59 protein-coding genes (2 of these 59 cut by a window edge) are annotated in these 57,671 nt (G+C 31.6%); 33 read left to right on the plus strand and 26 right to left on the minus strand.

The window, feature by feature from the left end; genetic code table 11:
- From ACN5J3_RS11710 to ACN5J3_RS11750, 9 genes are all read left to right on the plus strand, one after another.
- Nucleotides 1-1,849 carry the 3' portion of a response regulator gene (locus tag ACN5J3_RS11710; protein ID WP_417197831.1) on the plus strand. Its footprint begins 908 nt before the window's first position, so only the last 1,849 of its 2,757 coding nucleotides appear in the window; its start codon lies off the left edge, out of view; the stop codon is at nucleotides 1,847-1,849.
- A gap of 127 nt (nucleotides 1,850-1,976) precedes the next feature.
- Complete coding sequence (clpB, locus tag ACN5J3_RS11715; RefSeq protein ID WP_418511861.1) at nucleotides 1,977-4,586, plus strand: ATP-dependent chaperone ClpB; 2,610 nt, start codon at nucleotides 1,977-1,979, stop codon at nucleotides 4,584-4,586.
- A 176-nt stretch (nucleotides 4,587-4,762) separates the two neighbouring features.
- Nucleotides 4,763-5,053 (plus strand): hypothetical protein, encoded by a 291-nt coding sequence (locus ACN5J3_RS11720; protein ID WP_418511862.1) that lies wholly within the window; start codon nucleotides 4,763-4,765, stop codon nucleotides 5,051-5,053.
- Complete coding sequence (locus tag ACN5J3_RS11725) at nucleotides 5,040-5,276, plus strand: hypothetical protein (RefSeq protein ID WP_418511863.1); 237 nt, start codon at nucleotides 5,040-5,042, stop codon at nucleotides 5,274-5,276. The genes ACN5J3_RS11720 and ACN5J3_RS11725 overlap by 14 nt, the downstream gene beginning before the upstream one ends.
- 74 nt (nucleotides 5,277-5,350) lie before the next feature.
- Nucleotides 5,351-6,013, plus strand: coding sequence for a deoxyribose-phosphate aldolase (deoC, locus tag ACN5J3_RS11730; RefSeq protein ID WP_418511864.1), 663 nt, complete (start codon nucleotides 5,351-5,353; stop codon nucleotides 6,011-6,013).
- 148 nt (nucleotides 6,014-6,161) lie between these two features.
- A complete protein-coding gene (gene smpB / locus ACN5J3_RS11735) occupies nucleotides 6,162-6,617 on the plus strand; it encodes an SsrA-binding protein SmpB (protein WP_418511865.1) in 456 nt (151 codons plus the stop codon).
- Nucleotides 6,618-6,692: 75 nt separating this feature from the next.
- Nucleotides 6,693-9,164: a DUF5686 and carboxypeptidase regulatory-like domain-containing protein gene (locus tag ACN5J3_RS11740; RefSeq protein ID WP_418511866.1), complete on the plus strand. Its 2,472-nt coding sequence runs from the start codon at nucleotides 6,693-6,695 to the stop codon at nucleotides 9,162-9,164.
- 24 nt (nucleotides 9,165-9,188) lie between these two features.
- Nucleotides 9,189-9,740, plus strand: a complete 552-nt coding sequence (locus ACN5J3_RS11745; protein WP_418511867.1) for a hypothetical protein — start codon at nucleotides 9,189-9,191, stop codon at nucleotides 9,738-9,740.
- 2 nt (nucleotides 9,741-9,742) lie between these two features.
- Complete coding sequence (locus tag ACN5J3_RS11750) at nucleotides 9,743-10,261, plus strand: DUF1648 domain-containing protein (RefSeq protein ID WP_417291423.1); 519 nt, start codon at nucleotides 9,743-9,745, stop codon at nucleotides 10,259-10,261.
- Here ACN5J3_RS11750 and ACN5J3_RS11755 read toward each other — a convergent pair.
- Nucleotides 10,258-10,899 carry a protein-L-isoaspartate(D-aspartate) O-methyltransferase gene (locus tag ACN5J3_RS11755; protein WP_344730987.1) on the minus strand — a complete coding sequence of 214 codons (642 nt, stop codon included), beginning with the start codon at nucleotides 10,897-10,899 and terminating at the stop codon, nucleotides 10,258-10,260. The genes ACN5J3_RS11750 and ACN5J3_RS11755 overlap by 4 nt on opposite strands.
- A gap of 158 nt (nucleotides 10,900-11,057) precedes the next feature.
- Here ACN5J3_RS11755 and ACN5J3_RS11760 point away from each other — a divergent pair, with 158 nt between their 5' ends.
- The 7 genes from ACN5J3_RS11760 (at nucleotide 11,058) to miaA (ending at nucleotide 18,215) form a co-directional block, all read left to right on the plus strand.
- Nucleotides 11,058-12,017, plus strand: a complete 960-nt coding sequence (locus tag ACN5J3_RS11760; protein ID WP_418511868.1) for a Gfo/Idh/MocA family protein — start codon at nucleotides 11,058-11,060, stop codon at nucleotides 12,015-12,017.
- 57 nt (nucleotides 12,018-12,074) lie between these two features.
- Nucleotides 12,075-12,965, plus strand: a complete 891-nt coding sequence (locus ACN5J3_RS11765) for a 3-hydroxyacyl-CoA dehydrogenase family protein (RefSeq protein WP_417291425.1) — start codon at nucleotides 12,075-12,077, stop codon at nucleotides 12,963-12,965.
- 49 nt (nucleotides 12,966-13,014) lie between these two features.
- On the plus strand, nucleotides 13,015-14,253 hold the full coding sequence (locus ACN5J3_RS11770; protein WP_418511869.1) for a DUF1015 domain-containing protein: 1,239 nt from the start codon (nucleotides 13,015-13,017) through the stop codon (nucleotides 14,251-14,253).
- Nucleotides 14,254-14,329: 76 nt separating this feature from the next.
- The gene (locus ACN5J3_RS11775) at nucleotides 14,330-14,989 is read left to right on the plus strand and encodes a YggS family pyridoxal phosphate-dependent enzyme (RefSeq protein WP_418510157.1); all 660 of its coding nucleotides are present in this window, start codon (nucleotides 14,330-14,332) and stop codon (nucleotides 14,987-14,989) included.
- Nucleotides 14,990-15,007: 18 nt separating this feature from the next.
- On the plus strand, nucleotides 15,008-16,369 hold the full coding sequence (locus ACN5J3_RS11780; RefSeq protein ID WP_418511896.1) for an exonuclease domain-containing protein: 1,362 nt from the start codon (nucleotides 15,008-15,010) through the stop codon (nucleotides 16,367-16,369).
- A gap of 43 nt (nucleotides 16,370-16,412) precedes the next feature.
- On the plus strand, nucleotides 16,413-17,276 hold the full coding sequence (locus tag ACN5J3_RS11785; protein WP_344730983.1) for an ion transporter: 864 nt from the start codon (nucleotides 16,413-16,415) through the stop codon (nucleotides 17,274-17,276).
- Between the two features lie 18 nt (nucleotides 17,277-17,294).
- Nucleotides 17,295-18,215 (plus strand): tRNA (adenosine(37)-N6)-dimethylallyltransferase MiaA, encoded by a 921-nt coding sequence (miaA, locus tag ACN5J3_RS11790; RefSeq protein ID WP_418511898.1) that lies wholly within the window; start codon nucleotides 17,295-17,297, stop codon nucleotides 18,213-18,215.
- 49 nt (nucleotides 18,216-18,264) lie between these two features.
- On the opposite strand, the gene ACN5J3_RS11795 is transcribed toward miaA, so the two are convergent.
- The 14 genes from ACN5J3_RS11795 to ACN5J3_RS11860 all read right to left on the minus strand — a co-directional run bounded on the left by ACN5J3_RS11795 (nucleotide 18,265) and on the right by ACN5J3_RS11860 (nucleotide 32,483).
- Complete coding sequence (locus ACN5J3_RS11795; RefSeq protein ID WP_417291429.1) at nucleotides 18,265-18,978, minus strand: response regulator transcription factor; 714 nt, start codon at nucleotides 18,976-18,978, stop codon at nucleotides 18,265-18,267.
- A 4-nt stretch (nucleotides 18,979-18,982) separates the two neighbouring features.
- Nucleotides 18,983-20,554, minus strand: coding sequence for a sensor histidine kinase (locus tag ACN5J3_RS11800; protein ID WP_418510159.1), 1,572 nt, complete (start codon nucleotides 20,552-20,554; stop codon nucleotides 18,983-18,985).
- Between the two features lie 77 nt (nucleotides 20,555-20,631).
- Nucleotides 20,632-21,219: a dephospho-CoA kinase gene (coaE, locus tag ACN5J3_RS11805; RefSeq protein ID WP_418511870.1), complete on the minus strand. Its 588-nt coding sequence runs from the start codon at nucleotides 21,217-21,219 to the stop codon at nucleotides 20,632-20,634.
- The gene (locus ACN5J3_RS11810; RefSeq protein WP_418511871.1) at nucleotides 21,216-22,088 is read right to left on the minus strand and encodes a CdaR family protein; all 873 of its coding nucleotides are present in this window, start codon (nucleotides 22,086-22,088) and stop codon (nucleotides 21,216-21,218) included. Before ACN5J3_RS11810 ends, coaE begins: the two co-directional genes overlap by 4 nt.
- Before the next feature lie 96 nt (nucleotides 22,089-22,184).
- Nucleotides 22,185-23,186 carry a glycosyltransferase gene (locus ACN5J3_RS11815; protein ID WP_418510162.1) on the minus strand — a complete coding sequence of 334 codons (1,002 nt, stop codon included), beginning with the start codon at nucleotides 23,184-23,186 and terminating at the stop codon, nucleotides 22,185-22,187.
- Between the two features lie 73 nt (nucleotides 23,187-23,259).
- Nucleotides 23,260-24,993, minus strand: coding sequence for an FG-GAP-like repeat-containing protein (locus ACN5J3_RS11820; protein WP_418511872.1), 1,734 nt, complete (start codon nucleotides 24,991-24,993; stop codon nucleotides 23,260-23,262).
- A gap of 155 nt (nucleotides 24,994-25,148) precedes the next feature.
- Nucleotides 25,149-25,961, minus strand: coding sequence for an enoyl-ACP reductase FabI (locus tag ACN5J3_RS11825; RefSeq protein ID WP_344730976.1), 813 nt, complete (start codon nucleotides 25,959-25,961; stop codon nucleotides 25,149-25,151).
- 42 nt (nucleotides 25,962-26,003) lie between these two features.
- Nucleotides 26,004-27,656: a DNA repair protein RecN gene (gene recN / locus ACN5J3_RS11830; protein ID WP_418511873.1), complete on the minus strand. Its 1,653-nt coding sequence runs from the start codon at nucleotides 27,654-27,656 to the stop codon at nucleotides 26,004-26,006.
- Nucleotides 27,657-27,710: 54 nt separating this feature from the next.
- Nucleotides 27,711-28,601: a DUF4835 family protein gene (locus ACN5J3_RS11835; RefSeq protein ID WP_417291437.1), complete on the minus strand. Its 891-nt coding sequence runs from the start codon at nucleotides 28,599-28,601 to the stop codon at nucleotides 27,711-27,713.
- Nucleotides 28,594-29,805: a bifunctional phosphopantothenoylcysteine decarboxylase/phosphopantothenate--cysteine ligase CoaBC gene (gene coaBC / locus ACN5J3_RS11840; RefSeq protein WP_418511874.1), complete on the minus strand. Its 1,212-nt coding sequence runs from the start codon at nucleotides 29,803-29,805 to the stop codon at nucleotides 28,594-28,596. Before coaBC ends, ACN5J3_RS11835 begins: the two co-directional genes overlap by 8 nt.
- A gap of 3 nt (nucleotides 29,806-29,808) precedes the next feature.
- Nucleotides 29,809-30,138: a DNA-directed RNA polymerase subunit omega gene (locus ACN5J3_RS11845; protein ID WP_344730972.1), complete on the minus strand. Its 330-nt coding sequence runs from the start codon at nucleotides 30,136-30,138 to the stop codon at nucleotides 29,809-29,811.
- Nucleotides 30,139-30,150: 12 nt separating this feature from the next.
- Nucleotides 30,151-30,969: an outer membrane protein assembly factor BamD gene (locus ACN5J3_RS11850; protein ID WP_417291440.1), complete on the minus strand. Its 819-nt coding sequence runs from the start codon at nucleotides 30,967-30,969 to the stop codon at nucleotides 30,151-30,153.
- Between the two features lie 117 nt (nucleotides 30,970-31,086).
- The gene (gene dapA, locus ACN5J3_RS11855; RefSeq protein ID WP_418511875.1) at nucleotides 31,087-31,962 is read right to left on the minus strand and encodes a 4-hydroxy-tetrahydrodipicolinate synthase; all 876 of its coding nucleotides are present in this window, start codon (nucleotides 31,960-31,962) and stop codon (nucleotides 31,087-31,089) included.
- Entirely contained in the window at nucleotides 31,959-32,483 is a 525-nt protein-coding gene (locus tag ACN5J3_RS11860; RefSeq protein ID WP_418510168.1) for a DUF6913 domain-containing protein, read from the minus strand. Before ACN5J3_RS11860 ends, dapA begins: the two co-directional genes overlap by 4 nt.
- A 68-nt stretch (nucleotides 32,484-32,551) precedes the next feature.
- Between ACN5J3_RS11860 and ACN5J3_RS11865 the strand changes: the two genes are divergently transcribed.
- Nucleotides 32,552-33,322 (plus strand): 5'-nucleotidase C-terminal domain-containing protein, encoded by a 771-nt coding sequence (locus tag ACN5J3_RS11865; protein ID WP_418511876.1) that lies wholly within the window; start codon nucleotides 32,552-32,554, stop codon nucleotides 33,320-33,322.
- Nucleotides 33,322-34,239 (plus strand): bifunctional metallophosphatase/5'-nucleotidase, encoded by a 918-nt coding sequence (locus ACN5J3_RS11870; RefSeq protein ID WP_418510170.1) that lies wholly within the window; start codon nucleotides 33,322-33,324, stop codon nucleotides 34,237-34,239. The genes ACN5J3_RS11865 and ACN5J3_RS11870 overlap by 1 nt, the downstream gene beginning before the upstream one ends.
- A gap of 3 nt (nucleotides 34,240-34,242) precedes the next feature.
- Here the strand turns inward: ACN5J3_RS11870 and ACN5J3_RS11875 are convergent, their stop codons facing one another.
- Nucleotides 34,243-35,007, minus strand: a complete 765-nt coding sequence (locus ACN5J3_RS11875; RefSeq protein WP_417291445.1) for a hypothetical protein — start codon at nucleotides 35,005-35,007, stop codon at nucleotides 34,243-34,245.
- Nucleotides 35,008-35,162: 155 nt separating this feature from the next.
- Between ACN5J3_RS11875 and ACN5J3_RS11880 the strand changes: the two genes are divergently transcribed.
- Nucleotides 35,163-35,546: a DoxX family membrane protein gene (locus ACN5J3_RS11880; RefSeq protein ID WP_418511877.1), complete on the plus strand. Its 384-nt coding sequence runs from the start codon at nucleotides 35,163-35,165 to the stop codon at nucleotides 35,544-35,546.
- Here ACN5J3_RS11880 and ACN5J3_RS11885 read toward each other — a convergent pair.
- The 4 genes from ACN5J3_RS11885 to ACN5J3_RS11900 all read right to left on the minus strand — a co-directional run bounded on the left by ACN5J3_RS11885 (nucleotide 35,524) and on the right by ACN5J3_RS11900 (nucleotide 39,811).
- The gene (locus ACN5J3_RS11885) at nucleotides 35,524-36,240 is read right to left on the minus strand and encodes a hypothetical protein (protein ID WP_417291447.1); all 717 of its coding nucleotides are present in this window, start codon (nucleotides 36,238-36,240) and stop codon (nucleotides 35,524-35,526) included. The genes ACN5J3_RS11880 and ACN5J3_RS11885 overlap by 23 nt on opposite strands.
- Before the next feature lie 82 nt (nucleotides 36,241-36,322).
- Nucleotides 36,323-38,323: an NAD-dependent DNA ligase LigA gene (ligA, locus tag ACN5J3_RS11890; RefSeq protein ID WP_418511878.1), complete on the minus strand. Its 2,001-nt coding sequence runs from the start codon at nucleotides 38,321-38,323 to the stop codon at nucleotides 36,323-36,325.
- A gap of 133 nt (nucleotides 38,324-38,456) precedes the next feature.
- Entirely contained in the window at nucleotides 38,457-39,323 is an 867-nt protein-coding gene (prmC, locus tag ACN5J3_RS11895) for a peptide chain release factor N(5)-glutamine methyltransferase (protein ID WP_418511879.1), read from the minus strand.
- Nucleotides 39,320-39,811, minus strand: coding sequence for a GNAT family N-acetyltransferase (locus ACN5J3_RS11900; protein WP_417291450.1), 492 nt, complete (start codon nucleotides 39,809-39,811; stop codon nucleotides 39,320-39,322). Before ACN5J3_RS11900 ends, prmC begins: the two co-directional genes overlap by 4 nt.
- 23 nt (nucleotides 39,812-39,834) lie before the next feature.
- Between ACN5J3_RS11900 and ribD the strand changes: the two genes are divergently transcribed.
- Genes ribD through ACN5J3_RS11920 form a run of 4 tightly spaced genes read left to right on the plus strand, consistent with a single transcriptional unit; the run spans nucleotide 39,835 to nucleotide 42,942 of the window.
- Complete coding sequence (gene ribD / locus ACN5J3_RS11905; RefSeq protein WP_418511880.1) at nucleotides 39,835-40,827, plus strand: bifunctional diaminohydroxyphosphoribosylaminopyrimidine deaminase/5-amino-6-(5-phosphoribosylamino)uracil reductase RibD; 993 nt, start codon at nucleotides 39,835-39,837, stop codon at nucleotides 40,825-40,827.
- 41 nt (nucleotides 40,828-40,868) lie between these two features.
- Complete coding sequence (locus ACN5J3_RS11910) at nucleotides 40,869-41,480, plus strand: HAD family hydrolase (RefSeq protein WP_418511881.1); 612 nt, start codon at nucleotides 40,869-40,871, stop codon at nucleotides 41,478-41,480.
- A 2-nt stretch (nucleotides 41,481-41,482) separates the two neighbouring features.
- Nucleotides 41,483-42,334, plus strand: coding sequence for an EamA family transporter (locus ACN5J3_RS11915; protein ID WP_418511882.1), 852 nt, complete (start codon nucleotides 41,483-41,485; stop codon nucleotides 42,332-42,334).
- A complete protein-coding gene (locus tag ACN5J3_RS11920) occupies nucleotides 42,334-42,942 on the plus strand; it encodes an IMPACT family protein (RefSeq protein ID WP_418511883.1) in 609 nt (202 codons plus the stop codon). The genes ACN5J3_RS11915 and ACN5J3_RS11920 overlap by 1 nt, the downstream gene beginning before the upstream one ends.
- Here ACN5J3_RS11920 and ACN5J3_RS11925 read toward each other — a convergent pair whose 3' ends face one another.
- Nucleotides 42,943-43,335, minus strand: coding sequence for an acyl-CoA thioesterase (locus ACN5J3_RS11925; protein ID WP_417291474.1), 393 nt, complete (start codon nucleotides 43,333-43,335; stop codon nucleotides 42,943-42,945).
- Nucleotides 43,336-43,518: 183 nt separating this feature from the next.
- Here ACN5J3_RS11925 and dnaA point away from each other — a divergent pair, with 183 nt between their 5' ends.
- The 4 genes from dnaA to ACN5J3_RS11945 all read left to right on the plus strand — a co-directional run bounded on the left by dnaA (nucleotide 43,519) and on the right by ACN5J3_RS11945 (nucleotide 47,617).
- Entirely contained in the window at nucleotides 43,519-44,946 is a 1,428-nt protein-coding gene (gene dnaA / locus ACN5J3_RS11930) for a chromosomal replication initiator protein DnaA (RefSeq protein WP_418511884.1), read from the plus strand.
- A gap of 12 nt (nucleotides 44,947-44,958) precedes the next feature.
- Nucleotides 44,959-45,411, plus strand: a complete 453-nt coding sequence (locus tag ACN5J3_RS11935; RefSeq protein ID WP_418511885.1) for a low molecular weight protein-tyrosine-phosphatase — start codon at nucleotides 44,959-44,961, stop codon at nucleotides 45,409-45,411.
- Between the two features lie 80 nt (nucleotides 45,412-45,491).
- The gene (locus ACN5J3_RS11940; protein ID WP_418511886.1) at nucleotides 45,492-46,898 is read left to right on the plus strand and encodes a PQQ-dependent sugar dehydrogenase; all 1,407 of its coding nucleotides are present in this window, start codon (nucleotides 45,492-45,494) and stop codon (nucleotides 46,896-46,898) included.
- Entirely contained in the window at nucleotides 46,898-47,617 is a 720-nt protein-coding gene (locus tag ACN5J3_RS11945; RefSeq protein WP_344730952.1) for an SAM-dependent methyltransferase, read from the plus strand. Before ACN5J3_RS11940 ends, ACN5J3_RS11945 begins: the two co-directional genes overlap by 1 nt.
- 10 nt (nucleotides 47,618-47,627) lie before the next feature.
- Here the strand turns inward: ACN5J3_RS11945 and ACN5J3_RS11950 are convergent, their stop codons facing one another.
- The 5 genes from ACN5J3_RS11950 to dapF form a co-directional block, all read right to left on the minus strand.
- On the minus strand, nucleotides 47,628-48,305 hold the full coding sequence (locus ACN5J3_RS11950; RefSeq protein WP_417291458.1) for a peptidoglycan-binding protein LysM: 678 nt from the start codon (nucleotides 48,303-48,305) through the stop codon (nucleotides 47,628-47,630).
- A gap of 117 nt (nucleotides 48,306-48,422) precedes the next feature.
- Nucleotides 48,423-49,280 (minus strand): DUF2279 domain-containing protein, encoded by an 858-nt coding sequence (locus tag ACN5J3_RS11955; RefSeq protein WP_418511887.1) that lies wholly within the window; start codon nucleotides 49,278-49,280, stop codon nucleotides 48,423-48,425.
- 48 nt (nucleotides 49,281-49,328) lie between these two features.
- A complete protein-coding gene (gene mltG, locus ACN5J3_RS11960; protein WP_418511888.1) occupies nucleotides 49,329-50,372 on the minus strand; it encodes an endolytic transglycosylase MltG in 1,044 nt (347 codons plus the stop codon).
- Complete coding sequence (locus tag ACN5J3_RS11965; RefSeq protein ID WP_344730948.1) at nucleotides 50,373-50,897, minus strand: GNAT family N-acetyltransferase; 525 nt, start codon at nucleotides 50,895-50,897, stop codon at nucleotides 50,373-50,375.
- Nucleotides 50,894-51,670: a diaminopimelate epimerase gene (gene dapF / locus ACN5J3_RS11970; RefSeq protein ID WP_418511889.1), complete on the minus strand. Its 777-nt coding sequence runs from the start codon at nucleotides 51,668-51,670 to the stop codon at nucleotides 50,894-50,896. The genes ACN5J3_RS11965 and dapF overlap by 4 nt, the downstream gene beginning before the upstream one ends.
- Nucleotides 51,671-51,867: 197 nt before the next feature.
- Between dapF and ACN5J3_RS11975 the strand changes: the two genes are divergently transcribed.
- From ACN5J3_RS11975 to ACN5J3_RS12000, 6 genes are all read left to right on the plus strand, one after another.
- The gene (locus ACN5J3_RS11975) at nucleotides 51,868-53,283 is read left to right on the plus strand and encodes a trypsin-like peptidase domain-containing protein (RefSeq protein WP_417291462.1); all 1,416 of its coding nucleotides are present in this window, start codon (nucleotides 51,868-51,870) and stop codon (nucleotides 53,281-53,283) included.
- A gap of 147 nt (nucleotides 53,284-53,430) precedes the next feature.
- Nucleotides 53,431-54,879 (plus strand): glyceraldehyde-3-phosphate dehydrogenase, encoded by a 1,449-nt coding sequence (locus ACN5J3_RS11980; RefSeq protein ID WP_418511890.1) that lies wholly within the window; start codon nucleotides 53,431-53,433, stop codon nucleotides 54,877-54,879.
- 131 nt (nucleotides 54,880-55,010) lie between these two features.
- Nucleotides 55,011-55,613, plus strand: coding sequence for a tRNA (guanine-N1)-methyltransferase (locus ACN5J3_RS11985; protein WP_344730944.1), 603 nt, complete (start codon nucleotides 55,011-55,013; stop codon nucleotides 55,611-55,613).
- A gap of 75 nt (nucleotides 55,614-55,688) precedes the next feature.
- On the plus strand, nucleotides 55,689-56,366 hold the full coding sequence (trmD, locus tag ACN5J3_RS11990; RefSeq protein WP_418510189.1) for a tRNA (guanosine(37)-N1)-methyltransferase TrmD: 678 nt from the start codon (nucleotides 55,689-55,691) through the stop codon (nucleotides 56,364-56,366).
- Between the two features lie 130 nt (nucleotides 56,367-56,496).
- Nucleotides 56,497-56,850 (plus strand): 50S ribosomal protein L19, encoded by a 354-nt coding sequence (rplS, locus tag ACN5J3_RS11995; protein ID WP_344730942.1) that lies wholly within the window; start codon nucleotides 56,497-56,499, stop codon nucleotides 56,848-56,850.
- Nucleotides 56,851-57,527: 677 nt separating this feature from the next.
- Nucleotides 57,528-57,671, plus strand: the start of a protein-coding gene (locus tag ACN5J3_RS12000; RefSeq protein WP_418510190.1) for a pentapeptide repeat-containing protein. Its footprint extends 429 nt past the window's final position; only the first 144 of its 573 coding nucleotides appear in the window; the start codon lies at nucleotides 57,528-57,530; its stop codon lies off the right edge, out of view.

Genomic DNA, 57,671 nt, shown 5'->3' on the forward strand with positions numbered 1-57,671 from the left:
TGGTCTATTAAACAAAAAGTACACCTTTGAAACTTTGATTAATGCTTACAAAAAAAACAACCAACTAGAGCAAGCACTACAAGCCAGTCAAGAACTTTTAGCAGTAACAGATTCCGTTTATCAGCAACGAAAGACAAGTACCTTTGCCGAGTTTGATGCCAAGTTCAACCTTGCAGAAAAAGACAAGGAAATAGCACTTCAAGAGTTAGAGATCATAAAGCAAAAAAACGCACACAACAAATGGATATTTGCCAGTATTGCTGCATTGCTTGTGGGTTTATTTATAATTCTTTGGTTGGTAAACAAACAAAAACGCAAAAAAGCGCAAGTGCAAATGGCGCTAGAAAAAGAACAAGAAATCAATCAGCTACGCACCAAGTTCCTTGGAAACATAGCCCACGAAATCCGTACACCACTCACTTTAGTCTCTGGAAACTTAAATTTAGCGTTAGAAAATTTAGACAATACAACCAAAGCTAAAAAAAACCTTCAAGTGGCTTTAGACAACACTAAAAAAATAACTGATGACGCCAATGAAGTTTTAGAACTCCTCAAGTTTGAAGGACAAAAAATGACGCTTAACGAAGTCACTGTTCCCTTACGTACTTCTTTAGAACGTATCGTGTTTTCGTTTCATTCCATGGCGCAAATCAAAGCAATAGAAATAAGCTACAACTCCAACATATCCATAAATATTTTTGTGACTACCGATATTGTAAAGGTTGAGAAAATTATAAACAACCTCCTATCAAACGCCATCAAATATGCACCTTCAAACTCAAAAATTGTTATTAACGATGCATTCAACAACAACGTCCTTTCAATATCCGTGACCGATTTTGGAGAAGGCATCAAATATGATGAACAGAAAAAAATATTTGAACGCTTTTACCAATCTGATAACGCAAGTAAAGTTGGTGGCATAGGCATTGGATTAGCACTTTCAAAAGAATTTGCCGAATTTTTAAATGGTAGCCTAACCGTTGATAGCAAGCTTGGACAAGGTTGTACGTTTACATTAAAAGTTCCATTGCAAGTTTCAGAAAACATTACTGAAAATGTAACTAATAAAATACCACAAAAGCTTTCAAGTCATAATAATTCTACAACAAAAGAACACATCCTTATTGTAGAAGACAATCCACAAATGGCAACCTATCTAAAAGAGCTACTTGAAGATATATATAATTGTGATGTCGCTTTTAATGGTGAAGAAGCCTTACATTTATTAAAAACCAAAACTTATTCGTTAATCACATCAGACATTATGATGCCCAAGATTGATGGTTTTGAGCTTCGTGAAAAAATAAACACTACAGAAAAACACAAATACACACCATTTATTTTTATATCTGCAAAGACTCTAGAAGCTGATAAAATAAAAGGGTTTTCGTTAGGCATTGCTGATTACATAGTAAAACCATTCAACAAAAATGAACTAATTGCTCGCATTAAAAACCTTTTAAAAAACAAAGCGTCACGTATAAAATGGCAACTTGAAAACACTGATCAACTTTCAACAACCGAAAGCTCTGACCAAAAACTACTACGAAAGATAGAAACTTACATTATTGAAAATCTAGACAATGATGATTTCAAAATAAAAGAACTAGCAGATTATGTAGGCTACAGCCAACGCCAATTGGCTAGAATTATGAAACAATACACAGGAATGAGTCCTGTAAAATTTATTTTAGAAATTAGGTTGCAAAAGGCCTTTGCCTATCTTCAAAATAAAACCTTTTTCACACTTTCAGAAGTTCGCTATGCTGTTGGCATCAGTTCTTCAGCTTATTTCAACAAAAAATTTAGAGAGCGTTTTGGTATTGCACCTGCTGATTTAATATAAAAGTTCACTCCTTCTAAAACTGACGAAAAGTCACGTTACAACTGCTTCAAAACGACATTTTGTCGCTCAAAACGTATTGGTAAGATTATTGACTTATACGCTACAAAGAAAGGAAAAATTTAAACACATGAACTTTAATAATTATACAATAAAATCACAAGAAGCGATACAGCAAGCGCAACAGCTTGCCCAAAGCTTACAACATCAACAAATAGAAAATGAGCATATTTTTAAAGCCATTACGCTTGTTGATGAAAACGTTTTACCATTTATTTTAAAAAAGCTAAATGTAAACGTTCAGACCCTACAACAGGTTTTAGATAAACAACTAGAAAGTTTACCTAAAGTATCTGGTGGCGACATTATGCTTTCTCGCGAAGCTGGAAAAAGCCTTAACGAGGCAGCAATTATTGCTAAAAAAATGAATGACGACTATGTGTCTGTTGAGCATCTTATTCTTGCTGTGTTTAAGTCAAACAGTAAGATTGCACAAATGCTAAAAGACCAAGGTGTCACTGAAAAAGACCTTGTAAAAGCCATTGATGAGCTACGTCAAGGTGATCGAGTAACGTCTCAAAGTCAAGAAGACACTTATAACTCGTTAAACAAATACGCTAAAAACCTAAACCAATTAGCCAAAGACGGAAAATTGGATCCTGTTATTGGTCGTGATGAAGAAATACGTAGAATTCTTCAAATTTTATCACGTCGTACCAAAAACAACCCAATTCTTGTTGGTGAGCCAGGAACTGGTAAAACCGCCATTGCTGAAGGTTTAGCACATAGAATTGTAGATGGTGACATCCCTGAAAATCTAGTTGACAAACAAATATTTGCATTGGATATGGGAGCACTTATTGCTGGTGCTAAATACAAAGGAGAGTTTGAAGAGCGATTAAAAGCGGTTGTAAAAGAAGTAACTACAAGCGAAGGCGACATTGTACTTTTTATTGACGAAATTCACACACTTGTTGGTGCTGGAAAAGGCGAAGGCGCTATGGATGCTGCCAACATTTTAAAACCTGCGTTAGCACGTGGTGAGTTACGTGCTATTGGTGCTACAACGTTGGATGAATACCAAAAGTATTTTGAAAAAGACAAAGCTCTTGAAAGACGTTTTCAAAAAGTTATGGTTGATGAACCTGATACTGAAAGTGCTATTTCAATACTTCGTGGTATTAAAGAAAAGTACGAAACACATCATAAAGTGCGCATTAAAGACGAAGCGATTATTGGTGCTGTTGAATTATCAGAGCGTTATATCACCAACCGTTTTCTTCCAGATAAGGCCATTGACCTAATGGATGAAGCTGCATCTAAACTACGTATGGAAATCAATTCAAAACCTGAAGAACTAGATGTTTTAGACAGAAAAATCATGCAGTTGGAAATTGAGATTGAAGCCATAAAACGTGAGAAAGACGAAGCGAAATTAAAGTCTTTACGTTCAGATTTAGCAAACCTAAAAGAAGAACGTAACGAAATTTACGCCAAGTGGAAAAGCGAAAAAGAAGTGGTTGACAATATTCAAAATACCAAACAGGCTATTGAAAACTATAAGCTAGAAGCTGAACGTGCCGAACGCGAAGGCGACTATGGTAAAGTAGCTGAAATTCGCTACGGAAAAATTAAGGAAGCCCAAGAATCGTTAGATAAACTTCAAAAAGAACTTCAAGAGAATCAATCAGGAAACTCATTGATTAAGGAAGAAGTCACACATGATGATATTGCCGAAGTGGTTGCAAAATGGACAGGAATTCCTGTTACCAAAATGCTACAAAGCGAGCGTGAAAAACTACTAAAGCTTGAAGACGAATTACACAAGCGCGTGGTTGGACAAGAAGAAGCCATTGCTGCTGTAAGTGATGCTGTAAGACGTAGTCGTGCAGGTTTACAAAATCCGCAAAAACCTATTGGAACTTTCTTGTTTTTAGGAACTACAGGTGTTGGTAAAACCGAATTGGCTAAAGCATTAGCTGAATATCTGTTTGACGATGAAAATGCAATGACGCGTATAGATATGAGCGAATACCAAGAGCGTCACGCAGTAAGCAGATTGGTTGGTGCGCCTCCAGGATATGTAGGTTATGACGAAGGTGGACAATTGACCGAAGCCGTAAGACGCAAACCGTATTCAGTAGTATTATTAGATGAAATTGAAAAAGCGCATCCAGACACCTTCAACATCTTGTTACAAGTACTTGACGAAGGACATCTAACAGACAACAAAGGACGTTTGGCAGATTTTAAAAACACGATAATCATTATGACTTCAAATATGGGAAGTCATGTGATACAAGAGCGTTTTGAAGCTACAAAAGATATTGATGCTGCTATGGAAGCTGCAAAAGTAGATGTGTTAGCCTTATTAAAACAATCAGTAAGACCAGAGTTTTTAAACCGTATTGATGACACTATTATGTTTACGCCTTTAAGTAAGGAAAACATTACAGCGATTGTTGGTTTACAACTAAAAGGCATTACTAAAATGATTGCAAAACAAGGCATCACTTTTGACGCAACACCTGAAGCTGTTGAGTATTTAGCTGAAAAAGGTTATAATCCAGAATATGGTGCACGACCTGTAAAACGCGTGATACAAAAAGAAGTATTAAACGAGTTAAGTAAAGAAATACTATCTGGAAAAGTATCTACAGACAGTATTATTTTACTAGATGCTTTTGATGATAAATTAGTATTTAGAAATCAAGGCGATTTAGTATCAGAAGAGTATTAAAAACTTGTTAAAGTTATAATAAAGAAACGAAGTATTCGTTTTCATAATAGTTGGTTAGTTAATTGAAAAGCAACGCACATCTTATACACATAAGACTAGCGTTGCTTTTTTTTGCACATAATTCTTACTCGTATTTTAAAATTCACTATCTTTAAATATCTCCAAATCAATTTTTTATGGGAATGTTTCATTATTATGATATCGGCCATGCCGAAGTCTTTGTTTTTGACAACTTCTTAATCAAGCAGGTTAAAGAAGGTGAAATTTTTGATTTAGAAGAGACCAACTATTTAAAACTCATTTTAGAGCAGCATTTTAACGGTTGTAAAATTGCTTACATTTCTAATAGAGTTACTTCCTTTTCTGTAGACCCTTTAGTTTATAAGGAAATTGAAAAAATATCTAACTTGGTAGCTATAGCAGTTATCCCGAACAACGAGAAAATGCTTAAAAATGTCAAAATATGAAAGTAAATTCTATAATAAGCCCTTTGCTATTTTTGATAACTTAAGCAATACTATTCAGTGGACACAAAAGATTATTTCAGAAAACAGCAAGAAAGAAAAATTACATATACACCTAACAAACAAACACTTACAAACAAAATATTTTTTCAGCCAACTTCAAAACAATAATAAAAATGTAAAAACGCTTTTTAATAGAAAAAACAAGCGCATGTCGTTTATCTAAAAGTTCGTTAAAAATTTAAATAAATCAACCGTTAATCGTATTTTTACAACATCTTAACCTACAAATTACACAAAATGTCCATAAATCAGCATATTGATCATACACTCCTAAATGCAGCTGCAACAAAAAAAGATATAAAAGTATTATGCGACGAAGCCAAGGAATATCGTCTACATGCCGTATGCGTAAATAGCTACTATGTGCCTTTGTCTAAACATTTTTTAACCATGACCAACATAAAAGTATGTGCTACTGTTGGTTTTCCTTTAGGTGCTATGAGCACTAAAGCCAAAGTCTGTGAAGCTAAAAAAGCCGTTGAAGATGGTGCTAACGAAATTGATATGGTTATTAATGTTGGAATGCTAAAAAGTAAAAACTATGTAGCTGTATACAAAGACATCTGCGATGTTAAATTAGCTATAGGTAGCACGCCTCTTAAAGTAATTTTAGAAATCAGTGAATTATCTAAAAATGAAATAATTAAAGCTTGTCAAATTTGTATCGACGCTAAAGCAGATTATATAAAAACTTCTACTGGATTCTCAAAAAGTGGCGCGACACTTACAGCCATTAAGATGATAAAGAAAACGGTAAAAGATAAAGTAAAAATTAAAGCCTCTGGCGGTATAAAAGATTACGAAACTGCTTTGAAATATATAGAGGTTGGCGCTGATAGAATAGGCACTTCGTCTGGTGCTCAAATAGCATCAGAGTCCTTACTAATCGAGGCCAGCTAAAACTATTTCTCATAAAATATTATCAGAAAAGCAATTATATATGCGACATAAGCTATATAATTGCTTTTTTATTTAATATATCTGCCTTTAAAAAATCATATCCTTTTAAAATTATAATTTCCCCTTAAATTATTTACCTTTGGCATTCATGCAAAAACAAATAAACATACAGAACAAAAAAGCTAAATTTCAGTACGAAATTTTAGATAAGTATACCGCAGGTATTGTTTTAACTGGAACCGAAATTAAATCTATTCGTAACAGTAAAGCATCAATAGCTGAAAGTTTTTGTGAGTTTAACGAGCAAGGCGAATTGTTTGTTATAAACATGACTATTGAAGAATACTTGTACGGCACATATTACAATCACAAACCTAAAGCCGAACGTAAGTTATTACTCAACAAACGAGAGTTAAAAAAACTTGAGAAAGAAGTCAAAAACACCGGACTAACCATTGTTCCTTTACGCTTATTTATAAATGAAAAAGGACTTGCAAAACTTGTTATTGCCCTAGCAAGAGGTAAAAAACTTTACGATAAAAGGGAAACAATAAAAGACAGAGAAAATAAAGTTAGGCTAGATAGAATTAAGAAAAGCTTTTAATAATTTTATGACATCTCTAACAATTCGTAATTGATATTATAGCTATGTTTGAAACATACTGCTAATAATCAATTTATGAAAAAACTATTACTACTCGCTTTTATAGTATTAATCAACACTACGCTATTTTCTCAAGTTACAGGAAGTGTAACATCTACACAAGGAGAGCCTCTTACATTTGTAAATATTTATATTGAAAACACTTACACAGGCACTACTAGTAACGATAATGGTATTTACGAATTAAATATATCAGAAAAAGGAACTTATACAATAGTTTTTAAATTTATAGGCTACAAAACTCTAAAAAAAACAGTCTCTATAAATTCATTTCCTTTTACGCTAGATGCAACGCTTGAAAACGAAGACATTTCGCTTACTGAAGTAGTCATTAATTCTGACGAAAACCCAGCTAATAAAATAATACGCAATGCAATAGCTCACAGAAAGAAAAACCTAGAAAACACAAAAACTTACACATCAGATTTTTATTCAAGAGGCTTTATAAAAATTGAAAATGTTCCCGAAAAAATACTTGGTCAAGAAATTGGCGATTTAGATGGTAATTTAGACTCTACACGTAGCGGAATGATCTATCTATCTGAAACAATTTCAAAACTTACATTCCAATATCCAGATAAATTAAAAGAGCACATTATAGCCTCTAAAGTGAGTGGTAATGATAACGGTTTTAGCTTTAATAGCGCTAGTAGCGTTGATTTTAACATCTACAACCCAACTGTAGAAATTGGCAATCAAATTGTATCGCCCATAGCTAGCAACGCTTTTAATTACTACCGCTATAAACTAGAAGGAGTTTTTTATGATGACCAAGGACACTTAATCAATCAAATAACAGTAATTCCAAGGCGAGAAAATGATCGAGTATTCTCTGGAACCATTTACATTGTTGAAGATCAATGGGCACTTTATGGATTAGAATTGAGTGTTACAGGAGAACAAGCTCAAATTCCCGCTGCAAAAACCATTACCATAAAGCAAACCTTTTCTTACTCTGATATTGATAAACTTTGGGCTTTAATTTCTAACAATATTGACTTTTCATATGGTATGTTTGGAATAACTGGAAATGGCCGCTTTACCGCTGTTTATAGTAATTATAATTTTCATCCGGAGTTTACCAAAAAAACATTTACAAGGGAGATTTTATCATTTGAAAAAGAAGCTAATAAAAAAGATTCTTTATTCTGGAACAACAAACGCCCAGTTCCTTTAACTGCTGAAGAAGCGACTGACTATGTAAAAAAAGACAGTATACAAACAATAAGGAAATCTGAAACATACCTAGATTCCATTGACGCAGAACGTAATAAATTCAAGTTAACCAACGTCCTTTTTGGCTATAATTATCAAAACTCTTATAAAAACTGGAATATAGGATATTCAAATCCGTTAGAAAACTTGAGCTTTAATACCGTACAAGGCTTTAATAGTGATATAAACCTATACTTTAACAAAAGTTACGATGATTACACCAAACGCTTTAGTGCTAATGCTAAAATAAACTATGGTTTTAGTGATGAAAGATTACGAGCATCAGGAGCAATATCTTATAAGTTTAACAACACAAACAGACGGTTTGCAAAACTTTCGGGTGGTGTTTCTGTAGAACAATTTAACGGTAGCAATCCTATTTCAAAACTCATAAACACGGCATATTCACTACTAGCTGAAGAAAATTACATGAAGCTATATGAAAAGCAATTCATAAGAGCAGACTACTCTCAAGAGCTATTTAATGGTCTTTATTTAGGTTCTGCCATTGCTTATGAAGCTAGAAAACCACTTTTTAATACCACAGATCAAGCATGGTTTCCTCAAGCTGACAAAGTATACTCAAGTAATAATCCATTAGACGAAACAGCCTATACAAATGCGCCTTTTGTATCTCATAACATTATGAAACTCGGCATTAATGCGTTTATTAATTTCGGACAAAAATACATGAGTTACCCTGACGGAAAGTTTAATGTGTCATCAGACAAATACCCAAGCCTGTTAATTGGTTATGAAAAAGGGTTTGGGGCAACAATATCAAACTATAATTTTGATGAAATCAAAGCACGAATATACCAAGGGTTTGATGTAGGAAACAAAGGATATTTTCAATATAACCTTAAAGGAGGAACCTTTATAAATGCTGATAATATTGCTTTTATAGATTATAAACACTTTAACGGTAATCAAACACAAATTGGCTCTGGTAGCAGCTATATAAATGTTTTTAACAACTTACCATATTACAGCATGAGCACTAATAAATCTTATGCTGAACTTCATATTGAACATGATTTTAAAGGCTTTATTTTAGGAAAAATCCCTCTTTTAAATAAGCTTAACTTTAACTTGGTAACTGGAGCTCACGCTCTTTCTGTAGATGGAAAAAATCCTTATCAAGAATTCTCTATTGGTTTAGACAATTTAGGTTGGGGCAATTTTAGATTTTTAAGATTAGATTATGTTCGATCATATCAAAGCGGTTTTCAAAGTGATGCTATTATTTTTGGCATAAAACTTCTTAATTAGTTATTTTTGATAAAAAACTAACGCATGAGAAAAACATTATATATACTTTTTATTTTAATAAGCAGTACACAATCATTTTGGGCGCAAGACACCGAAACAGATATTGAAGAAATAGATTACTCTAAAAATGTAGAAAGTATTGATGCTATTGTCACATCTTTATACAATGTAATTTCAGGAGACAGAGGTTTTGAGAGAGATTGGAGTCTATTTCAACACCTTTTTAAAGAAGATGCTAAGCTTATTCCTGCCGGAAAAAAACCTAAAGACACCTTACTTCACGTGCGCTATATGTCGCCAAGAGATTATGTAAGTACTTCTGGAACCTGGCTTGAAGAAAACGGATTTCACGAAAGAGAAATTCATAGAGTTACTAACACATTTGGAAATATAGCTCAAGTTTTCAGTACTTACGAAGCTTATAAAAACAAAGAAGATGATACGCCTTTTATGAGAGGCATTAACAGTATTCAACTTTTAAATGATGGGTATCGTTGGTGGATAATAAATGTATACTGGACTCAAGAAACTGAAAACAATCCTATTCCACAGGCGTATTTACCACCAAAAGAGTAATTATGTTTTATGATGACAGACCTAAAATAGAGATAGAAAAAAGTGTGCAAGATAAACTATTGCAAATCACACCCTTTATACTTTTAGGTATTGGTTTGGTTTACACATTAATCAACTACAACTCGTTACCAGCCCAAGTACCTGTCCATTTTAATTTTTCTGGAGAAGTCACAAATTATGCTGAAAAAAATTCTATTTGGTTTTTAACCATATTAGGGTTTGTACTAACTTTTGGAATGTATAAACTAATGCAATACCCGCATCAATTTAATTATCCTGTAAAAATCACACCAGAAAATGCCGAAAAGCAATATAAATCGGCTATAAAAATGATGACTTATATGAATATTGGTGTTGCATCATTATTCTTAATAATTAATTATGAGATTGTCCGCGTATCTATAAACAGTGAAAGTGGTTTTAGCCTAATATCGCACTATGTATTAAACGGTATTCTTCTAGCAATGGTGGTTGTTCCAATAATACAAGTTGTACTTACAATAAGAAAACAAAAAAATTAGTTTTTATCCTCTAATAAGGGTACAAATCTAAATTCTCCAAACTCATGCTTTTCAAAATCTTTTGGTCCTTTTCTAATAAAAAGTGTCATTGTTTGTACATTTTCTCCAACAGGAATTACAAGCCTTCCTCCTATTTCTAACTGTGCTAATAAAGCTTTAGGCACAAATGGAGCTCCTGCAGTTACAATAATACCTTTAAAAGGCGCTTCTTCTTTCAGCCCAATGTAGCCATCTCCAAAAATGAGTTTCTTTGGCCTGTAACCTAGTTTAGGAAGAAACTTACTTGTTTTTTTAAAGAGCTCATGCTGACGCTCAATACTATAAACTTTAGCACCAAGCTCACATAATACCGCAGTTTGATAACCACTACCTGTTCCTATTTCTAGAATTTTGTCTCCAGGTGTAATTTGTAGTAATTCAGACTGAAAAGCTACTGTATATGGTTGCGAAATAGTTTGATCAGCAGCAATAGGAAATGCTTTATCTTGATATGCATGATCTAAAAAACTAGAGTCCATAAACAAATGTCTAGGAATGTTTCCTATCGTCTTTAAAACATTATCATCTGTAATGCCCTTTGCTTTAACAACTTCAACAAGCTTTTGCCTTAATCCGCGGTGTTTAAACGTATCTTTCAATGTTAGTCAGGTTTTCAGAGCTAAAATAATTCAAAGATTCTGAAGCTAAAAATTAATCTTTCAACAATTATCATTCCTTTATAATTTACAACATTTTATTAATAATTTCACACTAATAAATAGCGAAAAATCTTATTTTTGTTGAAAACGTAAATAACATGCTAAAAGCTGGAGTTCTTGGTGCTGGGCATCTTGGAAAAATTCATTTAAGATTACTTAATCAATCTGAAAAATATGAGCTTGTCGGATTTTATGATGCTGATGAAGCTAATGCTAAAAAGGTAGAAGCCGAGTTTGGCTTTAAATACTTTAACTCAATTGAGGCATTGATTGATGCTGTTGATATGGTAGATATTGTAACACCTACATTATCGCATTATGATTGTGCTAAACAAGCCATTGCAAAAGGAAAACATATTTTTATTGAAAAGCCTATCACAAACACTGTTGAAGAAGCAGAACATATTAGAGAACTACTAGCCGAACATAACATACGCGGTCAAGTTGGTCATGTAGAACGCTTTAATCCTGCGTTTACAGCTGTGAAAGACAAAATTGAAAACCCTATGTTTATAGAAACACATAGGCTAGCCGAGTTCAACCCTAGAGGTACTGATGTTCCTGTGGTTTTAGATTTAATGATTCATGATATTGATATCATATTAAGCGTTGTGAAATCTAAAGTAAAACACGTTTCAGCTAGTGGCGTTTCTGTAATCAGTGACACACCTGATATTGCTAACGCACGAATTGAATTTGAAAATGGTTGCGTAGCAAACCTTACAGCCAGTAGAATATCATTAAAGAACATGCGAAAAACACGTTTTTTTCAACGTGATGCATACATCTCTGTAGACTTTTTAGAGAAAAAATGTGAAGTTGTAAAAATGAAAGACGCACCAGAAACACCTGGAGATTTTGATATGATTCTTCAGAATGCTGAAGGCGTAAAAAAACAAATCTATTTTGATAATCCAGATGTAGCAGGAAATAACGCTATTCTAGACGAGCTAGAAACTTTTGCTGACGCTATTAACAGCAACACAAAACCAATCGTAACACTACATGATGGTACAGAAGCTTTACGTGTTGCTACAATGATTATCAATCAATTCTAAAAATTAATATTATTAACAATTTTCTTATTTTAAGAAATAAAAAACATAAAAATTAACATGAAAAATGTTGCAGTAATTGGAGCTGGTACAATGGGAAATGGTATTGCTCATACCTTTGCCCAGAGTGGATTTCAAGTACAATTAATAGATATAAGTGAAGCTTCTTTAAAAAGAGGTATGGATACCATTGCTAAAAATTTAGACAGAATGGTTGCCAAAGAAAAAATTACTGAAGCTGACAAGCAAACTACTTTAAGTAATATAACCACTCATACAAAACTAGAAGATGGTGTTAAAAATGTTAGTTTAGTAGTAGAAGCAGCAACTGAAAATATCGATTTAAAACTGAATATTTTTAAGCAATTGGATGAAGTTTGCTCTGACGAAACAATTTTAGCAACAAATACATCATCAATTTCTATAACACAAATTGCAGCTGTAACTTCAAGACCAGAAAAAGTAATTGGAATGCATTTTATGAATCCTGTGCCAATTATGAAACTGGTAGAAATAATTAGAGGTTATAATACTACTGATGCAGTAACGAGTACTATTATGGAACTTTCTAAAACACTTGGAAAAATTCCTGTAGAAGTAAATGATTACCCTGGTTTTGTAGCAAACCGTATCTTAATGCCTATGATAAACGAGTCTATAGAAACATTATACAATGGTGTTGCCGGTGTACAAGAAATAGACACGGTAATGAAACTAGGTATGGCTCACCCTATGGGACCATTACAATTAGCAGATTTTATTGGTTTAGATGTTTGCTTATCAATATTAAACGTCATGTATGATGGCTTTAAAAACCCTAAATATGCACCTTGTCCACTATTGGTAAATATGGTAAGGGCTGGAAAACTAGGTGTAAAATCAGGTGAAGGTTTTTATGATTATTCTGAAAGCAGAAAAGCAGAAAAAGTTTCTAAACAATTCTCAAACTAATAATTTTAAAAAACAGATTCACTGTTTTTTAAAGTAACAAAAAAAGAAAATGGCTCACATTATACCTTTTAAAGCTGTGCGACCAACACGAGACAAAGTAAGTCTTGTAGCTGCTCGTTCATATCAAAGCTACACAAAGGAACAGCGCGAAGCACGCTTACGTGATAATCCATTTTCTTTTTTACATATTGTAAACCCTGGTTATAAGTTTGATAAAGAAATTTCTGGTCAGGCGCGTTATTCTTTGGTAAAGAATAGATATTTAGAGTTTAAAGAAGAAGGTATTTTTGTTCAAGATGATGCTCCTTGTTATTACGTTTACAAAATTGTAAACCGTGAAGGCAGAGAATTTAATGGCATCATTGCTGCTGCAAGCGCTTTAGATTATGAAAACGATGCTATAAAAAAGCATGAAGATACCATTGCATATAAAGAAGTAGTTTTTAAAGATTATTTAAAAACGGTAGGGTTTAATGCTGAACCTGTACTACTTACCTATCCTGACAATAGCGCTATTGAAACAATCATCAAAGAAGCTCAAAAAAAGCGTGCTGAATTTGAGTTTACAACAACTTATAGAGATACACACTACTTGTGGTTGGTAGATACTCCTAAAACCATAAAAAGCATTCAAGAGGAATTTAAAAACATGCCGGCCATTTACATAGCCGATGGACACCACAGGTCTGCATCATCCTATTTACTTTACAAAGACTTAAAAGACGCCAACCCTGATCATCAAGGTGACGAAGACTATAATTTTTTTATGAGCTATTTAATTCCTGAATCTGATTTAAAAATTCATGAGTTTAACCGACTTGTAAAAGGGCTAAATGGCTTAAGTAAAGAAGAGTTTTTAATTAAATTAGACACTTTTTACCGTATTGAAAACCGAGGAAAAACACCTTATAAACCTTCTAAAAAAAATCATTTTAGCATGTATTTAGATGGCGATTTTTATTCGCTATATTTACGAAAAACGGTTTATAACATAGAAACATCACTTGATGGCCTTGATGCTCAATTGCTTTACAAAACCATTTTACAACCTATTTTAGGTATTGATGACTTACGAAACGACATCAGAATTGAGTATAGTAATGGTAAAAATGATATTGTAAATATAAAAAGTGCTGTTGATAGTGGTGAGTTTACTGTTGGTTTTGGTATGGTTCCTGCAACTATTGAGCAAATGAAAAACATTGCTGACGATGGTTTAAAAATGCCTCCTAAAAGCACTTATATAGAGCCCAAACTTCGTAGTGGTGTAACCATTTACGAGTTTTAACAAAACCACCTATTAGCAACTCTAGTGCTAATAGTATTGATAATGCTTAATAAAAGGCTTAAAACAAAAATACTAAATGAGTATAAAACAAAACCTTCATAAAATTCAATCACAAATACCTCAACATGTTACGCTTGTAGCTGTTTCAAAAACCAAACCTAATACTGATATTATTGAGGCTTACGAAGCTGGACAGCGTGTTTTTGGTGAAAACAAAATCCAAGAAATGGTTGACAAACATGAAGCCCTACCTAAAGATATTCAGTGGCATATGATAGGTCATGTACAACGAAATAAAGTAAAATACATGGCGCCTTTTGTTTCCTTAATACATGGTGTAGACAGCTTTAAACTACTTAAAGAGATTGATAAGGAGGCTAAAAAAAACAGCAGAACCATTAACTGCTTACTTCAAATTAAAATCGCTAAAGAAGATAGTAAATTTGGTATGTCTGAAAAAGATGCTGTGCAATTACTACAATCTGAAGCATTCAATAATCTAAAAAACGTGCAAATTACTGGTGTAATGGGAATGGCAACATTTACTGATAACACTTCACAAATTGAAAATGAATTTCTTACTTTAAAAAATATTTTTGATACATTACACAAACAATACCCTAACTTTAAAACTATAAGTATGGGTATGAGTGGCGACTACCAGACAGCAATAGCTAGTGGAAGTACAATGATTAGAGTAGGAAGCAGTATATTTGGCTCAAGAAATTATAATTAATATAACATACAACGACTTATTTACGCAATATTAGACATAGAAACTACCGGCGGAAAGTACAATGAAGAAGGAATAACCGAAATCGCCATTTATAAATTTGATGGTCATAAAGTTGTAGATCAGTTTATAAGTCTTGTTAACCCAGAAAGAGATATTCAACCTTTTGTTGTAAATCTTACAGGGATTAACAACAATATGCTTCGCAATGCTCCAAAATTTTATGAGGTTGCCAAACGCATAGTTGAAATTACTGAAGACTGTATTTTAGTTGCTCATAATGCCCAATTTGATTATCGTATTTTACGAACCGAATTTAAAAGACTTGGTTTTGGATACAAACGTAAAACTATTTGTACTGTAGAGCTTTCTAAATCATTAATTCCTGGACAACCGTCCTACAGTTTGGGTAAGCTAGCTAGAGCTTTAGGAATTCCTGTAACAGATAGACATCGTGCATCTGGTGACGCAATGGCAACTGTAAAGCTTTTTAAAATGCTACTAAATAAAGATTTAGAAAAGCATATTATAAAAGACGCAGTACGTGCCGAACCAAAGTTTCAAATGGAGCCCAACTTGAAACAGATTATAAATGAGCTACCTAATGAAACTGGAGTATATTACGTTCATAATGATAAAGGCGATATTATTTACATTGGAAAAAGCAATAATATTAAAAATAGAATAAGTCAACATTTTAGCAGTACCAGCCCTAAATCAAAAAAAATTCAATTACAAACTGCTTCTGTTACTTACGAAAAAACAGGCAGTGAACTTGTTGCTCTTTTAAAAGAAAACCAAGAAATAAAAAAGAACAAGCCTTTATTTAATAGAGCTTTACGTAGAACTATTTTCACCTATGCTCTATATAGCTTTGTAGATGACAATGGATATATCAATTTAAAAATTGATAAAGCTGATGGTAGAAAAACAGCTATAACCACATTCAGTAATAGACAAAGCGCTAAAAGTTTTATGCACAAAGCTGTAGAGGACTATAATTTATGCCAAAAATTGACAGGGCTTTATCCTACTAAAACAAACTGCTTTAATTACACTATAAAACAATGCGAAGGCGCTTGTATAAAACAAGAAACAGCAGAGTCATACAATAGTCGTGTGGAGTCGCTTATTCAAAAAAATAGCTACACAAACCTAAATATGGTTATTATTGACAAAGGCAGAGATATTGATGAACGCAGCGCTATTTTAATTAAAAATGGTATTTTTAAAGGACTTGGTTTTTTTGACTTAAATTATCAAATAACCAACAGCGATGTTCTAGAATCTATAATTACACCTATGGAAAACAACAGGGACTCACAGCACATTATACAAGCCTATTTAAGAAAGAACAAACGAATAAAAACAGTTATTTTTTAACCAAAGTACATTTCTACTTGCAAGTTTTATTATTTTTGAAATTATGAGTAAATCATCAAATAAAAATTGGCGAGATGAGCTTCATGAAATTATTTATGAAGCAGATACGCCTGCCGGTAAATTATTTGATATTATTCTTCTCATAGCCATTCTTGCTAGTATTGCTTTAGTTATGCTTGAAAGCATAAAAAGCTTTGATGAAAAGTATCATGATTTTTTAAACATTTCTGAATGGGTAATTACCATTCTTTTTACTGTTGAATATATCGCTAGAATAGTTACCGTAAAGAAACCTATAAAATATATTACCAGTTTTTATGGTGTTATAGACTTACTATCTACATTACCAAAGTATCTATCATTAATTTTTGCTGGCACACATGCACTTGTTGCTTTAAGAGCACTACGTTTACTACGTGTATTTAGAGTACTAAAACTTGCAAGATATTTAGGCGCTTCAAATCATTTGGCTTCTGCTATCAAAGCCAGTAGAGCAAAAATTTCGGTATTTCTCTTTGCTGTGCTTATTGCTGCAACCATTTTTGGAACCATCATGTATCTTGTTGAGGGAGAAGAACACGGATTTGAAAATATTCCAAAAAGTATTTATTGGTGTATAGTAACTCTTACAACTGTTGGTTTTGGAGATATTGCTCCCGTAACACCTTTAGGGCAATTTATAGCTTCAGTAATTATGATACTAGGTTACGGGATTATAGCTGTTCCTACAGGTATTGTATCGGCCGAGTATACAAAACAGGCAGGACAAGCAAAAACACCATTAACAAATCAACCACATAGAAACATACACTTAAACTCGCAATCCTGTGCTAACTGTCTAGCAAATGACCATAAAGATAATGCTGAATATTGTCATAAATGCGGTCACAACTTACACATAAATTAATTCTCAAATCATATAGCCATCTCAAAATCAGATTCAAATAACTATGTAATATCTATAGTTGGTCCAACTGCTATAGGAAAAACAGCTTTAAGTATTAAGCTTGCAAACTATTTTAATACTGAAATTATTTCAGCAGATTCCAGACAGTTTTTTAGAGAAATGCAAATAGGTACTGCTGCTCCAACTCCTGATGAATTATTAGCTGCAAAACATCATTTTATACACCACAAATCAGTTGAAGATGATTACAATGTTGGCAACTTTGAAAAAGACGCTATTACAAGGTTAAACCATTTATTTCAAACAAAAGAAATAGTTATTATGGTTGGTGGCTCTGGACTTTATGTAGATGCAGTTACAAAAGGATTAGATAATTTTCCTGAAGTAGATAAATCTATAAGAACGCATTTAAACAAACAGCTAGAAACAGAAGGACTAGAGAGTTTACAAAAGCAGTTAAAAACGCTAGATGAAGCATCTTTTAACAATATTGCAACAGACAATCCGCATCGTGTAATTCGTGCTTTAGAGATTTGTATAGGAACACAAAAACCTTTTTCATCTTTTTTAAACAAGGAAAAAGAAAAAAGAAACTTTAAAACCATTTCCATTGGTCTAACAGCTGAAAGAGAAGTTATTTACAATAGAATAAATAAACGTGTAGATATAATGATGGATGAAGGCTTGTTACAAGAAGTAAAAAACCTAGAAAACAAACAGCATCTAAACGCCTTAAACACTGTAGGCTATAAAGAAATTTTTAAATACTTAAACAATGAATGGTCTTTAGATTTTGCTGTTTCTGAAATCAAGAAAAATTCGCGTCGTTTTGCTAAACGTCAATTAACTTGGTTTAAGAAGAATGAAAACACTACTTGGTTTGATTATGAATATGATATCAACCTTATTACAGATCATATCAAAAATGTAATAAAATAAAAAAGCCAGCAGAATATGCTGGCTTTTTATTTATTTGTTTTGTTTGCATTTAAGCTTCTTCAGAATTTACAACTAGTCTAAATCCTTCTCCATGAATGTTAAGTATCTCTACTTTATCATCTAATTTTAAATACTTACGTAATTTAGCAATGTAAACATCCATACTTCTAGATGTGAAATAATTATCATCTCTCCATATTTTTGTTAATGCAAGCTCTCTTGGCATTAAATCGTTTTCATGAAGTGCTAACAATCGTAATAACTCGTTTTCTTTTGGAGATAATTTTATTTGTTCACCACCTTTGTAGCTTAAAAAACGTAGTTTAGAATTTAAGTCAAAACTTCCTATTTTAAACTGGAACTGCTTACTGTCTGCTACTGTTTCTGTAGCTTTACGCTGCATAATAGCTTTGATTTTCATTAGTAAAACTTCACTATCAAAAGGCTTGTTTAAATAGTCGTCTGCTCCTACTTTGTAACCCTTAAGCACATCTTCTTTCATGGCTTTGGCTGTTAAGAAAATAATAGGCACATCGGTATTTTTTTCTCTAATTTCTTTAGCTAATGTAAATCCGTCTTTATACGGCATCATTACATCTAAAATACACAAATCGAAATCGTCTTTTTTGAATTTCTCAAAACCTTCCATACCATTTTTTGCATGTGTTACTTCGTAATCATTCATTACAAGGTAATCTTTTAAAATGGTACCAAAATTCGGGTCGTCTTCTACTAATAAAATTTTCTTTTGTTGTTCAGTCATAGCTTTACGATATTAATGGAAGTTTTATAATAAAGGTACTTCCTTTGTCTTTTTCACTTTCTACAGAGATATGTCCTTGGTGGTCTTCTACAATACGTTTTACGTAGGCCAAACCTAGTCCATGCCCTTTTACATTATGTATGTTTCCGGTGTGCTCTCTATAAAATTTTTCAAACACACGCTTTTGTGCAGCTTTACTCATACCGCTGCCTTGGTCTTTAATTTTTATTATTACATTGTTGCCTACATTTTCTGTGTAAACATCAATTTTTGGTGCTTCTGGAGAATATTTTATGGCATTGTCCAGAATGTTTACTAATACGTTTGTAAAGTGTGTTTCGTTTGCTAAAACCGAGTGCTTTTCAGCATTTAAATGTGTTTTAACAAATCCTGCTCTATCTTCAACTATTAACTCAACATGAGTTATAGCATCCTCTAATAAGTCGTGCAACTCAACACGTTCTTTACTTATATTTAATTCGTTTTTTTCTAGTTTAGATATTCGCAATACATTTTCTACTTGCGCATGCATACGTTTATTTTCATCTTTTATCATTTTAAGATAACGCATTACTTTTTCTTTATCTTCTATAATTTTTGGATTTCTTATAGCGTCTAAAGCCAAGTTTATAGTAGCTATTGGCGTTTTAAACTCATGCGTCATGTTGTTTATGAAATCTGTTTTTATTTCAGATATTTTTCGCTGTTTAAGTAACTGCATCAAAGCGCTTGTATAAGCAATTATAATGATAGATGTAAAAATGATTGACAATAACGTCATCTTGATTATTGATGACTGTAAAAACATATTTCTTGTTGGAAAATTTAATAACAGCCTATAATTATTGCTATCATTTTCATTTTGAAATATTGGCACACTAAAGGTTGATGATTTTTGAAGTTCAAAGTTTTCACTTTGTACTTTGGTTGCTAAACCATTGCTATATATTGCAAATTGGTAGTCTCCTTCTATCTCATCCTCTTTTAGTTTTTTAGATAAAAGTCTCTTTATTTCTTTTACCGTTACACGTTTATGTAAAGGTGTTCTAAAAGCTATACTTTTATAAAAATCTTCGTAGAAAACTTTTTCTCCTTTAGAGATGTTTCCCATTTCTACAAGCATAGCACTCAAACTTTTATTTGAGTTTTTTTCAACTGCAGAGCCTCTTAAAACCTTTGTATTACTTTCGCTCAATACTTTTTTAATATTGATACTATCTAAACCTATGTCAAAGATCGATGAAGAAAGTTTATAGTTTTCTTCTAGAATACTGTTTTTATATATCAGCATTTCATGAGAGTTATTGCTTTCTTGCTTGTAATATAATTCTCTAAATGCTGTTGTGTCAGGTTCTACGCCTTTTGCAAATAAATCTTGCACAAGGTATACGTAGTCTTCAAACTCTTTATCTTCAATTTCTTTTGATGTAAAAGTCAGTGCTTTTTTTACATTAAAAGTGAATTGTTCTTGTTCATTTTTTATTGAGTTGTTAATGTAATATGCTTGTACAAATATTATCCCAACAAGAGACAAACTCATTAACAATACTAATATGATGAATAGCTTTTTGCTCATCGCTCAAAATTACCATTTTAACATTTAGTTCCCTTAGCATTTAACCTTACATTAACAAAAATGTTAAAATTTAAGATTTATTGTATTTCTTTTAAAATTTGGTGGTGAATTTTAAGTGATTGTTCTTTTGTAGTTTCTAGTTCTTCGTTAACAATCACAAAATCAGACTTCTTAATTTTTTCAGCGTCATCTAGCTGATTATTCATTATAGCTTTAATCTTTTTTTCAGTAGTATTATCTCTTTTTAAAACTCGAGATATTCTTACATCAACTGGAGCTGTTACTGTAATAATAAAATCACAACTTGCGTCACTTCCGTTCTCAAACAAAATAGCAACTTCTTTTAAAACATAAGGTGCTTTTTGTTTTGCAACCCACTTATCGAAATGCTTTGCTACTCTTGGATGAACAATAGCGTTCATTTTTTCTAAAAGTGATTTATCATTAAAAATGGCATTGGCTAAAAAGGGTCTGTTTAGCGTGTTATTTATATAGGCTTCTTCTCCAAAAAGTTTTATTAGATTACGCTTTATAACCTTTGATGTGTGCATCAGTTTTTTTGCTTCATCATCTGCTATGTAAACAGGTATTCCATAGCTTTCAAACTGTTTTGCTACTGTAGTTTTACCACTACCTATTCCGCCTGTTAATCCTACTATTGTCATTCTGTTATAATAAACTCTATTTGCTGTTGATTAATTTTTACGTTTTTTACAGATTTTGGGATTTTTGTAACTTCTGGATGTAAGTATGATTGTCCCTTTACTAGTTTAGAAAAATCACAAACAACTTCAAAGTCTTCTATTTTAATATTATTAAAGTTACTTAAACTTGTATAATATGTCAATGCTATTTTTTTAGGAAAATATTTTACACTTATACTATCTGGCACATTTGTTATTATAACTGGAACCTTCATTATACCTTCAGTAAATTTACTTACAGATGCTTTCAGACTTACTTGTTTATCAGAAAATTTTAGTTCATTAAGAGTATTTGGAAGTTTAAGGTTTAAAATTGAGTTAATGTTTGATTTTACTTTTTTCAGCTTAAGTGTATCTGTATTGATGTGATTTATTTTATCAACTATTACATGAGGTCCAATTATTGTTATAGAGTCTGGTTTTACAGAAAAATCATCTAGTAAATCATAGCCTTGATTAAACCTTATATCTGTATGTAGTTTTACAGGTACTTTTTTTACTGCATTTACATCATATCTAAATCTTAAAGTATCAGGAGTTACATTAATTATCTCTTCATTTTTATCAAATTGAGAGGCAAGATTTGTGTAACCAGAACTTTTATTCCAAATATATAAACTATCAGTCTTGTTAATATTTTTAGAGAAATCTATAGCTAGTTCAGGCGTTTTAAAATAGTACTTTATCAAATTAAATCCTTGAGACTTAAGTGTTATGTTAAGTTTATGACTTTTATCACTTACTATCACTTCTTCACTTGGTACGTGTTCTGTTTTTAGTAGAAATATAATAGTATTAGTATAAGTTGCTGATAATTTTGTTATTACCAAAATAAAAAAAGACAGCACAAGGAATAAAAAGAAAATATTAATTCTCTTACTCTTTACAGATTTTAATATTTTAGATTTTAAAGTTTTATACATGCACTATAAAAAAAACAAATTAGGAAATTGTTTTTCAGGTTTTTTTCCTAGTAAATGGATATAAAATATAGATTTTAAAAAGCCGTATCCATATCCTGCAAACTGGATTACAATAGCTAATATAGCCATTATTGCAATAGAGACACTTTTTGTTGATATTATAGCTAAAGCAAAAGCTAGCATAAAATAAATCACATATAAATAAATAAGCCATGGAAAACCAATGAACGTGGCCCCAATAGCAACTAAAAAACCAACGCAAAATATTGAAGGAAACCAATACGTTACTTTTGCTGTTTCTGGATGCCACTTATTAAGTATAGGTCTTACTAAACCAAACTTTTTTACTTGTATAAAAAACTTATTCCAAGATATTCTTCGTTTATGATACACAAAGGCTGTTGGAATCAGTTTTGTTTTATATCCTAGTTTAGTTAATCTTATTGATAAATCAGGATCTTCTCCTGGATGAATTTTGCCAAATCCTTGAGTTTTTAAAAAGGCTTCTTTAGATAACCCCATATTAAAACTTCTAGGTTGAAATGTATTTACATGCTTTTTTCCTCCTCTTATTCCTCCAGTTGTTAATATTGAGGTCATAGAGAAGTTAATGGCTTTTTGTAAGCTTGAAAAAGATTTATGAGCGGCATCAGGACCTCCAAAACAATCTACATATGATTCTTTTAAACTTTTTTGAACTTCATTCAAATAATTTGAAGGCAGTAAACAATCTGAATCTAAAATTATAAAATAGTTACCTTTAGCTCTTTCCATACCATAGTTTCTAGAATCGCCAGGGCCTGAATTAGACTTAAAGTAATAATCTATTTTTAATAATTCCCGATACTTTTCTACAACTTCTTTTGACGTTACCGATGAGCCATCCTCAATAATGACTATATCAAATATGACATCAGTTTGTAGTGCTACAAAACTTTGTAGTAGCTCCTCTATTTCATTGGGACGATTGTAAACTGGTATTATAAATGTAAACGCTAGTTGCATACAACAAATGTAACTAAACCCATAAAAAAAGCCACTCTAAAGCGTGGCTTTTAAATATAATTTTTTATTAAAATTAATTTTTAATTATTCTAACTGTTTCTGTTACATCTCCTATAGTTACTTTTACAAAATATGCTCCAGATTGTAATGACGTCATATCTATATTACCTGTTACTGCGTTTGGTTGTGCATTAACAACTACTTGACCTAGCATGTTATAAACTGACACATCTGTCATTTTCTTTTGTGTTATAATGTTTAGAGCACCGTTTACTGGGTTAGGATAAACATTTAATGACATTTTAAGTTGTTTCTCCGCTACAGATAATTGATTAGAACCTTCTACAACTAGAAGTTCTTGGTTTGCGTTTACATTTTCTATATAATCTACCATACCACTTAACCAAGTTATCTTTACATAATCAATAACATTATAGCTCCCTACTCCAAAAAATTCTGCACTGGAGTTTTGAGAAATGTAGCCTTCTCCACAAAGCGTATATCGGTATTGCTTATTTCCATCAACTGATATTTCAATAACAGAACCTATTCCATCTTTATTACTTTGAACACCTGACAATCTAACTTTCAACCAATTATTGCTTAAATCTCCCTGGTTTTTCCAGAGGAACATATTAGCATTATTTGTATTATTAACTATTATTTCTGGATAGCCATCATTATCTATATCGCCTATAGCATTGGAGTGACTTATTCTTGTATCATTCTGAAAACCCTCTTCAGGTATGGTAAAAGTTTCATTTCCGTTATTATGATAAAATGCAGCAGAAGCTAAACTAGGAACAGAACCATCCATTGAACTACTTACATATAAATCTAGATTCATATCATTATCAGCATCTAAAAAAACTGCTCCCCAAGAAAAACCATTAAATTCTGTATTTGTGCTATTTGTAACATCAGAAAAAGTGCCATCGCCATTATTTTTTAGAAATACATTACCGTTAATTGGTGTATTAGAAACGTATATATCAAACCAACCATCATTATTAAAATCTCCTATTGTTGTAGACATAGCATCTATAGCTACATTCACATTTGCTACAGCCGCTACATTAGTAAATGTTCCATCTCCGTTATTGTGATAAAGAAAGTTTTCGTTAAAAAGTTTATCATTAGCAACATAAATATCTTGCCAACCATCATTATTATAATCAAAAAAAGCAGAGCAAAATGATAAATGGCTTGTATTATGTATTCCTGCTTGAGTACTTACATCTGTAAATGTACCGTCTCCATTGTTTTGATATAACAAATTGGGTTGTTGTAAACTATCATCTCTATTACTAATAAAAACATCTAATAACCCATCATTATTTATATCGCCCCAAGAGGCTCCCCAGTTATAAATATTACTAACAGGTAACCCTGCGGCTGCAGTAACATCAGTAAAATTTAAGGATCCATCGTTATTATATAAATGACTTCCGTTTGCGTCACTTGCTATATACAAATCCTTATCACCATCATTATCATAATCTACCCAAATGACTTGCCTGTCTTGTGAACTAGGATCTGCCGTAAGGAAAAACTCACGTGTAAATGTGCCATCTTGATCATTACTGAAAAACTCAATCTGTCTCCCGGAACCTGTCCCTAAAGTAATATCATCCCAACCATCATTATTAAAATCACAGAATGAAATTCCACTACCATATTCTAAACTACCAGGATTAATAAAAACTCCAGAAGTTTGAGCTATATCAACAAAGTTTGTCTGTGCTTGTAAATGAGTACTAAATAGACATAAAAAAGCTAAAACAATTCTTAATTTAAAATGCAACATACCTATACTAAATTATTGTTATTGCTAAATATAAAGAGAAATTATTATTATTTACAACCGTCTTAAAATTTTAGTGAATTGCTATTTTTATGACATAAAAAAAGAGAAGTTTGCAAAACAAACTTCTCTTTTTAATATTTAAATAAATAAGTCTTTTATTTTGAAAAAGCCTCCATAACTTCATTGCTAACTCCTACATTGCTAAATCCACCATCGTGAAATAAATTTTGTAATGTTACTTTTTTAGTTAAGTCGCTAAACATTGACACTGTATAGTTTGCGCAATCTAAAGCAGTTGCGTTACCTAATGGTGACATTTTATCTGCATAGTTTATAAAGCCATCAAAACCTTTTACACCACTACCAGCAGTAGTAGGTGTTGGTGATTGAGATATTGTATTTACACGTACTTTTTTATCCTTTCCGAAGAAATACCCAAAACTACGAGCAATACTTTCTAAATACGCTTTATTATCAGCCATATCATTATAATCAGGAAAAACACGTTGTGCTGCCATATATGTTAATGCAACGATACTTCCCCATTCACTCATGGCGTCTTTTTTGTATAATGTTTGCATCACTTTGTGAAATGACATTGCAGAAATATCTGTTCCTTTTTGAGTCCAATCATAATTTTGATCTGTATAGGCATTTCCTTTTCTTACGTTTATAGACATACCTATTGAGTGTAAAACAAAATCTATTTTACCTCCTAAAATCTCCATTGACTTTTCTACAAGGTTTTCTAAATCGCTCATAGATGTTGCATCGGCTGGAATAATTTGAGATCCTGTTTTTTCAGCAAGAGCATTTATTTGCCCCATTCTTAAAGCAACAGGTGCATTTGTTAAAACAAACTCTCCGCCTTCTTCATGAACACGTTCTGCTGTTTTCCAAGCAATAGAGTTTTCGTCTAATGCTCCAAATATGATTCCTTTTTTTCCTTTTAATAAATTATATGACATAATCTTGTTGTTGATTCGTTGTTTACTTTTTCAAAGATACTATTAATTCAATAATTGTTTAGCATGTGCGATTGCAGAATTTGATATTTCTATACCTCCTAACATCTGTGCTATTTCAATAATACGTTCGTCGTGATTTAATTGTATAAGATTTGTTGTTGTTATATTATTTACATCTTCTTTATAAACCTTAAAATGCGTATGCCCTTTTGCGGCTATTTGTGGTAAATGCGTAATTGCAAAAACTTGCATTGTTTGACTCATTTGAAGCATGATTTGCCCCATTTTATTTGAGACTTCTCCTGAAACTCCAGAATCTATTTCATCAAACATAATGGTTGGTAATTGCATATATTTTGATAAAATAGATTTTATAGCTAACATAATTCTAGAAAGCTCGCCACCAGAAGCTGCTTTTTTCAACTCATTAAAATGGCCTCCTTTATTTGCAGAAAACAAAAAGGACAACACATCTTTACCATTACCTAAAAATGCTTCTTCATAAGTGACACGAATGTCGAACTGTGCATTTGGCATTCCTAAAAGACTCAAGATACTTTCTAATTGCTTTTTTAACTCTGGAATGGCTTTATTTCTATTATCATGAATGGTTTTAGAAAGTTTATTGAGTTTATCTTCTATTACTTGAAGTTCTTTTTCTTTATCAACAATACTATCTTCAATATTTTCAGTTTCTGATACTTTTTCTGATAGATTGTTCTTAATAACTAACAATTCAGAAATAGACTCAACAAAATGCTTTTTAAACAACGCATTTATTACCGCTAGCTTATCATTTACATACTGCAATCTATTAGGATCAGAATCTAATGTTTCTTGATATGTTTCAATATCTGCAAACACATCATCAAGCTCTATTAAACTGCTATTTACACGTTGAAATAATGTCTCATATTTCACAGATAACGTAGATAGCTTTTGAGTTGCTTGTTTTAGTTCTGTAAGAATAGCTAACGCTCCTACTTGCTCATCATTAAGTAATTGATTGGCTAGAGCTAGTTTTTCTTCAATTTCTTCAACGTTTTGAAGTGCCTCATACTCTTCTTCTAACTCTTGTAATTCGCCTTCAACAAGATTTGCTTCTTCTAATTCGTTAAGTAAAAATGTATTATAATCGTATTCTTTTATTGCTTCAGCTTTAAACTGCTGTAAGTCAGTTAACGCTTTTTGAACAGATTTATATTGGGTTAATTCCTGCTTATAAGATGTTAAAAATGATGCGTTTTTTGCTAATGCATCTATAACCTGAAACTGAAAATCGTCATTTACTAATTGTAAGGTTTCATGTTGTGAATGAATATCAATTAAGTGCGAGCTCAATGCTTGTAAGCTATTTAAATTTACCGGAGAATCATTAACAAAGGCTCTAGATTTTCCTGATGGTAAAATTTCTCGTCTTATGATTGTTTGTGGTTCATAATCTAAATCTTCAGTTTTGAATAACTGTTTTAAATCATAATTTGTAACATCAAAAACGGCTTCTATAACACATTTTTTTTCTGGGTTTTTTAAGCTGTTTAAATCTGCTCGTTTTCCCAAAATAAGAGACAAACCTCCTAGTAATATAGATTTACCAGCTCCTGTTTCTCCTGTTATAATAGTTAAACCTTGATTAAACTGAACCTGGAAATGGTCTATTAAAGCATAATTTTTAATGGAAAGTGATGTAAGCATACTTTGTAAAACCTGGATTTTTTTAAAAATTTAGATAGACTCTAAAATACGAAACTAAAACTTAATATTGCGCCATTTATTAGAGTGCATTGGTGCTACTCTGTTTAATGTGCTTACTAGGTTTGATATATTTACACTTGGGCCATCAGTAAATATTTGCTCTATTTCATCTGCTTTGGCATCAAAAAACGTACGTAATAAGAAAGAGTTAGGTCGTCTGCTATTCATTTCGTTGAGTAACGCTATAGAATTAGCTATACTTTCTTTGGCATCTTTTGTTTTTTCACTCATAATGTCTAACCCATTTCTATGGTAGTCGTACATTACTTTTCTGTATTCTTTAAATGTTGAAGATAACAAGTTATCTATCAAAGCAAACCTACTCTGTAAGCCATCTTCTAACTTCCATCCTTTTAAATTTGCTTGTTGTGAATAGTTTACTATAGTTTGAGCTTGTTTGTAATACACATCGCCTCCATTTGGAGCAAAAGTATCTGCATCCATACCTAAAATCATATTAACATGAAATGCTAATACTGAAATTAAATTTGATTGAAATTGATTTGGGTTATAAATCAGGTTTTGAAACTCTAAATAAACAAAGCTAAAATCTTTATCATTGACATTATAAACTGGTGATGTATAGGTTGAACCAAAAACGGGTCTAGATGATTGCACCTGTATTGTTGCTGAAAATGCATTACCAGAATACGAAGTCACATTAATATACATACTACATGCTATTCGTTCTTGTGTGCTAAAAACCTTATTTGTCCACTTTGTATTGTTTATAAACTCATTAAGTTGTCTTTCTAAAGTTTTAAAAACTGGCAGGTTTTCATTTCCTGTTTGTGTTGCATTTACAACAACCGAACAGTTTAATTCTTGAGAAAACGAAGTAAATGTTATAATACTAAAAAAGAATATAAATAGTATGTTACGCATTGATTTGATGTATTATTTCCTTAAGTATATCACTAGCAACCTCTTGTTTAGACTTTAATTCATATTGGGTTACTCGGTCTTTATTATCTATCAAAGTTACTTTATTGGTTTCTGTTTTAAAACCTGCACCTTTATCATTTAACGAATTTAAAACAATTAAGTTTAAATTCTTCTTTTTTAGTTTAGCTTTTGCGTTTTCTAGCTCGTTATTTGTTTCTAGGGCAAAGCCTACTAAAAATTGATTTGTTTTAGTTTTACCTAAAGATGCTAAAATATCTTTTGTTTTTTCTAACTCTAAAGTTAACGTACTATCTGCCTTTTTTATTTTTTGGGTTGCAACATGTTTTGGTTTATAGTCGGCTACAGCGGCTGCAAATATTGCTATATCTGCATCTGGAAACGCAGCACTAGCTTCTTGATACATATCTTCAGCACTCGTTATATGAGTTACATGTATTAAGCTATGAGATACTTTTTGTTGGGTTGGCCCAGAAATTAATGTTACTTCTGCACCTAAAGAAGCGGCTTTTTTTGCTATCTCAAACCCCATTTTACCACTTGAATGATTCCCAATAAAACGAACTGGATCTATGGACTCATAGGTTGGCCCGGCAGTAATTAAAACTTTTTTTCCTTTTAAAGGCAACTTGTTTAAAATATCATTTTCTATAAACGTCAAGATATCTTCTGGCTCTGCCATACGTCCTTCTCCTACCAAGCCACTTGCTAGTTCACCACTAGTTGCCGGAATCATTATATTTTTAAATTCTTTTAGCTTTTGAAATGATTGTAATGTAGACGGATGCTTATACATATCAAGATCCATAGCTGGTGCAAAATATACAGGACATTTTGCTGATAAATACGTTGCTAAAAGTAAGTTATCGCAAACGCCATTTGCCATTTTTGACAAAGTGTTTGCTGTTGCAGGTGCTATAACAAAATAATCTGCCCAAAGCCCTAAATCTACATGGTTATTCCATACTGCATTGTCGTCATCTTCATTGTAAAAAGATGAATGTACAGGATTTTTAGAGAGCGTTGATAATGTTAAAGGTGTTATGAAGTCTTTAGAAGCAGGCGTCATAACGACCTTTACGTTTGCGCCTGCTTTAATAAATAATCTAACCAGATTAGCTGTCTTGTAAGCAGCTATACCAGCACTAATGCCTAGAAGTATATTTTTGCCACTTAATACAGACATATACTACTGTTGCGTATCTTCTTCAGTGTTTCTATGGTATATTTTACCATCTAACCACTCTTGTACAGCTAGTGCGTGTGGTTTTGGTAATTTTTCATAAAACTTAGATACTTCTATTTGTTCTTTGTTTTCGAAAATTTCTTCAAGACTATCATTGTAAGTAGCGAACTCTTCAAGTTTTTCTATTAATTCTTTTTTTATTTCAGAATTAATTTGCTCTGCTCTTCTTGAAATGATAGATATTGACTCATAAATGTTTCCTGTAGCTTCGTCTACTTTGTTTCTATTATAAGTTGTTGTGTTAACAGGTGCGTTGATTTTTTTTAAATCCATGTGTTACGTGTATTAACTTTTAGTGCTGTAATTTTCTAATTCTTTGTCAATGCTTTCAGCCATTTTATTAGCTTCTTCTATCCTTTCAGAACTAGCATATGATTTTACGAATGTATTGTAGTATTTTTTTGCCGTTACTAAACGTTCTTCTTTTTTATACTCAACACTATTCATTGCTAATTTGTAGGCAGAATCTAACTTATAAAAAAATGCTTCTTCTCTAAAACTTGATCCTGGATAATCAAATATAAAGTTTTCAAAAGCTTTTATTGGAGCTGTATAATCTCTTGTAAATCCAGCTATTCTGTTGTAATTTTTTGCTATTTCAAAAGCTTTTTTCTCTAATTTATAATCTAATTCTTTAACTAGCTTGTTTGCCTCTGCTATGTAACTAGAATTAGGATATGAGTTGATAAACAACTGTAGCTTTTCTATAGCGTCTTTTGTTTCTTTTTGCTCTTTGCTATAAATAAAATCGTCTGATACTATGTAAGCACTTTTTGCACTTAAAAAAGCTGCTTCTTCAAGCTTTTCACTATTAGGGTAAGCTGCAACAAAACGTTCAAATTGGTAACTAGCTAAATAATATTCTCCCATTTCGTAAAATGTCATAGAATATAAATACATAAGTTTTTCGGCTTGTGGTTTACCTCTGTAGTTAGGTACTATTTGCACAAATAACTTATTAGCTTTTGAGTATTTACCTTCGTTAAATTTTTGCTCTCCTACTTTAAATTTTGTTGCGATATCTTCAGACTTTAATGCCTTTTGGTATTCACTACAAGAACTTAAAATAGTGCAGGTTAATATGATGTAAAAAAAATTCTTCATAGGTATATAACAAGATGCAAAATTACGTTAATAATATGGATTTTAAAAATATTTTATTTTGCTAAAATAATTGATGCATCCCGCTTGTAAACATGTTTAAGTATAATTTAACTTTTACTAGAAACTTTTTATAAATAAGGCGATTTTTTCTTTTAGAGTTTCTGTTGCTTCAACAAGTGGTAATCTTACTTTATCACTACATAAGTTTAACTGTTCTAAAACAGCTTTAATTCCTGCTGGATTGTTTTCAGAAAAGATAAGTCCTATAACATCCATAAGTTTGAAGTGTAATGCATATGATTCTTTTGCTTTTCCTTGTAAACCTAGACGAATCATTTGAGAGAATTCTTTAGGAAACGCTTGCCCTATAACAGATATAACACCTGAACCACCTGCTAAAACAACTCCTAATGCTAGATCATCATCACCTGATATTATCATGAAATCTTCAGGTTTATCTTTTAGTAATTGTAAATATTGCGCTACATTATTACCTGCTTCTTTTACAGCTATTATGTTCTCAAAATCATTTGCTAACCTAATAGTTGTTACTGGTAACATGTTTGAAGCTGTTCTGCCTGGCACATTGTATAGTATAATATCAACAGGTGATGCTTCTGATATTGCTTTAAAATGCTGATAAATTCCTTCTTGTGTTGGCTTACTATAATAAGGAGAAACAGACAATATAGCAGTCATTGCACTTAAGTCTGTAGCTTTTATTTCATCAATAACTTGAGCTGTATTATTTCCTCCTATACCTAATACTAAAGGAACTCTGTTGTTATTTGTTTTTACAATGGTTTCAATTATAGCTTGTTTTTCAGCCTTTGTTATTGTTACACTTTCTCCTGTGGTTCCTGATATTACAATATAATCGGTACCATTATCAATATTATAGTTAACTATATTTGCTAAAGCTTCGTGATCTACACTTAAATCATTTTTAAATGGTGTTACTATAGCTACTCCAGTTCCTTCTAGTTTTTTCATTCTTTAATTTTATTTAATACGGTTAGGTATTTATATAGTTCGTTTTTAAAGGCTTCTACGTTTTGTAAATCTGTATTTATTATTAGGTCATTAAGCCGTTTGTCATTTTGAAAAATGCTTGTTTTAAATACTGATTTTGAAGCTGCTGTTATATATTTTAACGTTGTTACATCTGTGCTATAATAACTTATTAGCAAGTCAAATTCGGTATTTATAAATGTTTGCAACTCGGCATTTTTAACACGGCCATTCCATGTAAAATCATTAGGATTAAAACAAACATCCCACGAATACGTCATTTCCTTTTTTGACGATGTATACGCAATGATTTTTAACTTATTTGGTAAAACATTTAGCCTTGTTGATAAGGTTTTTAAAGATTCAAAATCATTTACTTCATCAGCACTTAATATAATTCCCACAGATTCAATCTTTTTGTCGCTGAATTTTAATTGGCGATTTTTTAAAATTGAACTTAACTGTTTTTTAATAGATTTTTCTTTAAAACCCTTTAAAATCATTATATCTTTATACTTTGTGCAAAGGTAGTAAAAGTACACACAAAAGATTATTAAAACTTACAAGTTTCATGATGAATTTTAAACCAATTTTAATTCTTGTTATCACACTTTGCTTTTTGAGTTGTAAACAAGAGAAAATGCAGGTTACTCGCATTGAAGGAAAACAAATTTCTATTTCTGATAGCTTAAAAGCTAACACTGAAATTGAAACCTTTATAAAGCCCTATAGAGATCATGTAAATCAAGATTTAGATAGCGTGATTTCTTTTTCAAAGGAAACCTACTCAAAAAAAGACGGCGAGTTAAATACTGCTATAGGAAACTTGTTTGCTGATGCCATTTTTGAGCAATGCAATCCTATATTTAATAATATGACCAACAATGATATTGATATTGTTCTTGTAAATCATGGTGGAATTCGCTCTATAATCTCAAAAGGAAACCTAACAAGAAGAACCGCTTTTAAACTTATGCCATTTGAGAATAGTGTTGTTGTTGCTTCACTAAACGGACATGCTGTAAATGAACTGGTTTCTTACTTAAGCAAAGCCAAAAGAGCTCACCCTATTCACGGTTTAAAAATAGCTTTAGATAATGACTACAGCCTTATTGAAGCTACCATAAATAATCAACCTATAGATACTACAAAAACATATTATGTAGCAACTAATGATTACTTATATAACGGAGGTGATCACATGGATTTTTTCAAAGCTAGTGATACTATGTATAATTTAAATTATAAAATTAGAAATGTATTATTAGATTACTTTAAAAAAACTGATACCATACAACCTGAAATTGACGACCGATTCTTAAAAGTAAATAACACCAAGTAATGAAACGTAGAGATTTTATACAACAAACCACTGCAGCAACCTCCTTATTAACACTTGGTGGTTTAGGCCTACAAGCATTTAGCAAACCTAATCACAGTAAACAAATTACCATTTTACACACCAACGATGTACACAGTCATATTGATGCCTTTGGTCCTGATGATGGAAAAAACCCTAATAAAGGTGGTGTTGCAAGGCGAGCTACACTTATAGATAATATTAGAAAAGAAAATCCTAATACACTTTTACTTGATGCTGGCGATATTTTTCAAGGCACACCTTATTTTAATTATTATGGTGGTGAACTCGAGTTTAAATTAATGAGCAAATTAAAATATGACGCTGCAACTATAGGTAATCATGATTTTGACAATGGTATTGATGGACTTTATGCTCAATTACCTTATGCAAAATTCGATTTCTTATCTGCTAACTACGACTTTTCTAACACCATAATGGATACACATGTTAAGCCCTATAAAGTTTTCAATAAAGCTGGGTTAAAAATTGGCGTATTTGGTTTAGGTATTGAGCTTAATGGTCTTGTATTAAAAAGTGCTTATAAAGAAACTAGATATTTAGACCCTATTGAAATAGCTCAAGATATGAGTAGAACTTTAAAAGAAAATGAGCAATGTGATTTAATTATCTGTTTATCGCATCTTGGCTATTACTACGGCGATGATTCTAAAAAAGTATCTGATCTAGTAATCGCTAAAAACACTAAAGATATTGACTTAATAATAGGTGGTCACACACATACGTTTTTACCAAAACCTACCATTGTAAAAAATGTAAATGGCAACAACATGCTTGTAAACCAAGTAGGATGTTATGGTATTAATTTAGGAAGAATAGACTTCTATTTTGATAATGATAAAAATAAAACAGCTACAGGTAAATCTATAATTGTTTAGACCTTAAGCAGCAATAGGGTCATTGTTTTTTGTACGCTCAATAGACAGTCTAGATTTTACAGATTGATTGTTGAGCATTTTGCTTTCATTTACAACACAGCCTATTAAAAAGAATAGACCAACAGCGTGTAACACTCTATCAATTAATACAAAACTCCAGTCATATATATAATAGTTACTGATGTAAAATAGAACATCTGAAAAGACAAAACATAATGATGTCACTAAAAACATTATAGATTGCTTTGTTTCAAAATTTAAATACACAACAAACGCTACAAACGCTAGTACAACAAGCGCTATACTTCTAGCACCAAAAGCAATAACCTCAACCTCATCAGCTATTTGAGTTTGCAAAACCGTAAATAAAACATACATAAAATAGGCGTTTATTGCAAAAACCACCATTAAGTAAGCTGCTATAATTTTATCAAAATTTATTTTGTGGATTCGAGTAATAGCAACATAAACTAAACATATATAGCTTAAAAAATAAGCAATACTAGAACTCTCAATTAGTAATTCGTTGTCAAAAAACACCGATGATAAATCTCCTAAAAAAGAAAATATTAAAAACCCTACAATAGCGGCTTCAATACGCTTATGCCTTGCTAGAAAATACATTAAAAAAATTGGAATAAGTAAGGGTTTTGTTAGCTTTTCTAACAATTCAAAGTGACCTAATGTAGCCATAACATTAACCACAATAAGTACTAATAAGACACACAATAATATCTTATTATAACTAATTTTTAGCCATTCTTTCACAGTAGATTATTTATAAGTAGGTGTTGCAAATATAAACATTTTCATCGAACATTAATGCATTTCGCCGAATAAAATGTTAAAATTCTAGATTTACAAAGTCTTTATAAATCAAAAATGTTAGCACAGTATTTGTTTTTCGTCAAATAAAGAAAAACATGAAGCGTTACACTTCTATTGCTTTAAGAACAATAGTAGCCATAATATTATTACAAACTTTAAGATTTAAATTTACAGCACATCCTGATAGTGTATATATTTTCTCAAAAGCTGGACTTGAGCCCTACGGAAGAATACTAATAGGTATATTAGAATTAATTTCAAGTATCCTGTTATTAAGAAACAAGACAGCATGGATAGGCGCTATATTAACTTCAGGCATAATTGTTGGCGCCATATTTTTACACTTAACAAAAATAGGAATTCAGGTAAATAACGATAATGAAGTGCTTTTTATAACCGCTATAATCACCTTTATATTATCTATAATCATAATTTACATACACAGAAAAGACATTCCTAGCTTAAGTAAATTTTTATAGGCTTGTTTTCTATCTTAGATTGATAATAGAAGAACAAAAAGGCAATAACAAACAAAAAAGTAGACGCAACTTGCAACAACGAACGCTCTGAAATATAATAATAAGCTATCTGTATTACTTCAGAAAAAACAATAAATAACGAGCCAATAAACAACAACAATGCTTTTTTACTCTCATTATGCAAATAATTGATTAGCGAAGCTGAAAGCAGTAGTAAAATAACAACATTGTATAACGCTTCTATGTAAAACAAATACGAACCAGATAGATACGGATTTGCGATAACCATCAACACATAAATTATATAGGCATTAAGCACCGTTAAAACAATTAAATGCACTGCATAATTTTTCAGTACATCCTTTACATTTACGCTTTTTAGTATCTCTAACAACAAAAACACATAGCCTGCCACATACAATAAGTTACCAAAGGTGTAGTATAAATCATATGATAAATCAGACTTTAAATAAAATTCAGCAAAGCTTGAAATGTCTGAAAAAGAAAACAAAAGCAAGAACCAGACAAAATACTTTGATCTTTTAGAATCCGTAATAAAGTAAAGAATAGTTATTGTGGGCACGATACAAGACTTAACCACTCGAGATAAAACCTCGCGCTGATTAAGCTCTAGCACAACAGATGCAGCACACAACAATAGTATAACTACTATTAAAATATTTGACCTGTTCATTATTGATAATTTATTTACACTGAAGCAAATATAGACAATAAATGCAATTTATCGATAAAAAATACTTTTTATCTAACAAAAATCATTTTACTTGTATTTTTTGTAAGAATTCGCTTTCTGACAATAATTCTATATTTAGCTTTTCTGCTTTTTCTTTTTTACTTGGTCCCATATTAGCTCCCGCTACTATATAGCTGGTTTTTGATGAAATTGAAGAAGATACTTTACCGCCATTATCTTCTATAAGTTTCTTTAACTCATTTCTAGAAACGTTTTCAAAAACACCAGAAACAACAAATGTTAAACCTTCTAATTTGTTCGTTTGATTTGCTAGCTTTTCTGCTGAAATTTCTAATTGCACACCAAAACGTTCTAATCGCTGAATAATCAACATATTTTCTTCTGAAGCAAAAAACATCAAAACACTTTCAGCAATTTTCACTCCTATCTCATCAACATTTACCAAATCATCATGAGAAGCATTTGCAATATTTTGAATAGATTTATAATGTTTAGCTAATTTTTTGGCTACGGTTTCACCAACATATCTAATACCTAAAGCATATAAAACGCGTTCAAAAGGAATTTGCTTTGAGGCTTCTATTCCTTTAATTAAATTTTCAGCACTCTTTTGAGCCATACGTTCTAATGGCAAAACATCATTTATTGTAAGCTCATATAAATCTGAATAATTACTTATAAGACCTGCATTTACCAATAAAGTCACTGTTTCCCCTCCTAAACCATCAATGTCCATTGCTTTTCTAGAGATATAGTGCTGTATTCTTCCTATAATTTGTGGCTTACAACCGTTATAATTAGGACAGTAATGTTGAGCCTCGCCTTCGGTTCTAACTAATTCTGTTTCACATTCAGGACAACGAGTAATATAATTGGTTGATTGAGAATCTTGAGGACGTTTTGTTAAATCTACAGCTATAATTTTTGGTATAATTTCTCCGCCCTTTTCAACAAAAACTTCATCTCCAACACGAACATCTAATTTTTCTATTTGATCAGCATTATGCAAAGAAGCTCTTTTTACTGTAGTTCCTGCTAACTCAACAGGCTCTAAATTGGCTACAGGTGTAATAGCTCCTGTTCTACCTACTTGATAGGTTATTTCGTTAAGTTTAGTTGACACTTGTTCAGCCTTAAACTTATAAGCCATAGCCCATCTTGGCGCTTTTGCTGTATATCCTAATTCTTCTTGCTGGTATAAACTATTTACTTTAATCACAACACCGTCAGTTTCATAAGGTAAGTTATGACGATGCGTATCCCAATAATTAATAAACTCTAAAACCTCATCAATTGAGTTAGCTAATTTTGCTGCATCTGGAACCTTAAATCCCCAGGCACGGGCTTTTTGTAAACTCTCAAACTGTGTGGTTATATTTAAGTTTGTTCCTGTAATATTGTACAACAAACATTCTAGTGGTCGTTTTGCTACTTCAGCACTATCTTGTAATTTTAAACTACCAGATGCTGTGTTTCTTGGATTTCTGTATGGCTCTTCTCCTATTTCAATTCGAGCTTCATTCATTTTATGAAACCCATCAAAAGGCAAAACAATTTCTCCACGGATATCAAATTTTGACGGATAATCACCCTTTAATTGCAGTGGTACAGATTTTATCGTTTTTATATTGGTTGTCACATTATCACCCTGAAAACCATCTCCACGTGTAACAGCTCTTAATAGTTTACCATTTTCATATGTTAAACTTATAGAAGCACCATCATACTTAAGCTCGCAAGTATACTGCACAGGGCCATCTACTTGTTTTTTAATTCGGGATTCCCAATCCAACAAGTCTTCTTTAGAGTACGAATTATCCAACGAGTACATACGGTGTTCATGAACAATTGTCTCAAAGTTTTTTGTCACTTCTCCTCCAACGCGCAGAGTCGGTGAACTAGCATCGTAAAATTCTGGATGTTTTTCCTCTAATACTTGTAACTGTTTTAGTTTTACATCAAAATCAAAGTCACTTATAGTAGGGTTATCAAGAACATAATAGTTATAATTATGTTGACGAAGTTCTTCGCGAAGCTGGTTTATTTGGTCTTGTACTGTCATTTTAAGGCGTTCCTTATTAAACCTTTTAAGGTTGATAAGTCTGTAAAATTATGCATTTTATATCGAACTCCTTAATAGAGTTATTAACAATTAATCAAAATACACTGCTAAAAAAACTATTTTAATTTTCTGTTTATTTTTTTCCAGAAATCATTCTGTTTTTATTGAAAATATCTTGCTTCAAGACAACCTCATTAAAATTATTAGAGATAAACAAATGTTTCATTTCTTCGCCTAAATATTCGTTTATTTCAAAAAATAATGCTCCTGTTTTGTTTAGTTTTTTTTGAGCAAAACAAACTATTGCTTCATAAAATTCTAAAGGTTTATCATCTTCTACAAACAAGGCCAAATGCGGCTCATGGTCTAACACATTGGCTTTTACCTCTTGCTTTTCAAGGTTTCTAACGTAAGGCGGATTTGAAACAATAATATCAAAAGTATCTAAATTATTAGCGTTTAATGATGATACATTTAAAATATCATCTTGAATAAACGTGACATTTACTTCATGACGTTTAGCATTTTCTTTAGCCACATGTAAGGCTTCAGAAGACACATCTAAAGCATACACGCTTGCATTTGGTAAATTTTTAGCAATTGAAATAGCAATACATCCAGTACCTGTACCAATGTCTAATATTTTAAGAGGCTTTTCTTTACCAAGAGATAAGCTATGAGATATTACCCATGAAACTAACTCTTCTGTTTCAGGGCGCGGAATTAAGGTGTGTTTATTCACATTAAATGTTAAACCATAAAATTCTGTTTCTCCTAGAATATATTGAATTGGTTCATTTTGTTTTAACCTAGCTAAAGCTTCAAACAAACACTGCTCTTCGGTTTTACTTAACGCTAATTGCGGCTCTAAAACCAATGTAACTCTATTAAACTGAAAATAATACTCTATCAACCAATAGAAAAAACTATCCACCTCGTTTTCTCCGTAAATAGCATCTAACTCTTTGTGATATATATTTTGAATATCTTTTAAAATCATAAACGTTTTATCATCCAGACATTACAAGAAAAATGCCCAGTATTACCTAATGGTTCTTTTAGTGATTTAAAACCAACCTTTGTATAAAGTTTTGTAGCTGCTTTCATGTAGGGTAAAGTTTCTAAATAACATTGTTCAAACCCTAATTCTCTAGCTTTATCAAGACAAGTATTAATCATTTTTTCACCAAGCCCTAGTCCTCTAGCCTCTGGCAAAAAATACATTTTTTGAAGCTCACAAACATTTTCATCACAGTTGTCTAATTGAGCAATACCAGCACCTCCTATTACTTTTTCATTTGAAGAAACCACAAAATAAGCCGCTTTTGGCTTACTGTAGGTTTCTGCCATGCAGTCAAGGGTTTTATCTTCATAAGCCGTTCCTACTTTGGGCGCTCCCAACTCAACCAACACATCACGAATCACTTGAGCAATTTCCTTATTATCTGCTGGAGTAATATCTCTAATCACAATATTATCACGGCTCATTTTATTATCTTATTTTTGCGCCTGTGAAGATACATGAAAAATACATAAAACGCTGTATAGAAATTGCCAAAAACGGCTTGGGTTCTACAAGACCAAATCCTATGGTAGGCTGTGTTATTGTACACAACAACGCAATAATTGGAGAAGGCTTTACGAGTCCGTATGGCGGAGCTCACGCTGAAGTAAACGCTATAAATGCTGTTAAAAACCAAGCGTTATTACAAGAGGCTACACTTTATGTGACTTTAGAACCTTGTAGTCACTATGGAAAAACGCCTCCTTGCAGCGATTTAATTGTAGAAAAAAAAATTCCCAATGTTGTTATTGGCACTATTGATACCCATAGCAAAGTTGCCGGAAAAGGTATAGAGCGACTTAAAAAAGCTGGTTGCAACGTTACTGTTGGCGTATTAGAAAATGCTTGCAAAACACATCATAAACGCTTTTTTACTTTTCATAATAAAAAGCGTCCTTATGTAATTTTAAAATGGGCTGAAACTGCAAACGGCTTTATTGCTCCAAAAACCAAAAACGAAAAGAAACCCGTTTGGATTACTAATTCTTATTCTAGGCAATTGGTACATAAGTGGCGTACTGAAGAGCAAGCTATTTTAGTTGGCACAAATACTGTTATTGAAGACAATCCTAGCCTGACAGTAAGAGATTGGACTGGAGAAAATCCTGTAAGGATTGTTTTAGACAAAAATGAAATTCTTTCTCAAGACTTGAATGTTTTTAATAACGAAGCTAAAACCATTCTTGTTAAAGAAACATCTGCTAAATCTATTTGCGACTTATTATTTAAAGCAGACATAAACTCTGTAATAATAGAAGGTGGCAGCAAAACTTTACAACGCTTTATTAACGAAAATCTTTGGGACGAAGCTCGTGTTTTTATTGGTGACACAACATTTGATGATGGTATAAAAGCACCTGATTTAATTGGAGAATTAACTTCGAAACAATACATAAAACAAGATATCTTAAAAGTATACGCGAACAATAATTCAAACTAAAAAAATAATTGTAAAGCATATATCACTACAACTTACATAGTATGATAAAAACATTAATTTTTGATTTTGGTGACGTATTTATAAACCTTGACAAACAAGGCGCCCTGACGAATGCTCTAAACCTATTTGAAATTGAAACATTTCCTGAAGAACTCACAGCTATAAACAGCTTATACGAACAGGGACTAATCTCTACAAATGAGTTTCTAGAATTCTATCAAGATAATTTTCCTGCTTTAGATAAAAACTCAATATTAGATGCTTGGAATTGCATTTTAAAAGATTTTCCTAGTCATAGATTAGAATTCATACAACAACTTAAAAATGATAAGCAATACAACCTTATACTTTTAAGCAATACGAATGAACTTCATATAGAATGGATAAAAAATGATGTTCGTTTCTATGAAGATTTTAAAAACTGTTTTAACAAATTCTACTTATCTCACGAAATAAACTTAAGAAAACCTGACACAGCTATTTATGATTTTGTATTGAAGGAGAACAACCTAGCTCCTGAAACATGTTTATTTATTGATGACTTAAAAGAAAATACAGACAGTGCTGCCCTTTTAGGTATTAACACTTGGAACATAAATCCAGAAACAGATGATGTAACACAGTTATTTATTACTAACAAACATTTATTTTAAGCATGTATTTACTTTGTAGTATAGTCTGCTCCACCCTTATTTTTGTAATATTTAAGCTACTTCAAGCTTATAATATAAAAACACTTCAGGTTATCGTAGTAAACTATTTTTTTGCGTGCATTACAGGCTTAATAACCTACGGAGGAAATATCACAGTAAATAACACCATAAAATCGCCTTGGTTTTATGGCGCAGTTTTTTTAGGGTTTTTATTTATCTCTATCTTTTTTGTAATGGCTAAAACATCACAGCAAAATGGTGTTTCTGTTGCTTCTGTTGCATCTAAAATGAGTGTTATAATCCCTATTATATTTGGCATTTATGTATATCATGAAAGTACTGGTTTACAAAAAATAATTGGAATTTTACTAGCGCTTACAGCAGTATACTTAACATCTATAAAGTCAGCATCAAAGATAGATTTCAAAAAAAATCTTTTATTTCCTATCATTTTATTCTTTGGCTCTGGTATTATTGATACTTCAATAAAGTATTTAGAGACAACTTATGTTCCCGAGAATGGTATTCCATTGTTTTCTGCAACCATTTTTTGTATTGCAGCTATAATAGGTGTATGTACTTTAGTGATAAAAAAAGAACTACTAATCACACCACGAGCTTTTGTAAGTGGTATTATTTTAGGCATTGTGAACTTTGGTTCAATTTTCTTTTTATTAAAAGCTTTAGATCATGAACTTTTTGAAAGCTCTACGTTATTCACCATAAATCACGTAGGTGTCGTCATGTTATCTACTTTTACAGGCTTGTTATTTTTTAAAGAAAATCTATCAAAAACTAATTGGATAGGTATTGTAATTGCCGTAATATCTATAATACTTGTAACTCTAACGTAATGAAAGATACATACAGAACTATTACTAAACCTAGCGAAGAAGTACTTTTTAAAGATAAAAACAGTAAATTTTTTGGGTATGCTTTCCCTGTAACTTCTGAAGACGAAGTAAAAGAACATCTTGAAACCATAAAAAAACAACATCATACAGCAAGACATTGGTGTTATGCTTATCAAATTGGTACAAGTGAAAACAATATTCTGTTTAGAGCTAATGATGACGGCGAGCCAAATAATAGTGCTGGAATGCCTATTTATGGTCAAATTCAATCCTTTGAAATAACAAACACACTCATTATTGTAGTTCGTTATTTTGGTGGCGTTAAACTTGGTGTTGGCGGACTTATAAATGCTTATAAAACTACAGCTCAATTAGCTTTAGAAAACTCTAAAATAGTTACAAAAACTATAAATACTCAATACCTAATAACATTTGATTACAAAAACATGAACAAAGTTATGCGTGTTGTAAAAGAAAAAAACCTAAATATTATAAATCAAAAGCTAGAGCTAGATTGTCAACTTACAATAAGTGTTAGACAAAAAGAAGCAAAAAGCATATTTGATATTATAGAAAGCATTTATGAAGTAAGTATCAAAGAACTTTAACTACAGTTTCTCCAAAATATACTCCGGGCATTTTATAGGACGTTTTGTTTTCATATCTATAAATGCCAATACCGTGTTTGCAGTAGCTAGAACATCACCTGTTTCGCTACGTATTTCATAGTCAAATTCAATCTTTACCGAAGGTGTTTTTTTCAACTGTGTTCTTACCCTAATAACGTCGTCATAAAGAATAGATTTTTTAAAATTAACGCTCATAGAGATAACAGGTAGCATAACACCGTTATCTTCCATAGATTTGTAAGAAACCCCTTTTTTCCTCAACCATTCTGTCCTACCTATTTCTAGGTATAATGCGTAATTACCGTGGTGTACAACGCCCATTTGATCCGTTTCACCGTATCTAATTCTTATTGGAATTTCATCAAAAATCATCATCTTATTTAAATATTTTTTTGTAGCTTAGGCTAGCTTTTAAACATGAGAAAAAAATTCTTAAAATTCAATAGGTATTGATTTTTTTTTTTAGAATTTTGTTCACATATTTGTCCAGCTATAAAATCAACAGAGAATATCACGTCTCTTCAATAACTAACTAGTAAAACCTTTTAACAAAGAATGAGTGTAACTGCGAAATCGGTATGGAAAAATTGTCTCGAATTTATAAAGGATAACATCCAACCGCAAGCATACAAAACATGGTTTGAGCCTATTGTAGCAGTAAAACTTACAGACAATGCATTAAGCATTCAAGTACCTAGTAAATTTTTTTACGAGTGGCTTGAAGAACACTATGTTAAGATTCTAAAAGTTGCACTTACTAAAGAACTTGGAGACACAGCCAAACTTGTTTACATTATAAAAATGGAAAACACGTATGGTAACAAACAACCTTTTACAGAACGCATACCCAGTTCTAATAGAAGCGCTGTAAAAGCTCAAGATGTTGATATTCCTTTAAACAATAAAAGTCCTGAATTAAAAAACCCATTCGTTATTCCTGGAATACGAAATGTCAAAATAGAGTCGCAACTTAACCCTAGTTATAACTTTGAGAATTTTCTAGAAGGAGACTCTAATCGTTTAGCTCGTAGTGCTGGTTTAGCTGTTGCCTCAAAACCAGGAGGCACATCTTTTAATCCGCTATTAATTTTTGGTGGTGTTGGTTTAGGAAAAACCCATTTAGCACATGCTATTGGTATTGATATTAAAGATAAATATCCTGAAAAAACAGTTTTATATATTTCAGCTGAAAAATTCACACAACAATATATAGAGTCTGTCAAGAAAAATAATAGAAATGATTTTATACATTTTTATCAAATTATTGATGTATTAATCATTGATGATGTTCAGTTTCTATCAGGAAAAACTGGTACTCAAGATGTATTTTTCCACATCTTCAACCATTTACATCAAAACGGTAAACAAGTGATATTAACAAGTGATAAAGCTCCTGTTGATATGCAAGATATAGAACAACGTTTACTATCAAGGTTTAAATGGGGACTTTCTGCAGAACTACAAAGTCCTGCCTTTGAAACACGTGTATCTATATTAAAAAACAAACTATATAGAGATGGTGTTGATATGCCAGACGAAATTGTAGATTACGTAGCCAAGCATATTAAAACAAATATTAGAGAATTAGAAGGTGCTATTATTTCCTTAATCGCGCAATCTTCTTTCAATAAAAAAGAAATCACAATTGATCTTGCAAAACAAGTTGTTGAGAAATTTGTTAAAAACACTAAACGTGAAGTTTCTATAGATTACATTCAAAAAGTGGTATCTGACTATTTCCAAATGGATATTGATACTTTACAATCTAAAACAAGAAAACGCCACATTGTTCAAGCAAGACAGCTTGCTATGTTTTTTGCTAAAAAATTCACAAAAGCTTCACTTGCTAGTATTGGTTCTCAAATAGGAAAAAGAGATCATGCCACAGTTTTACATGCATGTAAAACTGTAGATAACTTATCTGCAACAGACAAGCAATTTAGAAAGTACGTAGAAGACTTAACAAAAAAGCTTTCTGTATAAAAACCTTTTGCAATGACTAAAATACTCATGGTTTGTTTAGGAAATATTTGTCGTTCTCCTTTGGCCGAAGGTATTTTACGAAGCAAACTTTCTGAAAATGTTCTTGTAGACTCTGCAGGAACTAGCAATTACCATGTAGGTGACGCTCCAGATAAGCGTTCTATTGCGGTTGCTAAAAAATACGGCCTTGATATTTCTAATCTTAAAGGAAGACAATTCTCTACTGAAGACTTTGATACTTTTGATTTAATTTACGTGATGGATGAATCAAATTTTGAAAACGTTATAAAGCAGTCTAGAACCCCTGAAGATATCGCTAAAGTTAAATACATACTTAACGAGATATATCCCAATCAAAACCACAGTGTTCCAGATCCTTACTATGGTGGCGAACAAGGTTTTGAAAATACTTACAAAATGCTTGACGAAGCATGTAATGAAATTGCATCAAAACTTCAGCACTAACATTAAGACTTTAAAATATTTTAAGTTTACTAGCTTTTTTTTGTATTTTACCATAATACTAATCTTTAAAATTGATACTCATGAAAAAGCTATACTCTAGTATTCTATTACTTACCTACTCAATTGTATCAATATCTCAAAGTATTGATATAGAACCTCATGCTTCCGGATTCACAAACCCTGTAAGTATAAAACATGCCGGAGACGACAGACTTTTTGTTGTTGAACGTGCTGGTGTAATAAAAATAGTGAACAATGATGGAAGCACAAACTCAACGCCTTTTATAGATATTAACACATTAGTTTCAAATAGCGGAGGCGAACGAGGTTTGCTAGGTTTAGCTTTTCATCCTAATTACTTATCAAACGGTTTTTTCTATGTTAATTATATAAACAATAACGGCGATACCGTTATTTCTAGGTTTGTAACAAACCCTCCAGATGGTAACACTGCAAATCCTAGTACAGAAGAAATATTACTTACCATAGCTCAACCTTACTCTAATCATAATGGAGGTGATATCGCTTTTGGCAGCGATGGCTATTTATATATTGCTACAGGTGATGGCGGCTCTGGTGGTGACCCTGAAAACAGATCACAAAATTTGAATTCGCTATTAGGCAAACTATTAAGAATAGATGTAAACACAGCTAGCGGCGGAAACAACTACGGAATCCCTAACGATAACCCGTTTGTTGGTACAGCAAATACTAGAGATGAAATTTGGGCTTATGGACTTCGAAATCCATGGCGTTTTTCTTTTGATAGGCAAACCAATGACATTTGGATTGCTGATGTTGGTCAAAATGATATTGAAGAAATAAATATGGTTCCAATTACAACAGCTGGTGTAAATTACGGCTGGAGATGCTATGAAGGAAATTCGGCTTATAACACAACAGGATGTCCTGACGTTAATACAATAACATTTCCGGTAAGTCAATATAGTCATTCAGGAAGTGGCGCTTTTAAATGTTCTATTACAGGCGGATACAGATATCGAGGAACAGCGCAATCAACATTAAGTGGTTTATACTTTTTTGCAGATTATTGCAGTAATGAAATAGGTATTTTAGAATACAATGGCACGACTTGGGATATGTCTTTTACACAACAATACTCGGGCAATAACTGGACTGCTTTTGGAGAAGATGTTGATGGTGAGATTTATGTAGCTGGTTTAAGCTCTGGAAACATTTTTAAAATTGTTGACACCAATTTAAGTACTGATGAATTTAATCTATCATCCGTAAAAATGTACCCTAACCCAACAAATGATATGGTTTATTTTGACAGCTCAAGCGCAACTAATATTATCTCAAAAATAACAATATACAATATTCAAGGTACTGCCATAAAAACGGTAAATAACACTAACAATAGTTCAATTAAAGTATCTACAAAAGATTTAGCTAGCGGATTATACCTCACTGAAATAACTGCTACAAATGGAAAAACATCATTAAAAAAACTTATAATATACTAATGAGCAACCCTAATTCTGGAAACCTATATTTAATACCTACAACGCTAGGCGATAACGAACCTTTAGAAGTTCTTCCTATTTCTGTAAAAAAAACAATAGAAAATATTTCTCATTTTATAGTTGAAAATGAAAAAAGCGCTAGACGATTTATAAAAAAAATCTGCCCTAATAAAAAGCAATCTTCATTAAAGCTGTTTGTTCTAAATAAATTTACAGATGCTTCTGAAATACCTAGTTTTTTAAATCCGTGTAAAGAAGGATTACCAGTTGGATTGCTATCTGAAGCTGGTTGCCCTGCTGTTGCCGATCCTGGTTCTGATATAGTTAGAATTGCTCATCAAAACAATATTAAGGTCGTACCTATGGTTGGTCCTTCATCAATTTTAATGGCTGTTATGGGTTCTGGAATGAATGGACAAAGCTTTGCTTTTAACGGCTATTTACCTATAGATAAAGGCGAGAGAAAAAAAGAATTAAAACGATTAGAGCAATTGTCTTTTAAACAAAATCAATCGCAACTTTTTATTGAAACACCTTATAGAAATAACGCAATGCTTGAAGACATATGCCATACACTAAATGAAAATACTTTGGTTTGTATTGCTTGTGACATAACACTATCAACAGAATACATAAAAACTAAAACAGTAAAAGCGTGGAAAAAAAATAATGCAGACCTACATAAAAGACCTGCATTATTTGTAATACATAAAGAGTAACAACTGGTTATTAAGCTGTCACCTTTACTTTTGCTTTTTTATTTGGTTTTATTGATGACGTATCGTATCCAGAGAATTTCTTGATATAATATTGAATTGATGTACCAAATGCATCAGAAAAACCTTGAGCTCCATGACTTCTTAAGTATTTTTTTACATTGCCAGCTCCTGCTAAATGAGCTGCTGCTAAAATACCTGATTCTGTTATTTCAACTCCGTTAATAGTACGTCCTGAAAAACGTTTTATGTCTCTTCTTAAAATCCATTTATTACGTTCAGCATTTGCTATAAATGCTTTTTCTTGTAATTCAGGATTGTTAAGAAACATAACGGTATTGTAAACACCAATAAGTTTTAGAGTTTCTCTTCCAAATTGATACTTACCTAAATAACCAAAAGTATTTACTGTAAAGTAATCGCCACGAGATTCTTTAAAGCCTAAAGCTTCTTTAAAACCAATAAGTGATTTACCTAATTTAGGAGAAAAAGAATAATCGTTTGGCTTGTGAATAGGATGAATAGCATCTGCAACAAGTACATCATTATCAACAACAGTATTATCAACCATTGCTATTCTTTTTGATGTATTTAATTTGGTTTTTACTTCTTTATTTAAGTAAAAAGAGCCAAACAATAAGAAACATATTGTAAGTGATAGGGCTGTGTAACTTCCAATATTTTTTATCATATTTTTGAATTTCTTCAACACATTGCTCCACAATAAAAAATCACGGTGCGTTGAAATTTTCAGCGTGCAAATATACGTATTTTTTTTAATATCTGAAAACCAAAGTGTTAAGGTTTTCTAAAAGTAGACAGCGTGTAGCTTTACACCGTTTTTCTCATTTATTTCTAAAGCAGGGAAAGGTATTTTAATGGTATTAAAAACGCTAAACAAAGTTTTCAAAACATGAGAATTCGTTTTTATTCTTGTCAAATCAACATCAAGACTTAAGTAATATTGGCGTTCTCTATCATAATTTGACAAATGAGTATTAGTTCCTGTAAGCATTCCATCAGCGCCATAACCCAAAGCTATATTTAGCCATTTAGGAATCTTTGAATCTTTAAAAAACGAAGACATATTAAAACTTAACCAATAAGTTTGTCCGTTATAATCTTTTAAAAACTCTTCAGTAAGCCCACTACCTAACTTATCTGGTCGTTGCGCTGCATACTGTGTTCTGTGAAATGAATATTTAAGTACAACACGTTGCTCTTTCCATAGTAATTCTTGGCCTACATACAATCCGGTTCCGACTGCATTTGCAGCCATGTCTCCCCATGAAAATCCCCATTCTTGAGAAAAGCCATCAAAAACTTCAACTACAGTAAGAAAACCAAAGCCTAAAGTAGCTCCATAAATTAACTGATTTTTTTTACTAACACCGCTCCAGTTTAAAACGTCTGCTCCTACTCGACCTAATTGATAAGAAGAGAACACATGACCCAGCTTATCCATTTGAAGCCACTCTTCATTATCATTTAGCGTATGAAATTTTGATTTAGGATAATCTGCATACCAAAGCTGATTTAAACCTACCAATGTTAATGTTGCTAAAGAAGCTTCAGTAATAAGTATTGTATTTCTTCTTGATATATTTAAAGTATCACTTGGTTTTAAAAATGAATTAATATCACTATGCTGCGACCAAGCAGTCATCGTTATAAAAAAAGCAAGTAGAGTATGTTTTAAGCAAGTTTTCAAAAACTATTTATTTATACCTTGAGAAGATAAATAACGTTGATACTCTCTAGCATTAACATTATGCTGGCTTAATGTTTTTGCAAATTTATGATAACCTAAACGCTGTGCATCTGCTGCAAAATATAAATACTTATGTTTTTCATAATTAAGCACGGCGTCTACTGCAGATATGTCTGGCATTGCAATTAATCCTGGCGGCAAACCTGCATATTTATAGGTATTGTATGGCGACTCTATTTCTTTATGAATATTTAATACTCGCTTTATAACAGTGCCTTGATATTGTGGTAGTTTATAAGCTGCAAACTTTAACGTTGGATCTGCTTGAAGCGGCATTCCTATGTTTAATCTATTCATATAAACACCTGCTATTCTTGGTTGTTCATTTGCTTGTTTAGATTCTTCATACACAATAGATGCTAGTGTCATTACTTCATCTTGAGACAAGCCTATGGCTTTAGCTTTAGTTTTTCTTGCTTCGCTCCAAAATCTATTATATTCTTTAAGCATTCTATCTCTAAAAGCTTCAGCAGATGTGTTCCAGAAAAACTCATAACTGTTAGGTATATACATACCTAAAGCTGTTGCTTCTGTAAAACCTTGAGCTTCTAAAAACGTTTTATCTTTCATTGCTGATATAATGGCTAAACTATCAGGCTCTAACTGGTTACTAATTCTGTTAGCTAATTTTTCTAGACTTTCTTGATTATTAAACGCTATATTAATTGGTATGTTTTTACTTCGTATAGAATTAATAATATCGTTATTATTCATTCCCTTTTTAATAACGTATCGTCCAGCTCTCACATTGGTAGTGTATTTTTTTCTTTCTGCAAGTGCATCAAACTTATCAATATCTAAAAGCAGTGGTTCTAATTGATCTCTAACATCTTGATAATTGGCATTACTTGCTATATATACATAGGCTTCATCATTATTAAAAGCTGTGTTAGGTTTTAACATAACACTATAAATGTAGTAGGCAAACAAACCTGCTACTACTAAACCAATTAGGGCAACTGCCCAAAGTATTTTTTTTATATACATTTATTTTAATATACGTTGAAGTAAATATTCGTTTTTATATGAACCTTTTACAAGATTCCAATCCTTTTTTAAACCTATAATCGTAAATTCTTGACTTTTAAATAGCTTTAAACTATTCTCATTTGTTTCTGAAATATTACAATACAATTGATGCAAATTAAGATGTTCTTTGCTATATGATATTAAAAGCTGTAAAGCCTCTTTACCTATACCTCTATTTCTATTATTTACATCCTTTACCAAAATACCAACACCTGCGCGACTGTTTTTAAAATCAAAATCAAAAAGATCTATAAGTCCTATAGTTTGATCATCATAATTACAAATAACCAATCGCAATTGCTTAACTTCATAAATATCTTTATGAGCGTTTTCTAGATATTGCTTTATTAAAAATTTAGAATATGGCGTTTGTGTACTACTTAATTCCCATACACTTTCATCGTTCTCAATTACGTAAATAAATTCTAAATCTTCAGGCTCTAAAGCGCGTAAATAAATATGTTCTCCTTTTAAAGTAATCATGATACAACGCCTTTAAAAACCATATTTGCTGGACCAATTAACCAAATATTTTCATAATTAGAATCTGTAATATCAAAACCTACTTGAAGCTTTCCTCCTTCTACTTCAAGGTTTATAAGGTTCTTTTCTGTTTCACCTATGTAATGCATTGCCAATGCTACAGCTGTAACTCCTGTTCCGCAAGAAAGGGTTTCGTCTTCAACACCACGTTCATAGGTTCTTACTGCAAAAGTGTCTGGAGATATTTTTTTTACAAAATTGATATTACTACCTGCTTTTCCATACAAGTTACTATATCTTATTTTTGAACCTTCGGTTTTCACATCAAGACTTTTTAAGTCCTCAACAAGTGTTACATGATGTGGCGATCCTGTATCAAGAAATAAATGCGATTTATGATTTTTTATAGTAGACACATTTTGCATTTGTAGCTTAACCGTATCGTTTTCAGTAATGGCATGATGCAAACCGTCAATTGCTTCAAACGTAGCTTTATTAGATATGATTTCTAATTGCTTAGCAAAAGCAACAATACATCTACCTCCGTTTCCGCACATAGAACTTTCATGACCGTCAGCATTGTAGTAAACCATTTTAAAATCATATTCTGTATGATTTTCTAACAATATTAATCCGTCAGCACCAATACCAAAACGTCTATCACACAAAAAAGCAATATGTTGCGCGTCAGTTTTATCAAATTGCAATAATCTGTTATCTATCATAACAAAATCATTACCAGTTCCTTGATATTTATAAAAAGTTGTCCCCATAATTGTTTGGCAAATATAGGAATATTACATCGGTTTTCACACTGTTAATCACTCGTTAAAGTTGGCGTTAAAAATCGTTAAAAACCAAAAATCAATTCAATAAAAATTTAATTTTAATCGTTGTAAAAATCTAATTACTAGAGACACAATTCTTTTTAGTGTCTTTAATTATAAATATCAAATAAAATTAATTACATATGAAAAAGTTTCTAACACTCGTATTTGTTTCGGTATTAGGTGGCGTAATTTCATTGTCATCTTACAAATTATTTATTGAGAAAGATGTTATTACTACATCGCAAACGCCTCAAGAGTCAACTCATTATTTTCCAACAAGTTTAAACACAAAAAAAACCAATTACAGTATTGAAAACGCTCCAAGTTTTGCAGATGCTGCTGAAAAAACAATTGATGCTGTAGTACACGTTAAAAACACATCAGTAGTTTCTGGTCCTGTTACTTTTCAGGATTTACTTTATGGCAGGCGCTCTCAGCATGCGCAAGTAGGAACTGGCAGCGGAGTTATTATTTCTCCAGATGGTTATATTATAACGAATAATCATGTTATTGATGGTGCAAAAGAAATATCAATTACACTAAACGATAACAGAACTCTACCTGCTGAATTAGTTGGTACAGACCCTAAAACAGATGTTGCGTTACTTAAAATTGATGCTGATGATGAACTTCCGTTTACAACTTTTGGAGATAGCGACCAAGTAAAAGTTGGCGAATGGGTTTTGGCTGTAGGTAACCCTTTTAACCTAACATCTACAGTAACAGCAGGAATTATTAGTGCAAAATCTAGAGATTTAACAGGGCAACATTCACAATCTTTTTTACAAACAGATGCTGCTGTAAACCCTGGTAATTCAGGTGGTGCTTTAGTAAACAGCAATGGTGATTTAATAGGTATAAACACTGCAATCTCATCACAAACAGGATCTTATATAGGATATTCATTTGCTGTTCCTAGTAACATTGCTAGAAAAGTTGTAGAAGATATTATGGAATTTGGTAATGTTCAAAACGGTATATTAGGTGTAAGCGGCATTAGCTTAAACAGTGAGCAATCTGAAGATTTAGATATTGATGTTACTGAAGGTTTTTACGTAAGCAATGTTGAAGATAAATCAGGTGCAAAAAATGCAGGAATAAAAAGTGGTGATATTATCAAACAAATAGATAATGTAAGAATCTCAAAATTCGCAGATCTAACAGGTTATTTAAGTACAAAAAGACCAAATGATTTAGTAGAAGTAACAGTTTTAAGAGATGGTAACGAAAAAACATTACCTGTAAAACTTTCTAAAAGTGAAATACTTACAGTTACATTTCTAGATATGCAACTAAAGAATATTCCTAGCGCAACAAAAGAAAAATATAATATAAAGCAAGGTGTTTTAGTTACTAAAAATGATAATTATTGGCTTTACCAAAAAATAGGTATAAATAGAGGCACAATTATTACTGATATAAATGATACGCCTATAAACTCTATCGACGATATTAATACTTTAAAGCAAAAATATGGTAATGACTTTAAAGAGAATATTGAAAAAATAAGCATTCTTAACAGTCACGGCCAAAAGCAAAGTTTCATATTTAGATAACCACGCTCTTTGTTTCATATCATAAATCCCTTGTCTAAATCAATAACCAGACAAGGGATTTTTTATTTTTGAAAAAACGTTACGAAAACGTTTGAAATATGTTACTTTTGCAAAAAATATTTAAACAACACACTAAAAACGAATACAATGAGTTTTAAAGAAACTTATGAAAGCGAATTGGCTTTTCAAGCAGATAGACGAAGAGCTACTGTAGAATTTATTAAGATAGTAAGCGATCTTTGGTATGAAAAATCTATAGAACTTGTACTATTTAGAAATCAACTAATTGACAGAAATGTTAGTGAGATTTTAAACCTACACGAATATGCAGGTGAATTTGTACAAAAACCAATTTCTATTTTTGATTCTGTAGAAATCGCACAGGCTATTCAAACTCTAGATTTACCACCTGCAAAACTTGACATTGGTAAATTAACTTACGAATATCATCTAGAAGAAAAAAAATTCAACAATGCTTTAGCCTTTGTTGCTGATAAGCTTAAAAATGCCCACAAAGAAGAAGCTATTCAACCTAAAGATGTAGTGCTTTATGGTTTTGGTAGAATTGGTAGATTGGTAGCTAGAGAATTAATGACTAGAACAGGTAAAGGAAGTCAGTTACGTTTAAGAGCTATTGTTACACGTGGTACAATAGATCAAACTGTTTTAGAAAAAAGAGCATCATTATTGCGTAATGACTCTGTTCATGGTGATTTTTCTGGTACGGTAACTGCTGATGTTGAAAATAGTGCACTTATTATCAATGGTACTACAGTAAACATTATTTCTGCAAATGCTCCTGAAGATATAGATTATACAAAGTATGGAATAAAAGACGCATTGGTTATAGACAATACAGGAGCCTTTAGAGATAAAGAAGCTTTAAGCAGACATTTAAAATCTAAAGGTGTGAAAAAAGTATTACTAACTGCACCAGGAAAAGGAATTCCTAATATTGTACACGGCGTTAACCAAAAAGAAAATGATCCAGATAAAATAGATATTTTCTCTGCTGCCTCTTGTACTACAAATGCTATAACACCAGTATTAAAAGCTATAAATGACACATTTGGTGTAAAGTCTGGTCATTTAGAAACCATTCATGCTTACACCAACGACCAAAATTTAGTAGATAACTTTCATAAAAAATATAGACGTGGACGTGCAGCTGCACTAAACATGGTTATTACTGAAACTGGAGCAGGAAGTGCTGTTGCAAAAGCTTTACCTGCATTAGAAGGAAAACTAACATCAAATGCTATTAGAGTTCCTGTTCCTAATGGTTCATTAGCAATTTTAAGTTTAGAGCTTGATAAAGAAACCTCTTTAGACAGCGTAAATACAATTCTTAAAAAATATGCATTAGAAGGAGATTTAGTTGAGCAAATTAAGTACGAATTAAGTGACGAACTTGTATCTAGTGATATTGTAGGAAGCTCTGCTCCTTCTATTTATGATAGCAAAGCAACAATAGTTAGAAAAGATGGTAAAAACATTATTCTTTATATCTGGTATGATAATGAGTATGGTTACAGTCACCAAGTAATTAGACTTGCCAAATATATTGCCAAAGTAAGACGTTTTACCTATTACTAGTAGTATAAACATCCAAAAATAAATTTTGACCGTATATAAATAAAGCCTCACTAAAGTGAGGCTTTTCATTAGTAGAAAAACTTAACTTTATTTCTTATTTTCGCAAAATACTGTCAAACAAAAAACACCCAATGAATAGTCTTAAATTTTTAACTTTAGTTACTTTATTTTTATCATTCAATATTCATGCACAATCAACCACAGATGATGATAAACTTTCATTAAATAGTGGAACAATAGATAATCAATTTGAGTACGTGATAAGAAAATCTAACAATTATCAAGATTATAAAGTTGTAAAAAAAACGTGGCTATATACCTTAAAAGCTCACACTATAGATTCACTAAACGCTATACATAAAAATCTTGCAGATACACAAGCTATAGTAACAAATCAAACCAATGAGATTGCTAGTTTAAAAACAAACTTAAACGATACAAAAGCAACATTAGAAAAAACAAATAATGAAAAAAACAATATGTCATTATTTGGTTTACAAATGAGCAAAGCTAGTTACAACGCATTAATGTGGTCTATCATTGGAGGCTTATTTGTTTTACTATTATTCTTTATCTACAAATTCAAAAACAGTAATGCTGTAACAAAGCAAGCAAAAAAATCTCTAGAAGAGACTGAAGAAGAATTTGAAGAACACAGAAAAATAGCCCTAGAACGCGAACAAAAAGTAAGGCGTCAACTACAAGACGAAATAAATAAGCAAAAAAATAACTAGCCTATAAAACTGTAAATAAATCATATTTTATTTTCACCATATTCTTTGCATCTTTGCATTTCTTAAGACATTGCAATGCGTATTGATATAATAACAGTTTTACCAGAACTCCTACAAAGCCCTTTTGAGGCTTCAATTTTAAAAAGAGCTATTGATGCTAATTTAGTAGAAGTTCATTTTCATAATTTAAGAGATTATACCACAGATAACTATAAATCTGTAGATGACTACCAGTTTGGAGGTGGTGCTGGTATGGTTATGATGATAGAACCAATTGATAAATGCATATCTAAACTTCAATCTGAACGCACCTATGACGAAGTCATTTATATGACTCCAGATGGTGAAACCTTAAACCAAGGTATTGCAAATCAAATCTCTTTAAAAGAAAATATCATTATACTTTGCGGTCACTACAAAGGCGTTGACCAACGTGTAAGAGATTTGTTTGTCACTCGAGAAATATCCATAGGAGATTATGTGTTATCTGGTGGAGAATTAGGCGCCGCTGTACTTTGTGATGCTGTAATAAGACTTATTCCTGGTGTTTTAGGTAACGAAACATCTGCCCTAACAGATTCTTTTCAAGACAATTTATTAGCTCCTCCAATTTATACTAGGCCACGAGAATACAAAGGCTTGAAAGTTCCAGAAATACTATTCAGTGGAAATTTTCCTGAAATTGAAAAGTGGCGAGAAGAACAAGCATACAATAGAACTAAAGAGAGACGCCCTGATTTACTGGATGAATAGATAAGAATTAAAAAATCACATTAAAAATTGTTGGTTATTAATTATTAACTATCTTTGCAGCCAATTTCGGGTTAACCTCTGGCGAGAATCGTGAATGTTGTTTCGAACTAACTATAATCATTTTAAAGATATGGAATCTTTAGTAAAATTTGTACAAGACGAATTTGTAACAAGAAAAGACTTACCAAAATTTAGTGCTGGTGACACTATTACTGTATACTACGAAATTAAAGAAGGTAGTAAAACACGTACACAGTTTTTTAGAGGTGTAGTAATTCAAAAAAGAGGTACTGGTACTTCTGAAACTTTCACTATTAGAAAAATGTCTGGATCAATTGGTGTTGAGCGTATTTTCCCGATCAACATGCCAGCTTTACAAAAAGTAGAAATCAACAAAAGAGGTAAAGTACGTAGAGCTCGTATTTATTACTTCAGAGGTCTTACTGGTAAGAAAGCTAGAATTAAAGAAAGTATGAAACGTTAATAAACGTTTAATAACATTGAAAAGCCTTGCATTTGCAGGGCTTTTTTATTAACAAAAGTTAATAACTATAGTTTATAAATGGTTGAAAACTAAAATGTTAAAAACAACAAAATAACTCAAACAATTTTGTAATTTAGTAAAACAGTTTAACACAACATCCATGTTGGTTTCAACAATGAATTTGAATATTGTGTTAAGTTGTATAAAGAAACGTTCTTTAATATTGGTTGTTTTTTAAAGATTCCTGAAAAATATGTATCTCCAAGATACAGACATAAAAATCTTAATCTTAAAAAGATAATACGCATTAAATTTTTAAGAAGAATACCTTTAATAAGTAGAAATACTTAATAAGCAACGCTTTAAAAACACTAGTCATAAAATGGTTAAGTTTAAAGTAATAGTATTCTAAAAAACAATCATCAAGTGCATTTTATCAACAAGTCAATACATTTTGAAAGTTGTAAACAAAATGTACCTTTTGAAATAGTTGTATTTGAATTGAAAAGATAATATTAAGGTGATGAATCTTAAATTATAAAATTTAACAGTATAGTTAATAGATCAAAAAAGCTATTTCAAAGAAAGCCATATCAAAAATAGATTAAATTCTATTGTGATATGGCTTTTGTTTTTAATAAACTTTATGTTTGTAAAACATAACTTATATTATATAAATGAACCTTCCTCTTGTTTTAGATAAAACTTTTACAAAAAAAGATTTTACAAGTTTAGCTCTAGAAAAAGCTGAATATGATAATTGCATCTTTATAGACTGTAATTTTTCTGACAGTTACCTATCCTACATTTCATTTTTAGAA

Source organism: Corallibacter sp., from assembly GCF_048381695.1.
Taxonomy (GTDB): domain Bacteria; phylum Bacteroidota; class Bacteroidia; order Flavobacteriales; family Flavobacteriaceae; genus Corallibacter; species Corallibacter vietnamensis.

Coding starts and splice junctions, on each gene's coding strand:
- clpB (WP_418511861.1), top strand. CDS start 1,977: ATGAACTTTAATAATTATACAATAAAATCACAAGAAGCGATACAGCAA.
- ACN5J3_RS11720 (WP_418511862.1), top strand. CDS start 4,763: ATGGGAATGTTTCATTATTATGATATCGGCCATGCCGAAGTCTTTGTT.
- ACN5J3_RS11725 (WP_418511863.1), top strand. CDS start 5,040: ATGTCAAAATATGAAAGTAAATTCTATAATAAGCCCTTTGCTATTTTT.
- deoC (WP_418511864.1), top strand. CDS start 5,351: ATGTCCATAAATCAGCATATTGATCATACACTCCTAAATGCAGCTGCA.
- smpB (WP_418511865.1), top strand. CDS start 6,162: ATGCAAAAACAAATAAACATACAGAACAAAAAAGCTAAATTTCAGTAC.
- ACN5J3_RS11740 (WP_418511866.1), top strand. CDS start 6,693: ATGAAAAAACTATTACTACTCGCTTTTATAGTATTAATCAACACTACG.
- ACN5J3_RS11745 (WP_418511867.1), top strand. CDS start 9,189: ATGAGAAAAACATTATATATACTTTTTATTTTAATAAGCAGTACACAA.
- ACN5J3_RS11750 (WP_417291423.1), top strand. CDS start 9,743: ATGTTTTATGATGACAGACCTAAAATAGAGATAGAAAAAAGTGTGCAA.
- ACN5J3_RS11760 (WP_418511868.1), top strand. CDS start 11,058: ATGCTAAAAGCTGGAGTTCTTGGTGCTGGGCATCTTGGAAAAATTCAT.
- ACN5J3_RS11765 (WP_417291425.1), top strand. CDS start 12,075: ATGAAAAATGTTGCAGTAATTGGAGCTGGTACAATGGGAAATGGTATT.
- ACN5J3_RS11770 (WP_418511869.1), top strand. CDS start 13,015: ATGGCTCACATTATACCTTTTAAAGCTGTGCGACCAACACGAGACAAA.
- ACN5J3_RS11775 (WP_418510157.1), top strand. CDS start 14,330: ATGAGTATAAAACAAAACCTTCATAAAATTCAATCACAAATACCTCAA.
- ACN5J3_RS11785 (WP_344730983.1), top strand. CDS start 16,413: ATGAGTAAATCATCAAATAAAAATTGGCGAGATGAGCTTCATGAAATT.
- ACN5J3_RS11795 (WP_417291429.1), bottom strand. CDS start 18,978: ATGACTGAACAACAAAAGAAAATTTTATTAGTAGAAGACGACCCGAAT.
- ACN5J3_RS11800 (WP_418510159.1), bottom strand. CDS start 20,554: ATGAGCAAAAAGCTATTCATCATATTAGTATTGTTAATGAGTTTGTCT.
- coaE (WP_418511870.1), bottom strand. CDS start 21,219: ATGACAATAGTAGGATTAACAGGCGGAATAGGTAGTGGTAAAACTACA.
- ACN5J3_RS11815 (WP_418510162.1), bottom strand. CDS start 23,186: ATGCAACTAGCGTTTACATTTATAATACCAGTTTACAATCGTCCCAAT.
- ACN5J3_RS11820 (WP_418511872.1), bottom strand. CDS start 24,993: ATGTTGCATTTTAAATTAAGAATTGTTTTAGCTTTTTTATGTCTATTT.
- ACN5J3_RS11825 (WP_344730976.1), bottom strand. CDS start 25,961: ATGTCATATAATTTATTAAAAGGAAAAAAAGGAATCATATTTGGAGCA.
- recN (WP_418511873.1), bottom strand. CDS start 27,656: ATGCTTACATCACTTTCCATTAAAAATTATGCTTTAATAGACCATTTC.
- ACN5J3_RS11835 (WP_417291437.1), bottom strand. CDS start 28,601: ATGCGTAACATACTATTTATATTCTTTTTTAGTATTATAACATTTACT.
- coaBC (WP_418511874.1), bottom strand. CDS start 29,805: ATGTCTGTATTAAGTGGCAAAAATATACTTCTAGGCATTAGTGCTGGT.
- ACN5J3_RS11845 (WP_344730972.1), bottom strand. CDS start 30,138: ATGGATTTAAAAAAAATCAACGCACCTGTTAACACAACAACTTATAAT.
- ACN5J3_RS11850 (WP_417291440.1), bottom strand. CDS start 30,969: ATGAAGAATTTTTTTTACATCATATTAACCTGCACTATTTTAAGTTCT.
- dapA (WP_418511875.1), bottom strand. CDS start 31,962: ATGAAAAAACTAGAAGGAACTGGAGTAGCTATAGTAACACCATTTAAA.
- ACN5J3_RS11860 (WP_418510168.1), bottom strand. CDS start 32,483: ATGATTTTAAAGGGTTTTAAAGAAAAATCTATTAAAAAACAGTTAAGT.
- ACN5J3_RS11865 (WP_418511876.1), top strand. CDS start 32,552: ATGATGAATTTTAAACCAATTTTAATTCTTGTTATCACACTTTGCTTT.
- ACN5J3_RS11870 (WP_418510170.1), top strand. CDS start 33,322: ATGAAACGTAGAGATTTTATACAACAAACCACTGCAGCAACCTCCTTA.
- ACN5J3_RS11880 (WP_418511877.1), top strand. CDS start 35,163: ATGAAGCGTTACACTTCTATTGCTTTAAGAACAATAGTAGCCATAATA.
- ACN5J3_RS11885 (WP_417291447.1), bottom strand. CDS start 36,240: ATGAACAGGTCAAATATTTTAATAGTAGTTATACTATTGTTGTGTGCT.
- ligA (WP_418511878.1), bottom strand. CDS start 38,323: ATGACAGTACAAGACCAAATAAACCAGCTTCGCGAAGAACTTCGTCAA.
- prmC (WP_418511879.1), bottom strand. CDS start 39,323: ATGATTTTAAAAGATATTCAAAATATATATCACAAAGAGTTAGATGCT.
- ACN5J3_RS11900 (WP_417291450.1), bottom strand. CDS start 39,811: ATGAGCCGTGATAATATTGTGATTAGAGATATTACTCCAGCAGATAAT.
- ACN5J3_RS11910 (WP_418511881.1), top strand. CDS start 40,869: ATGATAAAAACATTAATTTTTGATTTTGGTGACGTATTTATAAACCTT.
- ACN5J3_RS11915 (WP_418511882.1), top strand. CDS start 41,483: ATGTATTTACTTTGTAGTATAGTCTGCTCCACCCTTATTTTTGTAATA.
- ACN5J3_RS11920 (WP_418511883.1), top strand. CDS start 42,334: ATGAAAGATACATACAGAACTATTACTAAACCTAGCGAAGAAGTACTT.
- ACN5J3_RS11925 (WP_417291474.1), bottom strand. CDS start 43,335: ATGATTTTTGATGAAATTCCAATAAGAATTAGATACGGTGAAACGGAT.
- dnaA (WP_418511884.1), top strand. CDS start 43,519: ATGAGTGTAACTGCGAAATCGGTATGGAAAAATTGTCTCGAATTTATA.
- ACN5J3_RS11935 (WP_418511885.1), top strand. CDS start 44,959: ATGACTAAAATACTCATGGTTTGTTTAGGAAATATTTGTCGTTCTCCT.
- ACN5J3_RS11940 (WP_418511886.1), top strand. CDS start 45,492: ATGAAAAAGCTATACTCTAGTATTCTATTACTTACCTACTCAATTGTA.
- ACN5J3_RS11945 (WP_344730952.1), top strand. CDS start 46,898: ATGAGCAACCCTAATTCTGGAAACCTATATTTAATACCTACAACGCTA.
- ACN5J3_RS11950 (WP_417291458.1), bottom strand. CDS start 48,305: ATGATAAAAAATATTGGAAGTTACACAGCCCTATCACTTACAATATGT.
- ACN5J3_RS11955 (WP_418511887.1), bottom strand. CDS start 49,280: ATGACTGCTTGGTCGCAGCATAGTGATATTAATTCATTTTTAAAACCA.
- mltG (WP_418511888.1), bottom strand. CDS start 50,372: ATGTATATAAAAAAAATACTTTGGGCAGTTGCCCTAATTGGTTTAGTA.
- ACN5J3_RS11965 (WP_344730948.1), bottom strand. CDS start 50,897: ATGATTACTTTAAAAGGAGAACATATTTATTTACGCGCTTTAGAGCCT.
- dapF (WP_418511889.1), bottom strand. CDS start 51,670: ATGGGGACAACTTTTTATAAATATCAAGGAACTGGTAATGATTTTGTT.
- ACN5J3_RS11975 (WP_417291462.1), top strand. CDS start 51,868: ATGAAAAAGTTTCTAACACTCGTATTTGTTTCGGTATTAGGTGGCGTA.
- ACN5J3_RS11980 (WP_418511890.1), top strand. CDS start 53,431: ATGAGTTTTAAAGAAACTTATGAAAGCGAATTGGCTTTTCAAGCAGAT.
- ACN5J3_RS11985 (WP_344730944.1), top strand. CDS start 55,011: ATGAATAGTCTTAAATTTTTAACTTTAGTTACTTTATTTTTATCATTC.
- trmD (WP_418510189.1), top strand. CDS start 55,689: ATGCGTATTGATATAATAACAGTTTTACCAGAACTCCTACAAAGCCCT.
- rplS (WP_344730942.1), top strand. CDS start 56,497: ATGGAATCTTTAGTAAAATTTGTACAAGACGAATTTGTAACAAGAAAA.